Annotated in this window: 46 protein-coding genes and 3 pseudogenes (2 of these 49 running past the window's edge); 27 read left to right on the top strand and 22 right to left on the bottom strand. The window is 70.7% G+C overall.

Annotated elements, in window-relative coordinates:
- Positions 1–1,101 carry the 5' portion of an FAD-dependent monooxygenase gene (locus ACIRRY_RS35785; protein ID WP_403981212.1) on the bottom strand. The gene continues 504 nt to the left of window position 1, outside the view, so the window shows 1,101 of its 1,605 coding nt (coding positions 1–1,101); its start codon is at positions 1,099–1,101; its stop codon lies beyond the left edge, outside the window.
- 57 nt (positions 1,102–1,158) lie between these two features.
- Between ACIRRY_RS35785 and ACIRRY_RS35780 the strand changes: the two genes are divergently transcribed.
- A complete protein-coding gene (locus tag ACIRRY_RS35780; protein ID WP_403981210.1) occupies positions 1,159–1,770 on the top strand; it encodes a TetR/AcrR family transcriptional regulator C-terminal domain-containing protein in 612 nt (203 codons plus the stop codon).
- Between the two features lie 173 nt (positions 1,771–1,943).
- Here the strand turns inward: ACIRRY_RS35780 and ACIRRY_RS35775 are convergent, their stop codons facing one another.
- Positions 1,944–3,251 carry a M14 family zinc carboxypeptidase gene (locus ACIRRY_RS35775; RefSeq protein ID WP_403981208.1) on the bottom strand — a complete coding sequence of 436 codons (1,308 nt, stop codon included), beginning with the start codon at positions 3,249–3,251 and terminating at the stop codon, positions 1,944–1,946.
- Positions 3,252–3,568: 317 nt separating this feature from the next.
- Between ACIRRY_RS35775 and ACIRRY_RS35770 the strand changes: the two genes are divergently transcribed.
- From ACIRRY_RS35770 to ACIRRY_RS35760, 3 genes are all read left to right on the top strand, one after another.
- Positions 3,569–4,210, top strand: coding sequence for a glycoside hydrolase family 11 protein (locus tag ACIRRY_RS35770; protein WP_403981206.1), 642 nt, complete (start codon positions 3,569–3,571; stop codon positions 4,208–4,210).
- 39 nt (positions 4,211–4,249) lie between these two features.
- Positions 4,250–4,945, top strand: a complete 696-nt coding sequence (locus tag ACIRRY_RS35765) for a polysaccharide deacetylase family protein (RefSeq protein WP_403981204.1) — start codon at positions 4,250–4,252, stop codon at positions 4,943–4,945.
- 173 nt (positions 4,946–5,118) lie between these two features.
- Positions 5,119–5,910: a hypothetical protein gene (locus ACIRRY_RS35760; RefSeq protein WP_403981202.1), complete on the top strand. Its 792-nt coding sequence runs from the start codon at positions 5,119–5,121 to the stop codon at positions 5,908–5,910.
- 10 nt (positions 5,911–5,920) lie between these two features.
- Here ACIRRY_RS35760 and ACIRRY_RS35755 read toward each other — a convergent pair whose 3' ends face one another.
- On the bottom strand, positions 5,921–7,264 hold the full coding sequence (locus tag ACIRRY_RS35755) for a sensor histidine kinase (protein ID WP_403981200.1): 1,344 nt from the start codon (positions 7,262–7,264) through the stop codon (positions 5,921–5,923).
- On the bottom strand, positions 7,261–7,923 hold the full coding sequence (locus ACIRRY_RS35750) for a response regulator transcription factor (RefSeq protein WP_403981198.1): 663 nt from the start codon (positions 7,921–7,923) through the stop codon (positions 7,261–7,263). The genes ACIRRY_RS35755 and ACIRRY_RS35750 overlap by 4 nt, the downstream gene beginning before the upstream one ends.
- 137 nt (positions 7,924–8,060) lie before the next feature.
- Here ACIRRY_RS35750 and ACIRRY_RS35745 point away from each other — a divergent pair, with 137 nt between their 5' ends.
- Positions 8,061–8,876 (top strand): hypothetical protein, encoded by an 816-nt coding sequence (locus tag ACIRRY_RS35745; RefSeq protein ID WP_403981195.1) that lies wholly within the window; start codon positions 8,061–8,063, stop codon positions 8,874–8,876.
- Here the strand turns inward: ACIRRY_RS35745 and ACIRRY_RS35740 are convergent.
- From ACIRRY_RS35740 to ACIRRY_RS35730, 3 genes are all read right to left on the bottom strand, one after another.
- Positions 8,854–9,474, bottom strand: a complete 621-nt coding sequence (locus ACIRRY_RS35740) for a hypothetical protein (RefSeq protein WP_403981193.1) — start codon at positions 9,472–9,474, stop codon at positions 8,854–8,856. The genes ACIRRY_RS35745 and ACIRRY_RS35740 overlap by 23 nt on opposite strands.
- 63 nt (positions 9,475–9,537) lie before the next feature.
- Complete coding sequence (locus ACIRRY_RS35735; protein WP_403981190.1) at positions 9,538–10,965, bottom strand: FAD-dependent oxidoreductase; 1,428 nt, start codon at positions 10,963–10,965, stop codon at positions 9,538–9,540.
- Positions 10,966–11,051: 86 nt separating this feature from the next.
- A complete protein-coding gene (locus tag ACIRRY_RS35730) occupies positions 11,052–11,468 on the bottom strand; it encodes an SsgA family sporulation/cell division regulator (RefSeq protein WP_200682001.1) in 417 nt (138 codons plus the stop codon).
- Between the two features lie 208 nt (positions 11,469–11,676).
- On the opposite strand from ACIRRY_RS35730, the gene ACIRRY_RS35725 reads away from it, so the two are divergent.
- Positions 11,677–13,485 (top strand): sigma-70 family RNA polymerase sigma factor, encoded by a 1,809-nt coding sequence (locus ACIRRY_RS35725; RefSeq protein WP_403981186.1) that lies wholly within the window; start codon positions 11,677–11,679, stop codon positions 13,483–13,485.
- On the opposite strand, the gene ACIRRY_RS35720 is transcribed toward ACIRRY_RS35725, so the two are convergent.
- Positions 13,470–15,059, bottom strand: a complete 1,590-nt coding sequence (locus ACIRRY_RS35720) for a hypothetical protein (protein ID WP_403981183.1) — start codon at positions 15,057–15,059, stop codon at positions 13,470–13,472. The genes ACIRRY_RS35725 and ACIRRY_RS35720 overlap by 16 nt on opposite strands.
- Before the next feature lie 54 nt (positions 15,060–15,113).
- A complete protein-coding gene (locus ACIRRY_RS35715; protein ID WP_403981181.1) occupies positions 15,114–16,025 on the bottom strand; it encodes a LysR family transcriptional regulator in 912 nt (303 codons plus the stop codon).
- Positions 16,026–16,115: 90 nt separating this feature from the next.
- Between ACIRRY_RS35715 and ACIRRY_RS35710 the strand changes: the two genes are divergently transcribed.
- Both ACIRRY_RS35710 and ACIRRY_RS35705 read left to right on the top strand, forming a co-directional pair.
- Entirely contained in the window at positions 16,116–16,946 is an 831-nt protein-coding gene (locus tag ACIRRY_RS35710) for an oxidoreductase (protein ID WP_403981178.1), read from the top strand.
- A 111-nt stretch (positions 16,947–17,057) separates the two neighbouring features.
- A complete protein-coding gene (locus ACIRRY_RS35705) occupies positions 17,058–19,292 on the top strand; it encodes a DEAD/DEAH box helicase (RefSeq protein ID WP_403981175.1) in 2,235 nt (744 codons plus the stop codon).
- A 28-nt stretch (positions 19,293–19,320) separates the two neighbouring features.
- Here ACIRRY_RS35705 and ACIRRY_RS35700 read toward each other — a convergent pair whose 3' ends face one another.
- The 3 genes and pseudogenes from ACIRRY_RS35700 to ACIRRY_RS35690 all read right to left on the bottom strand — a co-directional run bounded on the left by ACIRRY_RS35700 (position 19,321) and on the right by ACIRRY_RS35690 (position 24,032).
- Complete coding sequence (locus ACIRRY_RS35700; RefSeq protein ID WP_403981173.1) at positions 19,321–21,933, bottom strand: discoidin domain-containing protein; 2,613 nt, start codon at positions 21,931–21,933, stop codon at positions 19,321–19,323.
- A 104-nt stretch (positions 21,934–22,037) separates the two neighbouring features.
- Positions 22,038–23,234, bottom strand: a complete 1,197-nt coding sequence (locus ACIRRY_RS35695; RefSeq protein ID WP_403981171.1) for a serpin family protein — start codon at positions 23,232–23,234, stop codon at positions 22,038–22,040.
- A 109-nt stretch (positions 23,235–23,343) separates the two neighbouring features.
- Positions 23,344–24,032, bottom strand: a pseudogene (locus ACIRRY_RS35690) (hypothetical protein).
- A gap of 126 nt (positions 24,033–24,158) precedes the next feature.
- Here ACIRRY_RS35690 and ACIRRY_RS35685 point away from each other — a divergent pair.
- The 6 genes from ACIRRY_RS35685 (at position 24,159) to ACIRRY_RS35660 (ending at position 30,975) form a co-directional block, all read left to right on the top strand.
- A complete protein-coding gene (locus tag ACIRRY_RS35685; protein ID WP_403981169.1) occupies positions 24,159–25,565 on the top strand; it encodes a DUF4190 domain-containing protein in 1,407 nt (468 codons plus the stop codon).
- Positions 25,566–25,712: 147 nt separating this feature from the next.
- On the top strand, positions 25,713–26,465 hold the full coding sequence (locus ACIRRY_RS35680) for a GntR family transcriptional regulator (protein WP_390919483.1): 753 nt from the start codon (positions 25,713–25,715) through the stop codon (positions 26,463–26,465).
- 343 nt (positions 26,466–26,808) lie between these two features.
- Complete coding sequence (locus ACIRRY_RS35675; RefSeq protein ID WP_200688142.1) at positions 26,809–27,000, top strand: SPOR domain-containing protein; 192 nt, start codon at positions 26,809–26,811, stop codon at positions 26,998–27,000.
- Positions 27,001–27,031: 31 nt separating this feature from the next.
- Positions 27,032–27,442: a (deoxy)nucleoside triphosphate pyrophosphohydrolase gene (locus ACIRRY_RS35670; RefSeq protein WP_403981167.1), complete on the top strand. Its 411-nt coding sequence runs from the start codon at positions 27,032–27,034 to the stop codon at positions 27,440–27,442.
- 154 nt (positions 27,443–27,596) lie between these two features.
- The gene (locus ACIRRY_RS35665) at positions 27,597–28,004 is read left to right on the top strand and encodes an ATP-binding protein (protein WP_374222972.1); all 408 of its coding nucleotides are present in this window, start codon (positions 27,597–27,599) and stop codon (positions 28,002–28,004) included.
- 271 nt (positions 28,005–28,275) lie between these two features.
- Positions 28,276–30,975 carry a SpoIIE family protein phosphatase gene (locus ACIRRY_RS35660; protein WP_403981164.1) on the top strand — a complete coding sequence of 900 codons (2,700 nt, stop codon included), beginning with the start codon at positions 28,276–28,278 and terminating at the stop codon, positions 30,973–30,975.
- Between the two features lie 58 nt (positions 30,976–31,033).
- On the opposite strand, the gene ACIRRY_RS35655 is transcribed toward ACIRRY_RS35660, so the two are convergent.
- Complete coding sequence (locus tag ACIRRY_RS35655) at positions 31,034–32,518, bottom strand: hypothetical protein (RefSeq protein ID WP_403981161.1); 1,485 nt, start codon at positions 32,516–32,518, stop codon at positions 31,034–31,036.
- 279 nt (positions 32,519–32,797) lie between these two features.
- Here ACIRRY_RS35655 and ACIRRY_RS35650 point away from each other — a divergent pair, with 279 nt between their 5' ends.
- From ACIRRY_RS35650 to ACIRRY_RS35640, 3 genes are all read left to right on the top strand, one after another.
- The gene (locus ACIRRY_RS35650; protein WP_403981479.1) at positions 32,798–34,042 is read left to right on the top strand and encodes a hypothetical protein; all 1,245 of its coding nucleotides are present in this window, start codon (positions 32,798–32,800) and stop codon (positions 34,040–34,042) included.
- A gap of 82 nt (positions 34,043–34,124) precedes the next feature.
- The gene (locus ACIRRY_RS35645; protein WP_403981159.1) at positions 34,125–34,412 is read left to right on the top strand and encodes a hypothetical protein; all 288 of its coding nucleotides are present in this window, start codon (positions 34,125–34,127) and stop codon (positions 34,410–34,412) included.
- Positions 34,409–35,410 carry a phosphotransferase family protein gene (locus ACIRRY_RS35640; RefSeq protein ID WP_403981157.1) on the top strand — a complete coding sequence of 334 codons (1,002 nt, stop codon included), beginning with the start codon at positions 34,409–34,411 and terminating at the stop codon, positions 35,408–35,410. The genes ACIRRY_RS35645 and ACIRRY_RS35640 overlap by 4 nt, the downstream gene beginning before the upstream one ends.
- Here the strand turns inward: ACIRRY_RS35640 and ACIRRY_RS35635 are convergent.
- On the bottom strand, positions 35,385–36,176 hold the full coding sequence (locus tag ACIRRY_RS35635) for a succinate dehydrogenase/fumarate reductase iron-sulfur subunit (RefSeq protein WP_403981154.1): 792 nt from the start codon (positions 36,174–36,176) through the stop codon (positions 35,385–35,387). The genes ACIRRY_RS35640 and ACIRRY_RS35635 overlap by 26 nt on opposite strands.
- A gap of 78 nt (positions 36,177–36,254) precedes the next feature.
- Between ACIRRY_RS35635 and ACIRRY_RS35630 the strand changes: the two are divergent.
- Positions 36,255–37,431, top strand: a pseudogene (locus ACIRRY_RS35630) (RNA-guided endonuclease InsQ/TnpB family protein); the annotation flags it as partial.
- Between the two features lie 51 nt (positions 37,432–37,482).
- Here ACIRRY_RS35630 and ACIRRY_RS35625 read toward each other — a convergent pair.
- From ACIRRY_RS35625 to ACIRRY_RS35615, 3 genes are read right to left on the bottom strand one after another with little or no spacing between them, the layout of a single operon-like run.
- Positions 37,483–39,459: a fumarate reductase/succinate dehydrogenase flavoprotein subunit gene (locus ACIRRY_RS35625; protein ID WP_403981152.1), complete on the bottom strand. Its 1,977-nt coding sequence runs from the start codon at positions 39,457–39,459 to the stop codon at positions 37,483–37,485.
- A complete protein-coding gene (locus ACIRRY_RS35620) occupies positions 39,459–40,280 on the bottom strand; it encodes a hypothetical protein (protein WP_403981149.1) in 822 nt (273 codons plus the stop codon). The genes ACIRRY_RS35625 and ACIRRY_RS35620 overlap by 1 nt, the downstream gene beginning before the upstream one ends.
- An 18-nt stretch (positions 40,281–40,298) precedes the next feature.
- Positions 40,299–40,589, bottom strand: a complete 291-nt coding sequence (locus ACIRRY_RS35615) for a hypothetical protein (protein WP_019058435.1) — start codon at positions 40,587–40,589, stop codon at positions 40,299–40,301.
- 293 nt (positions 40,590–40,882) lie between these two features.
- On the opposite strand from ACIRRY_RS35615, the gene ACIRRY_RS35610 reads away from it, so the two are divergent.
- The 3 genes from ACIRRY_RS35610 to typA all read left to right on the top strand — a co-directional run bounded on the left by ACIRRY_RS35610 (position 40,883) and on the right by typA (position 45,824).
- Positions 40,883–43,075: an ABC transporter family substrate-binding protein gene (locus tag ACIRRY_RS35610; RefSeq protein ID WP_403981147.1), complete on the top strand. Its 2,193-nt coding sequence runs from the start codon at positions 40,883–40,885 to the stop codon at positions 43,073–43,075.
- 97 nt (positions 43,076–43,172) lie between these two features.
- A complete protein-coding gene (locus tag ACIRRY_RS35605; RefSeq protein WP_403981144.1) occupies positions 43,173–43,763 on the top strand; it encodes a hypothetical protein in 591 nt (196 codons plus the stop codon).
- 153 nt (positions 43,764–43,916) lie between these two features.
- On the top strand, positions 43,917–45,824 hold the full coding sequence (typA, locus tag ACIRRY_RS35600; RefSeq protein ID WP_403981141.1) for a translational GTPase TypA: 1,908 nt from the start codon (positions 43,917–43,919) through the stop codon (positions 45,822–45,824).
- A gap of 55 nt (positions 45,825–45,879) precedes the next feature.
- Here typA and ACIRRY_RS35595 read toward each other — a convergent pair whose 3' ends face one another.
- Positions 45,880–46,620 carry a class I SAM-dependent methyltransferase gene (locus ACIRRY_RS35595; RefSeq protein WP_403981138.1) on the bottom strand — a complete coding sequence of 247 codons (741 nt, stop codon included), beginning with the start codon at positions 46,618–46,620 and terminating at the stop codon, positions 45,880–45,882.
- A 123-nt stretch (positions 46,621–46,743) separates the two neighbouring features.
- Between ACIRRY_RS35595 and ACIRRY_RS35590 the strand changes: the two genes are divergently transcribed.
- The 6 genes from ACIRRY_RS35590 to ACIRRY_RS35565 all read left to right on the top strand — a co-directional run bounded on the left by ACIRRY_RS35590 (position 46,744) and on the right by ACIRRY_RS35565 (position 53,523).
- Entirely contained in the window at positions 46,744–47,154 is a 411-nt protein-coding gene (locus ACIRRY_RS35590) for a VOC family protein (RefSeq protein ID WP_403981477.1), read from the top strand.
- A gap of 518 nt (positions 47,155–47,672) precedes the next feature.
- Positions 47,673–49,301 carry an ABC transporter substrate-binding protein gene (locus tag ACIRRY_RS35585; protein ID WP_403981135.1) on the top strand — a complete coding sequence of 543 codons (1,629 nt, stop codon included), beginning with the start codon at positions 47,673–47,675 and terminating at the stop codon, positions 49,299–49,301.
- 144 nt (positions 49,302–49,445) lie between these two features.
- Complete coding sequence (locus tag ACIRRY_RS35580; RefSeq protein WP_403981133.1) at positions 49,446–50,378, top strand: ABC transporter permease; 933 nt, start codon at positions 49,446–49,448, stop codon at positions 50,376–50,378.
- The gene (locus ACIRRY_RS35575) at positions 50,371–51,318 is read left to right on the top strand and encodes an ABC transporter permease (RefSeq protein ID WP_403981130.1); all 948 of its coding nucleotides are present in this window, start codon (positions 50,371–50,373) and stop codon (positions 51,316–51,318) included. The genes ACIRRY_RS35580 and ACIRRY_RS35575 overlap by 8 nt, the downstream gene beginning before the upstream one ends.
- Positions 51,319–51,329: 11 nt before the next feature.
- Positions 51,330–52,382, top strand: a complete 1,053-nt coding sequence (locus ACIRRY_RS35570) for an ABC transporter ATP-binding protein (protein ID WP_403981127.1) — start codon at positions 51,330–51,332, stop codon at positions 52,380–52,382.
- Positions 52,375–53,523, top strand: a complete 1,149-nt coding sequence (locus ACIRRY_RS35565; protein ID WP_403981124.1) for an ABC transporter ATP-binding protein — start codon at positions 52,375–52,377, stop codon at positions 53,521–53,523. The genes ACIRRY_RS35570 and ACIRRY_RS35565 overlap by 8 nt, the downstream gene beginning before the upstream one ends.
- 56 nt (positions 53,524–53,579) lie before the next feature.
- Here ACIRRY_RS35565 and ACIRRY_RS35560 read toward each other — a convergent pair whose 3' ends face one another.
- The 4 genes and pseudogenes from ACIRRY_RS35560 to ACIRRY_RS35545 form a co-directional block, all read right to left on the bottom strand.
- Positions 53,580–54,575 (bottom strand): oligopeptide/dipeptide ABC transporter ATP-binding protein, encoded by a 996-nt coding sequence (locus tag ACIRRY_RS35560; RefSeq protein ID WP_403981122.1) that lies wholly within the window; start codon positions 54,573–54,575, stop codon positions 53,580–53,582.
- A gap of 943 nt (positions 54,576–55,518) precedes the next feature.
- A pseudogene (locus ACIRRY_RS35555) lies at positions 55,519–56,467 on the bottom strand (ABC transporter ATP-binding protein); the annotation flags it as partial.
- Positions 56,464–57,378, bottom strand: coding sequence for an ABC transporter permease (locus tag ACIRRY_RS35550; RefSeq protein WP_403981120.1), 915 nt, complete (start codon positions 57,376–57,378; stop codon positions 56,464–56,466). The pseudogene ACIRRY_RS35555 and the gene ACIRRY_RS35550, both read right to left, overlap by 4 nt.
- Positions 57,375–57,671, bottom strand: partial view of an ABC transporter permease gene (locus ACIRRY_RS35545; RefSeq protein WP_403981119.1) — the 3' portion only. It continues 744 nt past the right edge of the window; 297 of the gene's 1,041 nt are visible here — the last part of the coding sequence; the start codon falls outside the window, past its right edge — the gene reads right to left on this strand; it ends in the stop codon at positions 57,375–57,377. Before ACIRRY_RS35545 ends, ACIRRY_RS35550 begins: the two co-directional genes overlap by 4 nt.

Genomic DNA, 57,671 nt, shown 5'->3' with positions numbered 1-57,671 from the left:
CAGGTAGGTCTGCGCGCGGCTGTGCTCCATCAGCTGCTCGCCGACCGGGTGGCGGTCGGTGTGGTAGCTGTCCAGCAGCCCGTCCGGGGCCCAGCCGTCGATCGTCGCGGCCAGCTTCCAGCCGAGGTTGAAGGCGTCCTGGAAACCGACGTTCATCCCGACGCCCCCGGTGGGGAAGTGCTGGTGGGCGGCGTCGCCCGCGAGGACGACGCGGCCACGCCGGTAGTGGGTGGCGAGCCGGGTGGCGTTGCCGTAGCGGGAGAGCCAGGACGGGTCGCGCATGCCGAAGTCGTCGCCGGCGATGTCGACGACCTTCTCGCGCAGTTCGTCCAAGGTGAAGTCGCCGGGCCACTCGGTGGTCACGCTGTCGGGGCTGGTGCCGGCGATGCGCCACCGGTTGTCGGGCGGCGGCACGACCATCAGCCCGCCGCGCTCGTTGAAGCGGTTGAAACCGGGCGCCGGCGGATTGTCGAAGAGGACGTCGCCGAGCCAGCCGAGACAGGTCGAGGACGTGCCGGGGAACTCGATCCCGGCGACCTCCCGCACGGTGCTCCTGGTGCCGTCGCAGCCCGCGATGTACTCCGCCTCGATCTCGTACGGCCCCTCGGGCCCCTCCACCCGCACGGTCACCGAGTCCGCGTGCTCGGTGAAGCCGGCGACGCGGTGCCTGCGCCGGACGGTGGCGCCGAGCCCGCGGGCGTACTCCTCGAAGAGCGCCTCGGTGCGGGCCTGGGGGATGAAGAGCGTGTACGGGAACGGGGTGTCCAGGACGGCGAAGTCGAGCCGGTTGGAGAGGTTGGCGAAGTGGCCTGTCGAGATCTTCAGGCTTTCGTCCAGGAAGCGCCGGTGGATGCCCCGGGAGGCCAGCACCTCGACGCCGCGCGGGTGCACGGTGAGCGCCTTGGAGCGGTCGTCGATCTCGGTACGGGTTTCCAGGACGGTGACGGAGATGTCGTTCAGGCGCAGTTCGGCGGCGAGCCAGAGGCCGACGGGGCCGCCTCCGGAGATGACCACCTGCTGCGATTCGACCCGCCGTGTCTGTCGGGGCTGCCCGTTCTCGACTCGCTGTGCCTGCTCTGTTTCGACCCGCTGCGCGGCCATGAGATCACCCATTCCTTGGTCACTGACCTAGAATCTTGGGCGCAGTAAACTAGGTCAGTGACCAACAAGCGACAGGGCGACCGACTGGATCCGGCCACGGTGATCCGCGCAGGGCTGGACCTCCTGGACGAGAAGGGTCTGGACGCGGTGTCCACGCGCGCGGTCGCCGACCGGCTCGGCGTGCGGATCAACACCGTGCAGTGGCATGTGAAGACCAAGGCCCGGATGCTGGAGCTGATGGTGGACGCCGTACTCGGCGAGATCCCGCTCACCGACCTCCCGGAGGTCCCCGCCGAACGGGCCCGCGAACTGGCCCGCCGGTTTCGTCGCGCCCTGCTGTCCCATCGCGACGGCGCGGCACTCTTGGTCGGCACGTACGCCGCCGAGCCCATGACGCTGGCCTTCGCGGAGAGCCTGGTCGAGGCGTTGCTGGCGTGCGGCCTGGGTGATCGCGAGGCCGCGTGGACCTCGTGGGCGGTCGTCTACTTCGCGCTCGGGCTCACCCAGGAGGAACAGGCCGTGGATCACCGGCCGTTGGGCGACATCCTGGCGCGCGCGATCTCCCCGGCGACACACCCCGCGCTGCATCGCGTGGCCGGGCATCTCGCGCCCGGGTCGTTCGAGGAACGGTACGAGTTCGGGGTGGAGGCGCTGCTCGCCGGGCGGTGAGAAGCGGGGGCGGGTAGTTCGGCGGGCGGACTTCAGGACGTGCGGGACTTCAGCGGACGTACTTCAGGGTGTCAGCGAGTTCAGCGGACGTACTTCAGGGTGTCAGCGAGTTCAGCGGACGTACTCCAGGGTGTCAGCGAGTTCAGCGGACGCACTTCACGGCGTCAACGAGTTCAACGGACGGACTTCAGCGCGCTCTCCACGCCGGCCAGCACCGTACGTGCCTGGTGTTCCACCTGGTGCCGGACAGGCACCCAGCGCACCCGCAGCGCCTCCTCCGCGTCCGCGCACCACGCGCTGAACAGCCCGTCCACCTCGCGGTACAGCGCCGGGGCGGCTCGGTCGTCCGATGCGCGCAGGAGTCGTAGAAGAAGGCCCGCCGCGCGGATCGGCTGGCGGCGGGCCACGATGTTCAGGGCCGCGACCTGGGCCGTCGTCAACAGCCGTGGGTCGGCGGCGGACTGGCGGGCGAGTGGTTCCCAGGAGGTGGCGACCATGTCGTAGAGGCCGTCGGCCATCCACTCCAGCACGCGTCTGAGCGGGTCGTCCTGGGGTGCCGGCAGGAAGCCGCGTGCCTTGTCGAGTACGGCGGTCACCTGGCGTCCGCCGGTCAGGACCAGGTCGGCGAAGTCGCGGAGCGCGCGTTCGGCCTCCGGGTACGGGGACAGGTCCTCGGCCAAGTCGCTTGCCCACATGGGGACTTCGACGATCGCGGTGACACCGCCGTACCGTGGAGGCGCGCACCAGGTGGACGCCCCGATGTTCTCCGAACCGGCCGCCAGGCGTGCGGTGCTGTCCGGCGGAGGCAGGACGTAGATCGCGGGGCCGGGGTTCTCCCAGAACAGGGCGTCGTACGTGCCGTGTTGGAGGGGGATGCCGAGTTCCGCGGCGGATGTCCGGAAGGGCGCGGCCAGTTCGGGGAGGTCGCGGGTCAACTGGACCCAGCTGCCGCCCACATCGGTGCTGTGCAGGGAGCACTGGAGGAACGGGCGCAGCTCGTCGATGAGCCCGAACAGGGCCTGGCTCTCCGGGAGTCGGCTGGAGACGATCGGCGCCCATTCCGGTTGCTCGGCGGCGATCGGGCGGTAGGTGGAGCGGTAGTAGCTCCCGAGGGTGGGGTCCCCCTCCGGTCCGGGCGTGGCCCCCTGGGTTCCGGCCTCGCTCAGGGCGGCGCCGTCCGGGTCGAGGCACAGGACGATGTCCCAGGTGACGAGGGCGGGGTCGGTCGCCGCGGACAGGTGGTCGCCGCGCGCCATCCGCTCCGCGAGCACGAGAGCTGTCGCGCCGCCGACCGGCTCGTCGGGGTGCGGGCCGGCGACCACGAGGACGTGGTGCGGTCCGTGTCCCACGGACAGCAGCAGGAGCGGGCGGCCCGCACGGGACGTGCCGAACCGGCGCAGTCGGCAGGATCCGGGGTACCGGGAGACCAGCCGCCGTGCCGACTCGGTGACGTCGGTGACTGTGGGGTAACGGTTCGTCATGCGAGCCATCGTGTTAGTCGTGTGACCTTTGTCAATGACGCCCCGAGACGCTCGGATCGGAAGATCGGGTAATTCTTCGAAACATTCGAGCGAAATCATTCGAAGGCTGGATCTTGAATTCCCGCTATTCATCGGGAACCCTCCGTCGTGTATGTCGAATGTGGCGCATGAGCTGCATAAATAGCCACAACGCCCGGCATTGATCGGCTTCGAATATTTCGCACTCGACACCGAAACTATTGACAGTTGACAGGGGCAGGCCAACACTGACGCCGACGTGACCCTGCTGCCTCCAGGACGAGGAGGAAACACCCCCCATGAAAAAGGCACCCGCACTGCTGCTGGCCCTCCTGGCCGTGCTGACCCTGCCCGGCACCGCCCGTGCCGACACGGTCGTCACCACGAACCAGACCGGCACCAACAACGGCTACTACTACTCGTTCTGGACCGACGCCCCGGGGACGGTCTCCATGACCCTCGGCTCGGGCGGCGCCTACGGCACCACGTGGAGCAACACCGGCAACTTCGTCGCCGGCAAGGGCTGGAGCACCGGCGGTCGCCGGAACGTGACGTACTCGGGGACCTTCACCCCGTCCGGCAACGGCTATCTGGCGCTCTACGGCTGGACGTCGAGCCCGCTCGTCGAGTACTACGTCGTCGACAACTGGGGCACCTACCGGCCCACCGGCACGTACAAGGGCACCGTCACCAGTGACGGCGGGACGTACGACATCTACAAGACGACGCGGTACAACGCCCCCTCCGTGGAAGGCACGAAGACCTTCGACCAGTACTGGAGCGTCCGGCAGACGAAGCGCACCGGCGGCACCATCACCACCGGCAACCACTTCGACGCCTGGGCCCGCGCCGGAATGCCGCTCGGCAGCTTCCGCTACTACATGATCCTCGCGACCGAGGGCTACCAGAGCAGCGGGAAATCCAGCATCACCGTGAGCTGACCACATCCCCCAACTCCCGATGCCGGAGGACGACTTCACATGAAACCCGCCTCGTTACGACCCCTGGTCACCCGGCACATCACCGGGCTGGCCGTCATCGCCCTGGCCGCCGCCGGGACCCTCGCGATCGGTGTGAACACCCCTGCACGGGCCGCGACTTGCGGCGGTTACGTCGGGCTCACCTTCGACGACGGCCCGTCCGGCAACACGCCCACCCTCCTCAACGCGCTGAGGCAGAACGGACTTCGGGCCACGATGTTCAACGAGGGCCAGTACGCGGCCAGTTACCCCGCGCAGGTCAAGGCGCAGGTCACCGCCGGGATGTGGGTCGGCAACCACAGCTACACCCACCCGCACCTCACCCAGCAGACCCAGGCGACGATCGACTCGGAGCTCTCCCGCACCCAGCAGGCCATCGCGGCCGCGGGCGGCGGCACCCCCAGGCTCTTCCGCCCGCCGTACGGCGAGACCAACGCGACGGTGAAGGCCGTGGCGGTCAAGTACGGTCTGACGCAGATCATTTGGGACGTCGACTCGCAGGACTGGAACGGCGCGAGCACCGACGCGATCGTCGCGGCGGCCGGCCGCCTCACCAACGGCCAGATCATCCTGATGCACGACTGGCCGGCCAACACGGTCACGGCGATACCGCGGATCGCGCAGGGGCTGGCGGCGCGGGGGCTGTGCGCGGGGATGATCTCGCCGCAGACGGGGCGCGCGATCGCCCCCGGATAGCGGCCGCCGCGCCGCCTGTACCACCCCGATGCCCCTCGGGCCAGGGCATTGACCTGCGCTTTCAGGTTGTGTTCAGGCTCGGAGGGGTCTCGGGCAACTCATGCACAGGAAGCCCCCAAGCTCTGGCAAAGGGGTCTGGGGCAACCGCCGTTCGCCATGTCATCGTGCCTGCCATGACGACGGATCACCTCACTCACGACCGGCCTTCGCGCCGCATCCGGCACGCGGCGAGCAAGGTGCCGGAGGTGACCGTCTACTTCTGGATCATCAAGGTGCTGACGACCGGCATGGGGGAGACCGCCTCCGACTTCCTCGCCCATGCGTTCGGCCCGATCCCCGCCGTCGGCCTCGGCGGCATCGCCCTGGTGGCCGCCCTGGCCGTGCAGTTCGCCGTCCGGCGATACGTGGCCTGGATCTACTGGACGGCGATCGTCATGGTCAGCGTGTTCGGCACGATGGCCGCCGACGTCCTGCACGTCGGCCTCGGCGTGCCGTACGCGCTCTCGACACCGTTCTTCATGGCCGTACTGGCCGCCGTCTTCGCCCTCTGGTACCGCAGCGAGGGCACCCTGTCGATCCACAGCATCCACACCCGGCGCCGCGAGGTCTTCTACTGGGCCACCGTGCTCGCCACGTTCGCGCTGGGCACGGCCTGCGGGGACCTCACCGCCACGATCGGCCTGGGCTATCTGGGCTCCGCCTTCCTGTACGGCGCCGCGATCGCGGTTCCGGCCCTCGCGCACCGGTGGGGCGGGCTGAACGAGGTGGCCGCGTTCTGGGCGGCGTACGTCCTCACCCGCCCGCTCGGTGCGTCCGTCGCCGACTGGATGGCCGTCGGTCGTCAACGGGGCGGTCTCGACTGGGGACTTGGGCCGGTCACGCTCGCCTGGACGGTGGCCATCCTCGGCTTCGTCGGCTACCTCGCCGTCTCCCGGAAGGACGTACGGCACGACGCTCCGGCGTGAGTGCCTGTTCTCATCCGGCGGGCAGGCTGACCACGAACCGTGCCCCTGGGGCGTGTTCGGAGTCGTACGTCACCTCGCCGCCGGCGGAGCGGGCCAGGCGGCGCGCCAGCGGCAGGCCGAGGCCCGCTCCGCCGTGCCCGTCGCCGGGATCCGCGCGCCGGCCGGGCTCGAAGAGCCGCGATGCGAACAGGGGCGGTACGCCGGGGCCGTCGTCCACGATGTCGAGGCGGACGCCGTCGGAAGCCTGGTGGGCGCGGACGGTGACCGTGGTGACGGCGTAGCGGCAGGCGTTGGCGAGGATCGGGCTGACGATGCGTTCGAGGAGGGCGGGCGGGACTTCGGCCACGAGGTGCGGGCCGTCCGCCGTGATCGTCAAGTGGCGTGGTGCGTACGGCACTTCGGCCAGCGCGCGCAGAACCGGCAGGACCTCGGTGGTGCCCGGCGCGGTGAGGGTGCTGTCGCGGGCGTCGTCCAGGAGGGTGTCGCAGATCGTGCGCATGGACTCGGCGGCATCGGCGATGACCCGGTGGGTGGCGCGGGTCTGGGCGGCGGTGCGGGGGCGGGCCTGCCACCAGTCGAGCTCGGCGACGATCCGGCTCAGCGGGGTGCGCAGCTCGTGCGAGAGCTCGCCGGTGAGCCGGCGCTCGGAGCGCAGAAGGGTGCGGATACGGTCCAGCAGGGCGTCCAACGACCCGCCGAGCCGGGCGAGTTCGGCCGGATGCCGGATGCTGCCGAACCGTTCCTCGGAAGCGACCGCGCTCCACTGGGTGGCCTGGTCGGTCATCGTGCGGACGGGGCGCAGCGCGCGGCCGACCGCCAGCCGGGTCAGGGCGTAGGTGCAGGCGAGCATGAGGGCGTCCAGGGCGAGTGAGCCCGTGAGCAGGGTGTCGGCCGAACTCCGGTATGGGGAGAGGTCCAGCGCGGTGACGACGGTGGCCCGGCTCTTCGCTCCGGGTACCGGCTGGGAGCAGAGCCGTAGGGGGCGCTGGACCGTGGCGGTGACGCACCGCTGCCCGCCGCGCCGGGCCAGCGCGTCGGTCAGCCGGGTCAACTCGCCTGCGGCGGGCGGCTGTTCCAGCAGATGCGGACCGGAGTAGATCCAGACATTGGCGTCGAGGAGCGCGTCGTTCGCACTCTCCAGGACCCGCACCGCCGTACCCCTGGTGTCGACGGTCGTCGCGACGGCGGCGGCGCGGGTGCGCAGTTCGTCGTCCGCCTGGTGCTGGAGGCGGTGCCGGGCAACGGAGTTGAACGCCACGGTGAGGACCAGCATCAGCAGCGCGGCGGTGAGCAGCGCGACGAGGGAGAGCCGGCCGCGGAGGGTCCGGGGGGCCGGGCGACGGACCCCGTTCATGACAGCCGGTGTCCGACCCCGCGGGCCGTGCCGATCGTGTGGGTGCTGCCCGCCTCCCGGAGTTTGCGGCGCAGCCGGGTCAGGTACTGGTCGAGGGTGTTGTCGTGGACCCGGGCCCCTTCTGGCCAGGCCGCCCGGATCAGATCGCGGCGGCTCACGATTCCGCCGGAAGCCGCCATGAGCGCGGCCAGGAGGCGGAACTCGGTCGGGGTCAGGTCGACCCGGGTGTCCCGGACGTCGACCGTGTGCCGGACGGCGTCCAGGACCAGGTCTCCCGCCGTGGCGGCGGGCGGGGGCGCCGCCCGTCTGAGGGCCGCCCGCAGGCGGGCCGCCAGTTCGGCGAGGTGGAACGGCTTGGGCAGGTAGTCGTCGCCCCCGGCCGAGAACCCGGACAGCCGGTCGGGCAGCCGGTGATGCGCGCTGAGGAAGATGACCGGGGAGCGGAACCCGTTCGCCCGCATCGCCTGGCACACGTCCCGTCCGTCGGCGTCGGGCAGTCCGATGTCGAGTACGGCGGCGGAGACCTCGGCGGTGGCCAGGCGCAGGGCGGTCGCGCCGTCCGGGGCCGGGACGGGGTCGTAGTCCTCGTCCCGCAGCCCGCGCATCAGCACGTCCCGCAGGGCGTGATCGTCCTCGACGACCAGGATGGTCCGGCGCATGGTCCTCCCTGACTCCGAACGACTACGGCGACTACAATCCTGTAGACGGTCTACGGAACTGTAGACGATGGTGGTGCGGGAGCGCGCCGTACGACGGTCAGGAAGCGTTCAGGTGTCCGCTGGCACGGTCGGGCCGCATGACATACGAAACCTCCGAGACCGCTGAGACCTCCGGGGCCGCCCTGCCCGGTGCCGCTCGGCCGCGCCGGAACAAAGTGCCGGAGGTCACCGCCTACTTCTGGATCATCAAGGTGCTGTGCACGACGGTCGGCGAGACCGCGGCCGACCTGCTGAACGAGAAGGCCGGCCTGGGCCTGACCGGGGTGTCGCTGCTGATGAGCGGGCTGCTGGCCGTCGTGCTGGTGGTGCAGTTCCGTACGCGGGCCTACAGCGCGGGCGTCTACTGGCTCGCCGTGGCGCTGATCAGCGTCGTGGGAACGCTCATCAGCGACAACCTGACCGACAACATGGGCGTGCCGCTGGAGACGAGCACCGCGGTGTTCGCCGTCGCCCTCGTGGTCGTGTTCATGGTCTGGTACCGGCGTGAGGGGACGCTGTCCATCCACAGCATCGACACCACCGGCCGCGAGGCCTACTACTGGCTCGCCGTGCTGTTCACCTTCGCGCTGGGCACCGCCGCCGGTGACCTGGTCTCCGAGCGCATGAACCTCGGCTACTGGCTGTCCGCCGTCCTGTTCGCCCTGGCCATCGGGGCGGTCGCGGTCGCCCACTTCGCCCTCGGCCTGGACGCGGTGCGCAGTTTCTGGATCGCCTACGTCCTCACCCGCCCGCTGGGCGCGTCGATCGGCGACTACCTCTCCCAGCCGACCGGTGACGGCGGCCTCGGCTTCGGCACCGTCGTCACGAGCGTGCTGTTCCTGGCGGTCATCCTCGGACTGGTGGTGTATCTCGGGGTGACCCGCAGGGACGTCATCGACCGAAGGCCGTCGTGATCGCCGGGGTCACGGGGTGTCCGGCGAGGACATGGCGGACGGCGTCGAGGGGGACAGGGCGTTCGTAGTAGTCCTCGAAGTGGGCCTGGACCTTCTCGGGGGAACGGTCGGTGAGGAGGTGGAAGAGGTGGTCGGCGCCGTCCGCGTACCCGTAGTCGGCCGGGAAGTCGATGGCCGAACCGGTGCGCCAGGCGGTGTCGCCGGTCTCACGCCACAGGCAGGCGGTGACGCGGGGGACGCCCAGGTGCTGGTCGGTGAACGCGGGATCGTCCAGCGACGGACGCAGCGCGGCGGGCACGTCGTCGACGACACCGGGCCAGACCTGTCCGTCGTCCGTCCCGTACGGGCTCATCTTCGACTCGTGGTCGAAGCCGCGTATGAGCACGCCGGCCGGGGTGAAGAGGACGGAGAAGTCGTCCCCCGAGCCGTTGTCCATCAGGGCCGCCTCTTCGTCGGGGCCCCAGTTGGCGTCGAAGGTGTATTCGACGAACTGCGGATCGTCGCCGATCGTCGCATCCAGGACCGCCAACGCGCGCAGATGGACGCGGAGTTCCGCGGGGTCGGGGAGGAGGGCGGCTGCCTCGTGCACGGTGCTCATGACGTCATGAAAGCAGGCGCCACTGACAATCCGGGCCGCCCCGCACGGTGAGCCCGGCCCGCCCTACCCGGTGACCCCGGGCAGCCGGATTCCCGCCTCGGCCAGCAGCCTCCGCTCCCCACCCGTGAACGAAGGCCCGTCGAGCCGCGGCCGCGGCGGTCCCATCAGTGCCGCCGCGAGGACGCCCGGCCGGAGGAGGGCCGTGCCCGGGGACTGGAGGGTCAGTACCTCTGTCATCGCGGTGGCCACGTGGTGGGAGCCCGTGGCGGTGCGGGAGAGGCGGCTGACGTAGCGCTGGAGGAGGCGGTCGGCGGTGTTCGCTGTCCTGCCCTCTGCCGTCGCGTAGTGGATGTCCTGGCCCACGGCGAGACTCCAGGCGAGTTCGACGGGGCCCGCGATGGCCCGTTGTGCCTTGCGGGAGAGGCCGTTGGTGAGGCCGAGGGCGGACAGTTGGGTGCGGAGGGCCACGGCGCCCAGGGCCGCCACCGACATGCCGTGGCCGTACACCGGGTTGAACGCGGCGACCGAGTCGCCCAGCGCCACCAGGCCCTCCGGCCAGGACTTGAGCCGTTCGTAGTAGTGGCGCCGGTTGACCGTGCTGTGGGTCACGGCCACGTCGGTGAGCGGCTCGGCGTGGGTCAGGAGGTCGGCGATGACCCGGTGGCGGAGGGTGCGGGCGTACGGCTCGAACTCGGCCGCCTCGCGGGTGGGTTGGGCGCCCGGGGTGCCGATCAGGCCGACGTGCCAGCGGCCGTTCTCGATCGGGACGATGCCGCCGGTCCGGCCGGGTTCGCCCGTCCGCGGGTCGGCCTGGACGCTGATCACGGGCCAGTTGTCGGTGGGGACGGGGGCGCGGTAGACCCGGCTGGCGTACGCGATGCCGGAGTCGATGCGGTCCTGGGCCAGGCCCGAGATGCCCAGCTCGGCCAGCCACTGCGGAGTCCGCGCCGCCTTTCCGGACGCGTCGACGACCAGATCCGCGGTCAGTTCGCTCTCGGTGCCGTCCGCCGCGCGCAGCCGTACGCCGGTCACGCGGCGCGAACTCCCCAGCAGGGCGGTGACCTTGGTGTGCGGGCGGACGCCGACGCGCGGGTCCTTCAGCACCTGCCTGCGGACGACGGAGTCCGTGAGGTCGCGGCTCGCGGTGATCAGATAGTGGCTGTCCCGCCTCCAGCGCCGGTACCAGCCCTCCGGCGAGAAGATCAGCATGTTCGTCGTCATGGGCACCCGGTGGGCGCCCGCGGACAGCAACTCCTTGACGGTGCCCGGCAGCAGCTCCTCGATCGCGTTCGCCCCACCGGACAACAGGACGTGGAAATGCGCCGCTTGGGGAACGCCGGGGCGTGCCTCGGGCCCCTCCGGCAGGCCGTGCGCCTCGATGATCTCGACGGAGTCGACGTGGTCCCGGACGGCGGCAGCGGCGAGCAGGCCGGCGAGGCTGCCTCCGACGACGACGGCGCGGGTGGACATCCGGTGCGGTGATTCCGTCATGGGGCGAAGATAACAATCCCAACTTCCCGAGCGCATGGGTCAGTTGACCGCCCTACGGTCCGTCCCACGGCTCGTCCCACCGCCCGTCACGCGCCGTCGAGCAGTGACGCGAGCCCCCGGTCGAGGGTCGGTCCCAGAGCCTCCCGGCCCGGCTCCGTCACCCGGTACGTGCGGCGCAGGAAGTGGTGCAGGGCGACCGTGTCGAAGCGGATCATCGCGATGCCCTCCGCCGAGTGGAACTCGACGGCCGTGTGGGCGGGGCCGTACGGCCTGATGTGTACGTTGCCCATCCCGGCCGGGGTGTCGAGGCCCTCCTCCAGCAGCGCCCGGGCGAAGGTCCACGTCACCTTCTTGCCGTCCAGGGATATCCAGGCGGGGAACAGGAGTTGTACGGCGAAGGGGTCGCCGGAGGAGTAGCGGAGCGTGACCGTCACGGCCAACTCCTGGTCGTCGTCGGCGATCAGACGGGCGCCGGTGGGCTGTTCCAGGGTGACGGGGCTCATGGGCGGTCTCCGATTTCGGGCGGGGCGGCGGCCGTTGTGCCGACACACCCTCCTTGATCACCCGGAGGGGCCTTTGATTACGCCGTGGCGTACGGCAATTCATGTGACCTGTGTCACGTTATGGAACCCCTGCAACTTTAATTGAAAGTTTCGCCATCTAGGGTACAAACCCTTCCCCGCCCCGCCTGGCAACTGGAGCGTTGCTGCCATGAACGACGGTCCCACCGCCGAGTACGCCCGGATCTACGAGGAGCAGCAGCCGCGCCTCGTCGCCTACGCCCGCTCACTCACCCGGAACGCCTGGGTCGCCGAAGACCTCGTCGCCGAGGCGCACTTCAGGGTGTGGCGCAGGCTGTCCGCCGGGCACGAGATCGACAACGTACCGGCGTACCTGATGACCACGGTGAAGCACCTCGCGACCGCCGCGGGGAGCGCCGCGCGTGAGACGCCGCTCGATCCGGAGGTCGGCGAGCGGGTCGGCGCGCAACGGGCGTACGACCCGGCCCACGGGGGCGATCCGGCCGAGCAGGTGTCCTCGACCGACCTGCTGGTACGGGTACTTGAGCAGTTGCCCGAGCGGTGGGTGAAGGCGTTGTGGCTGGCCGAGGCGGAGGGGCTGCCGCTGGCCGCGATAGGCCCGCAGCTCGGCACCAAGCAGGGCGCGACGGCCGTCCTGCTGCACCGGGCGCGCGAAGGCATGCGGCAGGCGTTCCTGCGCGCCCAGACCAGCGCCCCTGACGATCCCGCGTGCCAGGTCCACTGGGCCCGTATGCCCGCGTACGTGCGCGGCGGCGCCACCGAGCGGCAGTCCGAACGGCTCCTCGGCCACGTCGACGCGTGCGACGACTGCCGGGCCCGCCTCGCGGCCCTGATGCGCGCCAACGACCGGCTGCCCGCACTCGTGGCACCGGCCCTGCTGGTGTTCGCGCTCGGCGGCACGGGCAAGTTCCTGCTCGCGTTCGGCGCCGGGTCCGCGGGTGCGGCCGGTGTCGCGGCGGGCGGCCATGGCGGCGGACTGCTGCACGGCGTACGGCAGGCGGCGGTCGGCGCCGCGAAGACCCCGGTGGTCGCCGCGGTCGGCGCGGCCGTGGCGGGCGCCGTCGCGATGATCGTCGTCCTCGGCGGCGGCGACACCACGGAGGTCCCCGTCGCGAAGGGCCCGGTCACCGAAGTCCCGGTCTCCCAGGCCCCGGTGGCGTCCCGGCCGCGCATGAGCAAGCCCTCGAAGACACCGGTCGACCAGCGCAGTTCTACGGCACCCGCGCCGGACGCCGGGACAAGTGCCGTGTCTCCGGCCTCACTTGGCATCACCCGCCCGAGGCCGACCGCCACGCCGGTGGGGGAGAGCGGCGGAACACCCGCTCCTACGGCGCCTGTTGAGACACCGCCGGTGACGACGGAGCCGATACCCGTGCCGCCGGTGAGTACGGAACCTGTTCCTGTTCCGTCTGCGACCACCGAACCGGTTCCTGTTCCGCCGGTGAAGGTGACGCCGGACCCGACTCCGACACCACCGGTGGTCACGGAGCCGGAGCCGACTCCCACAGAGCCGACCTATTCGGAGCCGACTCCGACCGAATCGACTCCCGCCGAGCCGACTCCCAGCGAGCCGACTCCGACGGAGTCAACTCCCGCCGAGCCGACTCCCGGCGAGCCGATCCCGACGGAATCGACCCCCGCGAACCCGTCTCCCAGCGAGCCGATCCCGACCGAGTCGACCCCCGCGGACCCGGCTCCGAGCGACCCCGTGAAGGAGACTCCGGAGCCGACGACCCCGGAACCCACCACTATCGAGCCGACCACCTCCGAGCCGACCACTCCGGAACCCACGACCACCCCGGAGCCCACCACCCCGTCCGAACCGTCGTCACCGTCACCCACGCCCACGCCCGCACCCACACCTGAGCCGTCCACGGAAGCTCCAACTCCATCCGATCCCAAGCCCGTTGACCCCCCGATCCGCGACAAGCCCTGTGGCCGGGCCGTCGAGGCCGACGGCGATCAGCCGATCGCGTAGGCCCGGTAGACCGTCTCCACCGACGTGCCGCCGGCCGAGTCGGTCACCTGGGAGCGCAGGGCCACCGCGCCGGAGGCCGGGTTGTGCACGGCGGCCTTCCAGGCGGACCCGGAGCGGGTGACGGAGACGGCCTTCCAGGTCGTGCCGCCGTCCGAAGACGCCCACACCTTCAGGGACTTGACCGTCGACTTGGTGAACTTGATGTCGGGGCCCTGGGATCCGCGCCCCGCGCTGACGGTGACCGACGTAGTGCTGTTCGCCTGCGCCCGGTTGCGGCTGTCGAGACCGGCCGGCAGGAAGCGGGTCATGAAGACGGGCGCGACCACCGACTTGGCCGGGTCGGCCTTGAACCGCCAGTCGAGGGTGACGCGCGACGACAGCATGCCGGACGGGAAGGTGATGCCCGGACGGTAGCGGTGGGCGTCCACGGTCAGCCGGTAGGTGCCGGCCGAGCGGATGCGCGCGGCGAACGAGGCGTCGGAGGAACCCCAGTTGGTCAGGGTCTGCTTCTTGATCGTGGTGCTCCCCTTGGTCAGGACCACCGTCTCCTTCGTCGGATCGGCGCCCCAGACACCCACGTCGGGGTCGCCGATCAGCGCGTCCGGGATGAAGTTCACGGACTTCTGCCAGACCGTCGGCAGATAGTGCATCGGGCTCCACACCGCCCGCCCGAACGACTGGGTGAAGCTCTGCCCCGCCTTCAGCGTCCTGGTCGCCGGGAAACCGCCGCTGACGACATCGCCGTTGTTCGCGATCACGTCGCTGCGCTGCTGCCAGGTCCCGGGTGTCACATGGACCGCGGTGGTGAACGGCGCGCTGCCGTCAGTGACGTTGGCGTACAGGTCGGTCGTGCAGTCGTCGACTTTGGGCTCGGACTGGACGGCGGTGTCGTTCTGGGTGCCCATCTGCGTCCCGGCACGCACCGAGAAGCGCAGCGTCGCCAGCTTCGACCGCTTGAACGCACCGCCGGGTGCGGCCGGGATACCGGTCGTGTTCTTCACGGCGACATAGCTGTCGTTGCCCGACCACTGCGCCATGTACCCGAACTGGAGCAGCTTGGAGGAGTTGGGGATCGCGTAGAGGGACCCCGCGTCGTTCCAGCCGCCCGCGCTGTACGCGGAGGGCATGTCCATGCTGCCGGCGCACACCTGCGCGCTGATCCGAGCCGGCCCCGTCACATCGGCCGGGGTGTCCAGCGACACCTTCACGGCCTTGCCCTTACGGGCGTCCAGCGTTACGGACTCGGCCCCCGACACCGTCACGACCTGCGCGCCGACGGTGTCGGTGCCCAGCCCGTCGGTGGCGCTCTCATAGATGTCGGTCATCGCGATGTACCGGCCCGCGGGCAGGCTCAGCCGCTTGCCCGACTTCACGGTGCGCGTCTCACCGGACGGTACGGCGACAACGGTCACCGTCGTCGCCACCTTCGCGCCGTGCCGCCCCAGCGTGGTCACGGTCAGCGAACTCGACGCCGCCTGCGCGGTGGCGGCGGGAACGACCAGCGGCGCGAGCAGGGCCACGCCGACGAAAGCGAACGGTATGCGTCTCGTACGTCCGACACGACCTGCGCTCATGACGATCCCCCAAGATCCAGACTCCCCAAAGGCGACTCATAGTAGCCACGCGCCTCACCCCCCGCTCATGACCCCCCGGCAGGCCTCCGCGTACGCCCTCACCAGCGGCCGTCCGCCGTCCTCCCGCCGCCACGCGAGGGCGTATCGGCTCGGTGAAACGCCGTGCACCGGGCGGGTGATGACACCGCCGAGGGTGATCAGATGCGCGTTGCCCGTGGCCACCAGGCAGATGCCCAGACCGGCGACCAGCGCCTCGTACGTCTCCTCCGTGCCCGCGATCTCCGCCCCGACGCGCGGTGGACGGCCGCCGCGTTCGTCGAGGGCGAGCCAGTGGTCGCGCAACGGGCCCGCGTCGGACGGCAGGGCGAGGAACGGCTCGTCGAGCAGGTCCGCGAAGTCGACCTCGGCGCGGGCGGCCAGCGGATGGGAGTCCGGGAGCGCGACCAGGCGGGGTTCCTCGGCGACCACCGTCCAGCCGTAGCGCTCCGCGTCGGGCAGCGGCAGCCAGACGAAGGCGACGTCCGTTTCCCCGTCCGCGAGACCGGCCGTCGGATCGTCCCAGCTCACCTGCCGCAGCCGTACGACCGCCTCCGGGTGCGCGGCCGTGAAGCGGGAGCGGATCGAGGGCAGCAGGCCGCCCCGGCCGGGGCTGGTGCTCATGCCGACCAGCAGGGTGCTGCGTTCGGCCGCGCCGGCCTCCGCCAGCGCGGACGCGCCCTCCGCCCAGACCGCCAACACCCGCTCGGCGTACGGCAGTAGGGCCGCACCGGCGGCGGTGAGCGCGACGCCCTGCCGGTCGCGGTGGAACAGTTCGGCGCCCAACTGCCGCTCCAGCGCCCGGATCTGCTTGCTCAGCGCGGGCTGCGACACGTACAACCGCTCGGCCGCGCGCGTGAAGTGCAACTCCTCGGCGACCGCGACGAAGTAGCGCAGGTCCCGCACATGGACATCCATCGTCATAGCCATCGGTTATGAGCTTAGGTCTTGGACGGGTCGTCGGGGGCGGGAGCAGGCTGGTCCGCAGATGAGCACCACGGGATCTCAAGGGGAGACGTCATGAACAAGGTGTGGCTGGTGACCGGGGCGAGCAGCGGGTTCGGGCGGGCGATCGTCGAGGCCGCGCTCGCCGCCGGTGACGTGGTCGTGGGCGCGGCGCGGCGGACCGAGGGGCTGGACGACCTGGTGGCCGCCCACCCCGACCAACTGGAGGCGCTGCGCCTGGACGTCACCGACGCGGCGGCGGGGGAGGCGGCCGTACGGGACGTGGTGGCGCGGCACGGGCGGATCGACGTCCTGGTCAACAACGCGGGCCGTACGCACGTCGGGGCCTTCGAGGAGACCACCGAGCAGGAACTGCGGGACCTCTTCGACCTGCACGTCTTCGGGCCGGCGGCCCTCACGCGCGCGGTGCTGCCGTCCATGCGGGAGCGGCGGTCCGGGACGATCGTCCAGATGAGCAGCATGGGCGGGCAGATGTCCTTCGCGGGCTTCTCGGCGTACAGCGGCACGAAGTTCGCCCTGGAGGGACTGTCCGAGGGGCTCGCGGACGAGGTCTCCGAGTACGGCGTCAAGGTGCTGATCGTCGAGCCGGGCGCCTTCCGGACCGCCCTCTTCGACACGAGCCGCGCCGGGGTCAGCGCCGACAGCGGTGCGTACGCCAAGGTCAGTGAGACCCGCGGCTTCGTCTCCGGCGGCGACGGCGCCCAGGCCGGCGACCCCGTGAAGGCGGCGGCTCTCATCCTCGCCGCCCTCGACGCCGAGGAGACCCCGCTGCGTCTGCCGCTGGGCGACGACGCTGTGGACGCCGTGCTCGGCCACCTCGACGCGGTGCGCGGCGACATCGCGGCCTGGGAGAAGCGGACCCGGGCGACCGGCTTCGACGCCTGACGGAGGGCCCGGAACCCTTGGCCCGCCCGGGTCCGTCCCCGTTGTCAGAGGCGCGTGCCACGATGGACGCGCTGGGAGACGAACGGACGGCAACGGGCAGCGGGGGGTGACATGGAGGGCGAGTTTCCGCGGGCGGGCGGACGGGCCAGGGAGCTGTGCGCGCAAGGCACGCGGTTGTACGACGTGGCGCGCGCCCTGCGTGCCGACCACACCCGCGCCCTCGACACCGTCCGCTCCGCGCTGGAGCCGCTGCGGGCCGAACTCGTCGCCCAGGAGCTGGAGTCCATCCCGGTCGCCCGCCTGAAGGACGTCACCGAGGGGCGGCTGCGGCTCGGGGCCGTGGAGGCGGCGGGACTGACCTCCGTGCGCGCGGTGCACGAGGCGAGCTGGTACGAACTGCGGCAACTGCCCGGCGTAGGACAGCAGACGGCCGACCGGGCGCTCGCGGCGGCCCGGCAGATCGCGCGGGCCGTCGAGGAGACCGTCTCCGTGCGGATCGACGTCGACCACCCCGAACTCCGCACCACCGCCCTGGTCATCGCGTTGCAACGGCTGGTCGAGGCGGGCCCCGAGCTGCGCCGCGCCCTGGACGCCGCGACCCGGCTCGACGAGCGGCTCGGCGAACTGCTGCCCGTGGCCAGGCCCGCCAGCAGCAGGCTGTTGATGGCGGTCGCCGGTCGCCGCAGGCGGGAGGCCGCACTCGCCGCGGTCGCCGAAGTGCACGAGCTGGTCGCCGACGCGGGCGCCAAGGACGTACGGCTGCTGATCGCGCAGGCCTCCACCGACCTGTTGCGGCCGCCGGTCTCCGACATCGCGGCGTGGGTCGACTTCGAGCTGCGGTCCGCGGAGTACTACAGCCAGCTCGTCGAGGTCGACGGGAAGCAGCCGGACCTCGCGGCGAGCGAGGGTTTCCTGCCGGCCGAACTGGCCGAGCGCGTGCACGCCCAGCCGCTGGACGACACGCACCGCAGGGTCTCGCTGCGCGGGTACCAGTCGTTCGGGGCGCGTTTCGCCCTGGCCCAACGGCGCGTCGTCCTCGGGGACGAGATGGGGCTCGGCAAGACCGTCCAGGCCATCGCCGCACTCGCCCATCTCGCGGCCGAGGGGCACAGCCACTTCGTGGTGGTCTGCCCGGCCAGCGTGCTGATCAACTGGACCCGCGAGATCGGCGCCCGCAGCACCCTGCGCGCCCTGCCCGTGCACGGCCCGGACCGACAGGACGCCTACGGGGAGTGGAGCGAGCGCGGCGGGGTCGCGATCACCACCTTCGACACGCTGCACACCCTGCCCGCACCGGTCGACAGGTCGTCGAAGCGCGGGAGGCCCAAGGGGGACGCGCCGACCGGCCCCACCCCGGGCATGCTCGTCGTGGACGAGGCCCACTACGTGAAGAACCCGGACACCCGCCGCACCAAGTCGGTCGCCCTGTGGACCGATCGCTGCGACCGCGTCCTGTTCCTCACCGGCACGCCGATGGAGAACCACGTCGAGGAGTTCCGCACCCTCGTCCGGCACCTCCGCCCCGACCTCCTGCCGACCGTCCGCAACGGCACGGCGGCGGCCGGACCGCAGGCCTTCCGTACATCCGTCGCCCCCGCCTATCTGCGCCGCAACCAGGAGGACGTGCTCACCGAACTGCCCGCCCTGGTCCAGGTCGACGAGTGGGTGGAGCTCGGCGTCGCCGACCGCGAGGCCTACGACCGCGCGGTCGGCGACGGCAACTTCATGGCGATGCGCCGGGCCGCCTACGCCGAGAAGTCCGCGAAGCTCCAGCGCCTGCGCGAACTGGTCGCCGAGGCCGCGGACAACGGCGTGAAGGTGGTGGTCTTCTCCTACTTCCGGGACGTCCTCGCGGCGGTGGAGCAGGCCCTCGAACGGCCCCTGGAGAAGCCGGAGAAGCGCGCGAAGCGAGTCTTCGGGCCCATCTCCGGGAGCGTCCCGGTGGCCCGCCGGCAGCAACTGGTCGACGACTTCACCCAGGCCCCCGGCCATGCCGTACTGCTCTCGCAGATCGAGGCGGGCGGGGTCGGTCTCAACCTCCAGGCCGCCTCCCTGGTGATCCTCTGCGAACCCCAGGTCAAGCCGACGGTGGAGCACCAGGCCGTGGCCCGAGTCCACCGCATGGGCCAGATACGCACGGTCCAGGTGCACCGCATGCTCGCCGCCGACAGCGTGGACGATCGGCTCCTGACCATCCTCAAGAACAAGGACCGCCTCTTCGACCGGTTCGCCCGGCGCAGCGCCCTGGCGGACGCCACCCCGGACGCGATCGACATATCCGACGCCACGCTGGCCCGCCGCATCGTGGAGGAGGAGCAGCGCCGACTGGCGGCTGAGGTCAACTGACCCTGTCCTCAGGGGTGTTCGGCCGCCGTCAGGAGCGCACGTCGAGTTCGGCGAGAGCGGCACCCGCGCCCCGGACGGCGACCCGGACGTACCGGGCGGGTGTCCCGTCCGGCGCGTGCCACCTGCGCCCGTCCGCCGAGACCTCGACCGTGGCGGACGCCGGCTGCTTGGTCCAGGCGGGTCGCACCGTCCTGACGCGTACCGTCCGCCCCAGGTCGACGGTGAGCGAGGCGCGGTCGCCGGCCGGGGACCAGGCGGTCGCGGGGCTGCCGTCGACCGCCGCCTCCGGGTAGCGGCCGGACTCCGAGGAGGTCGCCGTCGCGGTCCGGCAGCGGGCCAGGTCGGTGGTGGGGGTGAGGTCCGGGCGCCGGGTCTTGAGAGTGACCGTGCCGGAGAGGGTACGGCGGCCTTCGGGGGTGTCCAGCGTGAACGGAGCCCCGGACCGCAGTCGTACGGTCGTCGTCCTCGCGCCGATCGCGATGTCGTACGTACGACCGCGCCAGCGGAGCCCCGACAGGCGTACGCCGTCCGTGAGTTGGGGCGGCAGGCTCGGGTCCAGGTGGAGGGCGTCGGGGCGCAGCCGCAGGCCGGTGAGGCCGTGGGTGAAGACCTGGAGGAAGCCGCCCTTGCCGGTGAGGAAGTCCTGGGCGGGGGAGCCGGCGAGGGGGTCGGACGCGCCCGCCTTGTCGCCGCGCGCCTCGGAGAACAGGGCGAACGGGCCGCGCGCGAAGGGCTGGTAGGCCCGCCGCAGATAGGTGTACGCGGCGCAGCCCGGCTCGCCGATCGCCGCCGCGTCGATCGCGTGGACGGCGTCGGTCATGGCGGGGCCGTCCGGGTCGGTGCGCCGGGCGTAGTAGTCGAGGGTGGCGGCCCCGGCACCGGCGGGCATGGGCCACTCCAGCGGGTAGATCAGCAGCACGGTGTCGGCCTGCTTGATCTGGGAGCCGGTGTAGCCGTCGTACTGGAGGAAGATCTTGCGCTTCGGGTCGTAGGGGATCCGCAGGTGGTCGGCGACGGTGAGCCAGTCGGCGGGGGCGGTTCTGCCCAGGGTGCGGGCTGCCGCCGCGGCGGCGCGGAGGGCGGTGGTGGCGACGGCGTTGGTGTAGACGGCGTCGTTGACGCCGTTGCTGTACTCGTCGGGTCCGGCGACCTCCTTGACGGAGTACGAGCCGTCGGTGTTCTTGGTCGCTCGCGAACTCCAGTACTGGGCAAGGCCGTCGAGGAGCGGCCAGCCCTCGGTGCGGAGCCAGGCGCGGTCGCCGGTGGCGAGGTAGTACTGCCAGGCGGCCAGCGCGATGTCGCCCTGGAGGTGGTTCTGGGTGAGACAGTGCGGCGGCTGCCAGCTCTGGCACTCGGCCCACAACCGGCCGTGACTCGCGCTCGTCCACGGGAAGAACAGGCCCTTCACCGAGGTCTTCGCGGCGTTCTCGGCGGCGGCCGTGCGGGTGCGGAAGCGGTAGTCGAGGACCGGACGGGCGAGCTCGGGACGGGTGGCGAGCAGCGCGGGGAACATCCAGGTCTCGGCGTCCCAGAAGACCATGCCGGCGTAGTTGTCGCTGGTCAGACCGGCGGGCGCGATGCTGTTCTGCGCGCCGGGCCGCAGTGCGGTCAGCAGCCCGTACTGGGCGGAACGGGCCCAGAGTTGCAGATCCGGGTGGCCCGGCACCTCGATGTCGGACGACCACAGCGCCCGCCACGCGGCGGTGTGCGAGGCGAGCAGCGCGTCCCAGCCGCGCCGCGCGGCCCGGTCGGCGGCGTCCTGGGCGGCGGAACGGGGGTCGCGGGAGGTGAGGGCGGTGTCGACGCCGACGTACTTGGTGGCGGTGTAGGAGCGACCGGAACGGACGTGCAGGACGGACGCCTGGCTGGCGCTCAACTCGCCCTGTTTGTAAGTGTGTTGGGAGCCCCCGGGCACATCCAGTGCGGACGCCACGGCTCCGTCGACACCGGTCCCGTCCGTGCGGAACGCCACGCGGATGGCGCGGTCGCCGATCCGGCCGCCGCTGGTCTGCCGGACCCGGCGGGCGCCACGGCCGTCGAGGCGGTCGGTGAGGGTGAGTTCGCCGTCCCAGTGCGGGGTCACACGCAGGCGTACGGCGCCGGTGTGCGGGGTGTCGCGGGCGGCGAGGACGTCGTAGACGAGGTCGGTGCGGCGGCCGTCGGCCGTGGTCCAGGTGAGGGACGTGCGGACGTAGCCGCAGCGGAGGTCGAGGGTCTGGCGGTACTGGGTGACCCGGCCGGTGCTGGTGCCGCCGTAGGTCTCGGTGCCCGCCGTGACGTCGAGGCCGGTCCAGTTCGGGAGCGCGGCGAGGGCCTCGCGGCCGGCCGTGTTCACGGGACCCCGGGCGTAGAGGCCGGAGACGAACGCGCCGTCGTAGCGCGGGGTGTAGAGCGGCCAGCCGGTCTTCTCGCCGGAGGCCGCGTAGCCCGCGCCGGCGGGCGGGACACGGGTGCCGAGATAGCCGTTGCCGACGTACGGGTGGTACGTGTCGGTCGGGTCGATCCGGGTGGTCGAGGGCGCCCAGCCGGGCGTGCCGCAGTCGGCGCGGGGGCGGGGCGCGGCGGACGCCTGGTGCGCTGGGAGGGGGAGGAGCAGGGCGGCGGCGAGGACGGGGAGCAGCAGACGGGTCGGCTTGGTCACCGTTCGACGATGCGATGCCCTGCGGGGCGGGGGTGGGAAGCGCGCGGAGGATTACCACGTACGGAGCGCACCCGACCCTGAGTCCCCCCGGCTCCTGCTAGCCCCTACCTCCGGTACGGCATCGGGTCCGTGACCCAGCCCGCCGTCAGGACGAGCCGCGACTCCCGGTGCACGGCCAGGAAGCCGAACGGGCGGTCGAGGAGGGCCGTGACGACGGTGGTCGTGTGGCGGAGGTCGGGCCGCGAACCGCCGTGGCCGGGCGCGACCGCGGTCACCGCGCCCGCACGGAAGCCGAGTGCGCCGAACTGCGCCACCGCGGACTGCCCGGCCTGCGCGAGGGCCAGCGGGTACGGGCTGATGCCGGGGAAGTGGCCGTCACCGGTGTCCCGCGCCGTCGTGAGGCCGAACAGCCCGTGCAGGTCGAGGAGATCGTGCCGCGCCCGCATGTCGTACGCCATCGTCGTGACGGTCAGTTCCGGCGGTTGCGGTGTGGCGCACCGCTGTTGCTCGACGCGCAGGCCGGGTCCCGTGTCTCCGTACGGGAGTTGACCGCTCGGTACGACCGGGAATCGGCGGGCCAGGACGTCGACTCCCGTGCCCAGCACCTGTCCTGGGGTCATGTGCTGTTCGCCGAGCAGCAGATGGACGTCGATTCCGTTGTCGCCGGGGACCTTCACCTCGGTGACGTGACCGTGCGGGCCGCTCGCCACGCCGGCCCGGTCGAGGCGGACGCCGGTGCGGCGCAGACCGGTCAACTGCCGTCCCTGCCAAGGACCGGCGTCCGGTCGGAACATGAACTCACTGAAGGGGCGCGGCCATTCGGTGTTCAGCGCGAGCGCGCTCGCCAGGACCATCAGCACGTCCTGGTCCAACGCGACCGGTATCCGCTCGACCAGCCCGTCCGTCCGCTCGGCAGCCCACGCGTCCAACGCCCCTTGGGAGCCCGGGAGATCCTCGGTGAGCACCCCGTGCGCGTCCGCCGGCAGCCCCGCCAGCCACTCCTCCCGTACGGCCAGTTCGCGCCGGGTCCACAGTCCGAGCGCGGAGTTCGGCCCGCGCATCTCCCGCATCGCGGCCCACAACTCCCGTGCGGCGGCGCCCGCTTGGCCGGCGTCCATCCCCACCGCGTCCGCTAGTTCCGCCCGCGCGGCACCCGAAGCCCCGTCGGCGAGGAACGCGAGCAGCGGCCACACCCCGGCCGCCGAGAACACGGTGCCACCGGTGGCCGTGTCGGCCCAACGCGCCGTCAGCCGGTTGACCGCGTCGACGGTTCCGCTGCCGACGGCTGTGTCCTCGACCACCGCCCCCTGAACCGCTCCCAATTCCGCCCCCGCCCGTGCCGTAGCTCAAGATCGCGCAGCCGCGTGATCTTGTGCGGGAAGGCTACCGTCGCTGCTCCGCCCCCGGTGATCAGCCCTGCTCGTCGTCCTCGGGGAACAGCTCCGGGTCCGTGACCCAGCCCGCCGCCAGTACCAGCCGGGTGTGGCGGTGCAGCGCGAGGAAGGCGAAGGGGCGGTCGAAGCGGGCGGTGATGGTGGTGGTCACGTAGCGGACGTCGGGTATGTCGGCGGCTGCCCCGGTGACGGCCGTCACCGCCGCCGCGCGGAAGCCGCGGGCGTGGAACCTCGCCGTCGTGGACTGCTCGGCCGACCCGATCGCCAGCGGGGACGCGCTGATGCCGGGGAAGTGACCCCGCGTGACGTCCCGCGCCGTCGTGAGCCCGAAGCCCAGGCGTCCAGGGCCGAGCGGTCGGCCCCGAGGTCGCCCGTGAGCACTCCGTGCGCCTCGGCCGGCAGGCCCGCCGCCCACGCCTCCCGCAGCTCCAGCGTCCGCTTCGTCCACAGTCCCAGCGCCGAGTCCACGCCCCGCATCGCCGCGAGCCCGCCCAGCAACTCCCTTGCCGCGGTGGCCGATCGGTCCGCCGGCAGCCCCACCGCGTCCGCCGGCTCCGCCCGCGCGGCACCCCCGGCACCGTCCGCGAGCAGTGCGAGCAGCGGCCACACCCCGGCCGCCGAGAAGACCGTGCCCCCGTCGGCCGCCGCCGCCCACCGCGAGGTCAGCGCGTTCACCGCCCGCACGGTTGCCTGAGGAACCCGCATTCCACCCCCACTCATCTCGCGCTTACCATGCGCCAAGTCGTACATCAGTTCCGCCATCAGTTCCGCATCTGAAGATCTCCAGCTCTCCCTCCGGAGATCCCCGCCCGAACCAGGAGCACGGTACCCGTGTCCATACCCCCGCCCCCGGAGCCCCAAGGGCCGCCCACCCAGGGCCCCGAGAGCCCCCAGGACCAGCCTCCGACTCCGGCTCCGGGCCCGGCTCCCACCCCGCAGGCCGACACCCCGTACAACCCGTACGCCCCGCCGCAGCAAGACCCCTACGCCCCACCCCGACAGGACCCGTACGCCCCGCCCCCGCAGACCCCGACCCCCTACGGCGCGCAGCCCCAACTCCCTTACGGCACACCGCCGCAGAGCCCCTACGCCCCGTACCCCCAGGGCCCGCACACCCCTCCGGGTCCCCCGAGCCCCTACGGGCCGCAGCCCTACCAGACCTGGTCCCAGGGCTACACCCCGTACAACAACCCGGCGCCCCTGAACGGCATGGCCATCGCCGCCCTGGTGTCCGGCATCCTGTGCTGCCTCCCCGGCGTCGGGCTGGTCCTCGGGCTGATCGCGCTGAGCCAGATCAAGAAGCGGGGCGAGCGCGGCCGGAGCATGGCGGCGGCCGGACTGGTGCTGTCGGCGCTCGGTCTTGTGGTGTGGGTGCTCGGGGCGACCGGCGCGGCCACCGGCTTCTGGGACGACGTGAAGGACAGCGCGCGGACCGACTCGAGCGCCTCCCCGGTGAAGGGCGAGTGCTTCGACGCGCCCAGCGGTTCGCTGGAGGGCCGGACGTACGACTTCGACGTGGTGCCCTGCTCCGGCGAGCACGACGGCGAGGTGTTCGCCGTCGTGCGGATGAGCGGCGGCTCGTACCCCGGGGACAAGAAGGTCAGCGCTACCGCCGACGACAAGTGCTACGCGCTCCAGGACGCCTACGCCATGGACGGCTGGGCCGTACCCGCCGACGTGGACATCTACTACGTCACCCCGACCTCGGACAGCTGGGACCAGGGCGACCGCGAGATCACCTGCGTGTTCGGCAACACGGACGAGGAGGCGAGCCTGCCGGGCGGTTCGCTGCGCAACGACGCCACGACCCTCGACTCCGACCAGGTCGCGTATCTGAAGGCGGCCCACGTCCTCAACACGGCGCTGGACTCGGCGCCCGACGCGGAGTACGTCGAGGACGACCTGCCGGGGCACCGGGTCTGGGCGGGCCGGGTCTCGGCCGCGCTGGCTCAGCAGGCCGAGCTGCTGGACGGCCACCAGTGGCCCGCCGCCTCCGCGAAGCCGGTCGCGGCCCTGGTCAAGGACCTGCGGGCCGCGCAGACGGAGTGGGCGGAGGCCGCCCAGGCCTCGGACGCCGACGAGTTCTACGCCCACTACGACAAGGGCGCCGACCTGATCGCCCCCCAGAAGTCGGTCACCGCCCGCAAGGCTCTGGGGCTCGCCACGACCCCTCCGTCGTACGACGGGAACGACGGCGGCGGGGGCAGCGGGGGAGACGGCGGCGGCATGGAGGTGTGAGGACTCCTATAGCGGGGAGAAAGTGCCTGGGTAAAGCCCACGCCGGGCATAAGTCATCACATCGAGTGATTCTCTGGCCTTTGCTTGCATGGCACAACCCACGGTTGCCAGGCTGTTGCTGTCTGTACAACCTGATGGGAGCGGCCAGTGACATTCGGTGAGCAGCCGGCGTATCTGCGCGTGGCGGGTGATCTCCGCAAGAAGATCGTCGACGGCCAGCTGCCCCCGCACACCCGGCTGCCCTCGCAGGCCAGGATCCGCGAGGAGTACGGGGTGTCCGACACGGTCGCCCTCGAGGCGCGCAAGGTGCTGATGGCCGAGGGGCTGGTCGAGGGCCGTTCCGGGTCGGGGACGTATGTGCGTGAGCGTCCGGTGCCGCGGCGCGTCTCCCGCTCCGGGTTCCGGCCGCCGGCCGGCGCGACGCCGTTCCGGCAGGAGCAGGCCGAGGGGGAGGCGCGCGGCACCTGGGAGTCCAGCAGCGAGCAGGCCGAGGCCGGCGGCGCCATCGCCGAGCGGCTCGCGCTCCAGCCCGGTGAGCGCGTGATGTGCACGAAGTACGTGTTCCGGGACGCGGGCGAGACGATGATGCTCTCCACGTCCTGGGAGCCCCTCGCGGTGACCGGCCGGACACCCGTGATGCTGCCCGAGGAGGGCCCGCTCGGCGGCATGGGCGTCGTCGAGCGGATGCGCGCCATCGACGTCGTCGTGGACAACGTCACCGAGGAGGTCGGCGCCCGGCCGGGCCTCGCCGAGGAACTGCTCGCGCTCGGGGGGGTCCCCGGGCACGTGGTCCTCGTCATCCAGCGCACGTACTACGCCTCGGGCCGCCCGGTGGAGACGGCCGACGTGGTCGTCCCGGCCGACCGCTACCGGATCGCCTACCACTTGCCGGTGAAGTAGGCGCGCACCGTCTGCCGGTCCACCTGCCGGTGAACTAGCGCACCCCTTACGGCATTTGTCGCCGGAACCCGTCAATCCGCCCTGGCCCGCCCGCAGTTGGATTCCGGTCTTTCTCGCAGGCCGTTCGCGGCACCTGTAGCGTGCCTCTCACCGGATGCATCGAGGTGCGCCAACGGCGCGTTCGTCATCGTGCGCCCCCTCCGTCTTGGCTGGTTGCGTACCTCTTTGTGAAAACCCGTATTCGCTGCGTGAAGGTTAGGCGTAGGCTCCGGCATATGCGGATTGCGGTTTCCTTATGGGGTGGGGCACGGCACGAACCGCGAGCGGGAAGCGGAGGGGCGCGATGAACGACAACACGATCACCCTGCCCTGGCTCGTGATACGGCAGGACGACAACGGCAATCGCTACCGCGTGGGCCGGTACGCGACCCGCGCCGAGGCCCAGAAGATCGCGGACAGCCTCGACGACCGCGGACACAAGCAGCTCTACTGGGTCGAGCGGATCGGGCAGAGCGAGGACGCCACCCGCAACTGACCGCACCCGCACACCCCGTAGGCTCCGGCGCATGACGACACGGATCGTGGTGGTCGGGGCCGCCCTGTTCGACGGCGGCCGGCTGCTCGCCGCGCGCCGCAGCGCACCTCCCGAACTGGCCGGATGCTGGGAACTCCCCGGCGGCAAGGTCGAGCCCGGCGAGCTCCCCGACTCCGCGCTGGTGCGCGAGTTGCGCGAGGAACTCGGTGTCGACGCCGAGACCGTCGAGCGCGTCCCGGGACAGTGGCCGCTGAAGCCCCCGTACGTCCTCCAGGTCTGGACGGCCCGGCTGCTCCCCGGCTCGGCGGCGCCCGAGCCCCTCCAGGACCACGACGAACTGCGCTGGCTCGCCCCCGCCGACATCTGGACCGTCGACTGGCTCGACCAGGACGTGCCCGCCGTACGGGAGGCGCTCGCGCTGATCGAGGCGGGGGCGCGCTGAACCCGTCGTAGGGCGAGAAGCGGGCGCGCGCCGGACCCGGCGTACGCCGTTCGTGCCACAGTGCGCCCTTCGGGGCGGTACCGGGCCCGGAATATCGGGTATGTGCCCATTAACCCCATGAAATCGGACATGGGTGAGCTGGCTGGCCCGGGATGTGATCGGCTTGATCGACACCGAAGGCGACTGCGCCGAGTGGACCTTTCCCGCGGACCCCGGAGCCGTCCGTACCGCGCGCTCCGCCGTCCGCGGGCAGTTGCGCGACTGGGACCTCGACGCCCTCGCCGATATCGCGGCGCTGCTGGTCAGTGAGCTGGTGACCAACGCGCTGCGGCACGCCACCGGGCCCATCGGCGTCCGGCTGGTCCGCCCCGTCGGGCCGCGCGGTGTGCTGCTGGTCGAGGTCTCCGACCCGCTGCCCGACCTGCCCCGTGAGCGCGTCGCCCGCCCCGAGGACGAGAGCGGCCGGGGTCTCCAGCTGGTCGCCGGCGCCTGCGTCCGCTGGGGCACCCGGCCCGGGGAGACCGGCAAGACAGTGTGGTTCGAGCTGGCCGTACCGGGGTGACCGGGGTGAATCCGGGAGGTCCGAAGCTGTACGGACCGGACAATCGTGTCCACGGAGTGGTCCAGGCCTGTGACGGTTGTCGATCGGTGTGGTTCGACTGCGTGTCCGCTGGTTAGAAGACTGGGAGTGTTGTCGCAGGCAGGTCCGAAATGCATCGGGATTGTCCTGTGATCGTGAACACCGTGTTGTGCGGCGCCGTAGTGCTGGATACTGCGGGCAGCCGCCCCCGGTGACCGGTGCCGGACGCGGTGAGCTGGAGGGGACGGTTCGCGTGAGCGAGATACCAGCGAAGGCCACGGAGTCCGAGGACCCGTCGGACCGCGCGAGGGCTGAGGCCGCGGGCTCTTTCGGCGTGCCCGCCGACGCCGCGCGGGTCGCTGACGGCATGTCCGAGGGCGACGCGTTGTCCGTCGGCGACGCCATGTGGCAGAGCAGCCCACCCGGCTCGATCTACGACTACATCAAGGTCGCCTCCTTCTCCATAGGCCCCGACGGGCTCGTCGACCAGTGGAGCCTGCGGGCCGAGCAGCTCTTCGGCATCCCCACCGACCGCGCGGTGGGCATGGACCCCATCGAGGCGTTCGTCGACCCCGAACTGCACGAGCGCGGCCAGCGCAAGATGGCCGAGATCCTGGACGGCCGGGAGTGGACCGGCGTGGTCCCCTTCCGGGTGCCGGAGACCGCGGAGGGCGAGCCCGCCAAGGAGGGTCTCGCCGAGGTCTATGTGATGCCGACCCGGACCGAGGAGGGCGAGCGGGCCGCCGTCTGCATCGTCGTCGACGTCCGCATCCTGCGCCGCATCGAGACCGATCTCGCCGCCTCGCAGTCGATATTCGGTCAATCTCCGTTCGGGTTCCTGCTGATCGACCCCGACCTGCGGGTCCGCCGGGCCAACCAGCAGATCGCCAACACCTTCGGCGGCACCCCCGACGACCACCGCGGCCGGGGCGTCCAGGACTATCTGCAGAGCCCCGAGGCCGAGCGGGTCACCGCGACCCTGCGCCGGGTCCTGGAGACCGGCAACTCCATCACGGACATGCAGGTCACCGGTCTCGTGCCGGGTTCCGCGGAGCGCCGCCACTGGTCCATCAACCTCTATCGCGTGCACAGCGGCAGCGGCCGTCCCATCGGCATCGCCTGGCTCGGCACCGATGTCACCGCCCGCCGCGCAGCCGCCCGCGAGGCCGCCTCCGCGCGGCGCAATCTCGCCCTTCTGAACGAGGCCGGTGCCCGGATAGGGAACTCCCTCGACCTGGAGACCACGGCCCGCGAACTCCTCGACGTGGTCGTCCCCGGCTTCTGCGACCTGGCGACCGTCGACCTCTACCAGGGCCTCCTGGCCGGCGACGAGACCCCGCCCGGCCGCGCCGACGGCAGCGCGGAACTGCGCCGGGTGGCCTTCGCCAGCGCGGTCTCCGACGCCCCCTTCGTCGGCGGCGGCGCCCCGGTGTCCGTCAACGCGGTCCACCACTACCCCTTCAACTCGCCCTGCGCGGACGCCCTGCGCACCGCCCGCCTGCAGTACGTCCCCGCCGAGGAGGGCGGCCCGGTGCAGTCCACGCTCGCTGTGCCGATGGTCGCCCACGACACCGTCGTAGGACTCGTGCAGTTCGCCCGTACGAAGGGCAGCGAGCCGTTCGGCGACCGGGACCGGGATCTCGCGGTGGAGCTGGCGGCGCGGGCCGCCGTGTGTATCGACAACGCGCGGCTGTACCGGCGCGAGCACGAACGGGCGTTGATACTGCAGCGGTCCCTCCTCCCGCCCGGCGACCCGGAGGCCTCCGGCCTCGACATCGCGTGCCGTTACCTGCCGGGGAACGCGGCGACGGAGGTCGGCGGCGACTGGTTCGACGTCATCGAACTCCCCGGCCACCGCACGGCGTTGGTGGTCGGAGACGTGATGGGACGTGGTCTACGCGCGGCGGTGGCCATGGGTGAACTCCGCACAGCGGTGCGGACCTTGGCCCTCCTGGACCTCGAACCGGCCGAAGTCCTCTCCGCGTTGGACGAGATCGCCCGCGGCCTCGGCACCCCCGGCGGAGTCCAGCAGGCCACCCGCGCGGCCCGCCGCCCCCGCGAGGCCGACCTCGCCGAGGTTTATCTGGCGACCTGTATCTACGCGGTCTACGACTCCGTGACCAGGCGCTGCACCTTCGCCAACGCGGGCCATCTCCCGCCGGTCCTGGTGGAACCGGGCGAGGCGGCGCTGATGCTCGACGTCCCGCCGGGCATGCCGCTCGGCGTCGGCGGCGAGCCCTTCGAGGAGGTGGAGGTCGAACTGCCCGAAGGCGCGCTGCTGGCGCTCTACACGGACGGCCTGGTCGAATCCCGCGACCACCCTCTCGACGAGGGTCTCCAGGCCTTCGTCGGCGCGCTGACCGACCCCAACCGCCCGGCGCACGACGGCCATCCGGCTTCGGCCGCCGCACTCAACGCCGAGACCCACCGCGACCTGGAGGACGTCTGCGACCACGTCCTCAGCACCCTCGACACCCACCACGGCGAGGACGACATCGCGCTGCTCATGGCGCGCGTCCAGGGCCTGCCCGAGGACTCGGTCGGCGACTGGACGCTGCCGCGCGAACCCCGCAGCGTGGGCCGCGCCCGCGAGCACGCCCGCACCCGGCTCCAGTCCTGGGACCTCGAACCCCTCATCGACACCACGGAGTTGCTGGTCAGCGAACTCGTCACGAACGCGCTGCGGTACGGCGAGGGCGAGATCAGGCTACGGCTGCTGCTGGACCGCACGCTGGTATGCGAGGTGTGGGACGCGGGCCTGGTCCAGCCGCGCCGCCGTCGCGCCCGCGACACGGACGAGGGCGGCCGGGGCCTCCAACTGGTCGGCCTCCTGTCGGCGGCCTGGGGCTCCCGTCGGACACCTCGCGGCAAGACGGTGTGGTTCGAACTCCCGTTGCCTGACGGCGAGAACGGCATGGTGGACCCGGCGGAGGCACTGCTCAGCCTGTTCTGACGGCTCCTGACCGACGGCGCCTGACGGACAGTTCCTGACCGACGGCGACCGCGGTGTTCTACGTCGGCGGAAGGCCCCTGCGTTTCCGGGTGGCCGGTCCGCCGAAGGAGAGGGGCGGGCCGCCGTCCGGGTCCTCGCCCAGCAGGATGCCGCCGAGGACCGCCCCGCCGACCCCGCCCGTGCGGTCGTCGGCGGCACCGGCGTACGGGTTCCCGTGCACCCGGACGTCCTGCTCGGCCGTCTCCCGGGCCTCCGACGCGGGTTCGTCGGCTGCGGCGGGGTCGGTGGCGAGCAGCAGTTCCGCTTCCGCCAGCCGGGTCCGGGCCGCCACGCCCACGGCACCCCGATGCGTCGCCACGAACCCGTCCGCCGAGCCGACGTCACTCCGCCCGACGAGCCACGCGGCGACACCGAGCACCCCGTCCCGCCCGGCGCCCAGCGGCAACATCGCCTGAACGATGCGGCGCAGGGCGTCGAGGGGGTCGTAGGGGCTGTCGCCGGTGAGTTCTTGTCGTACGGCGGCGAGGGTGCTGTGGGCGTGGGTGAGTTGGGTGTGGAGCCGGCCGGACGGGGGCTGGGGCGTCGCCCGTGCCATCTCGGCCTTGGCGAGTTCGGCTTCCGCGCCGGTGAGTGCGGCGGGGACCAACGCGGCTGCCGCTGTGCGGGAGTTGGCGAGTCGGTCGACGTCGTTCAGGAAGACGTCGGCCTGGGTGATGGCTCCCTCGGCGGAGCGGAGGTGGCGTATCGCCGTTCCGGTGTCGCCCAAGTCGGCTGTCTGGCGGGCCTGGTTGAGATGGGTGGTGGCGAACACGAGCCGGTCTTTGGCCTGTTCGACGTACCCGGTGACGGTGACGGTGACGGTGACTGTGCTGGTAGTGGTGGCGGCGTCCACGCGCCCCGCACGGCCGGCCAGTTCCCGGAACCGTGCCTCCGCGATACCGAGGGAGGTATCCAACTCCTCCTCCAGCGCGCGGAGTTGGTCGAACGCCGGGGCTTCCGCGTCCAGTCGCCGTCCGGCTTCGGCGCACCGTCCGACGATGCCGGCGAGGGCGTGCCGCCGGGCGGCGTCTTCTTCCGGCACCCCACGGTCGTAGCGCAGCCGTATCGCGAAGGCGGCGGAGAGCTCGCGCTCGGCCTCGCGCAGGGCGCGGACGAACGGTTCGGTGACGGTGGCCCCGCCCTCGCCCCCGCCCCCGGCGCCCGTCCCGAACCGGGCCTCGACGAAGGCGAGTTCCTCACGGCTCGTGCGCAGGCAGTCGTCGGCCTGGACGAGGGCGGCACCGGCCTGGCGTTCCAGTACGGGAAGTGGGGTGACGGGGGGTTGGGGTGACACGACCCCGGGAGTAGTACGGGTACGGGCCCTACGGGTCCGGCGCACATACCCGTACCCCGCGAGTACGCCGACACCGCCCACCGCGACGAGAGGCAGTACGAGGTCGGCGGCCGACGTACCCTCCTCGGCGTTCCGCCGTCCGTGCTCACCCGCGCCGGCGACGGGCCCACCCCGGGCGGCCGCAACCGGAACCTCCGCACTGATCGTCATCACCGGCAACACCAACCACACGACCCCGGCCGCCCCACCCACCACGGCATGCGCCACCCGCACGGATATGTGGGAGGTCCCGCGCCGAGGCCGGCCCCGTATCAAGGATGACGTCACATTTCGGAGCGTATGAGCAGGATTGCGGGCGCGCGACCGGGATGGGCTCGGGGTGGGACGCGGGACGGGTGAGGTACGAGGTGTGCGGCTACGGGGAGGGGCGCGGGGATGGGACATGTAGGGGACAGGGGCGCGGAACGCACAGACGATGTGGAGGGGGCTCTGCCCGGGGAACCGGAGACCGGGGTACAAGCCGGGAGCGAAGCGACCGGCGGGGCTGCGGGGAGTGGCGGGGCTGCGGGGAGTGGCGGGGCTGCGGGGAGTGGCGGGGCTGCGGGGAGTGGCGGGGCTGCGGGGAGTGGCGGGGCTGCGGCGGGCGATTCACCCGAGGTCGCCGATGGCGGCGTACCCCCACAGGGGCCACCCGCACCCGGCGACGAAAGCAGCACAGGTGGGCGGGGTGGGAGAACCAAGTGGGTTCGGCGGAGCGTGCTCGCTGTCGTGCTTGCCCTGGTGGTGCCGCTTCTCGGTGCGGAGATCGCCCTGCGGGTGAATTACGCCGGTGAACCGTCCGACGGCACGTACACCAGGAACCGGGACGCGATCTGGCTCGGCCACGCGTGGGTGGACGGTCGTAAGACCGACGCCGACCTCGCAGCGCTCGCCGGTCGACTGAAAGGCACCGGTATCCGCGACCTGTACGTCCATTCAGGCCCCCTGGAGCACGACGGCACCCTCCCGGAGTCGGACTACCCCAAGGCGGCCTGGCTGATCGAGTCGGTGCACAGGGAACTGCCCGGCGTCCGCGTCCAGGCCTGGCTGGGCGACAAGCTGGCCACCGAGAGCCCCGACGGCCTGCGCCTGCAACGCGCAGCGACCCGCACCGCGATCGTCGCCTCCACCCGCCAGATCCTCGCCGCCGGCTTCGAGGGCGCCCACTTCGACCTGGAGCCCCTCCACTCCGGCGACGCGAACTACCTCGATCTCCTCGACCGGCTGCACGACGTCACCGAGGCCCACCACGCCCTCCTCTCCGTCGCCGCCCACCAGATCGACCCGCTCCCCGCCTTCCACTCCTTCTGGGGCACCGTCACCAACCACCCCAAGTGGTGGTCGCAGGCGTACTTCGGCCAGGTCGCCCGCCGCGTCGACCAGATCGCCGTCATGTCGTACGACACGATGCAGCCGCTGCAGAGCCTCTACGGCGGCTACGTCGCCCAGCAGACCGCGCTCGCCCTGGAGGTCACCCCGGACTCCACCGACCTCCTCATGGGCCTGCCCTTCTACCACGAGAACCGCTTCGGCCACCGGGGCGCCGCCGAGACCGTCCCGGCCGCCGTACGCGGCGTACGCCTCGGCCTGTCCCGCACGGACGCGGACCGCGCGAACTTCGGCGTCGCCCTGTACGTCGACTTCGCGGCGACGGAGGCGGACTGGACGGCGTACCGGGAGGGCTGGGTGCATTGAGCGCCCGCCCGAGTTCGGTCAAAATACGGTGTCGTTCACAGCTACGGATGCGATGATCTGTCACGTCTGATGGGGGTGGGCGATGGTGCTGACATGGCTGGCCGCGGTGGCCTTGCTGCTGCTGGCGGCTCTCGGAGTCTTCACGGCGACGACCGGCTGGATGCCGCCGATGGCGCGAGGCAGGGTCGTACGGCCCGAGTTGTGGGGACTCGGTGCGCTGGCCGGGGCCCTGGGCATGGGGACGGCGATGTCCCTCCAGTGGTGGGCGGACTCCCTGGTGATGGACAACGTGGGCGGCGCGACGGCGTTCGCGCTGATCATCCTCGGCGGAGTACTGCAGTGGCGTGCGCAGCGCCCCGCTGCTCTGTGACCGGCACCCGCAAGACCCTCACCCGCGCCGATCTGACCCCCCTCACCCGCGCCGCCCTCGACCGCACCCCGACGACCGTCACCCGGATCCGAGGCGGTTCGAAGAAGGGCGTCTACCGCCTCACCTTCGACGACGGTCCTGTGCCGACCGCCGTCGCCTACGTCTGGTCGCCCGACGAGGACCTCTGGGACGCCGGCCCCGGCGACCCCCGGGACCCCTTCTCCCACGCCTCCGGCCTCACCCTCTTCACGGCGGCGGCCGACCGTCTCGCCGCGGCCGGCGTCCGCGCGCCCCGGCTCCTCCACGCCGACCCCACGCACACCCACCTCCCGGCGGACGCGGCACTCGTCGAGGACCTCCCCGGCGGCACCCTGGAGGACCTGCTGGCCGGCGACCCGGCCGCCGTACCGGACGCGCTGGAGCGGATGGCGGCCCTGCTCACCACCCTGCACGCCTGCACGGGCCCGCGCTTCGGGAAGGTCGCGGTGGTCGACAACGGCGGTTCCTCGTACGGGAGTTCATGCGAGCAGCTCGTCGTAGAACGCGCCCTGAGCGACCTCGACGAACTCCCCGCCCGCGACCTACGAGCCGCCGCCGCGCACCCTCAACTGACCGAAGCCATAAGGGCGTTGGCCGCCCGGGTCCAGCCCCGCACCGGACCCGCCACCCTCATCCACGGCGAACTCGGCCCCGACCACGTCCGGGTGACCCCCGACGGCGACCTCGCCCTCATCGACATCGAAGGCCTGATGTACTTCGACGCCGAATGGGAGCACGTCTTCCTCGACCTGCGCTTCGGCCGCCACTACGACCCCCTGCGCACCGAGGGTCTGGACGAGGACCGGCTACGCCTCTACCGCCTGGCGATGCACCTCTCCCTGGTGGCCGGTCCCCTGCGCCTCCTCGACGTGGGCGACTTCCCCGACCCCGCGTTCATGCGGGGCATCGCCGAACACAACCTCGGTGAGGCGCTCACCCTCCTGAAGACCGCCTCCTGATCTTCGACCCCAGCCACACCAGCGGGTCGTACTTGCGGTCGACCGCCCTTTCCTTCAAGGGAATCAGCGCGTTGTCCGTGATGTGGATGCCCTCGGGGCAGACCTCGGAGCAGCACTTGGTGATGTTGCAGTAGCCGAGGCCGTGTTCGTCCTGGGCGGTCTTCTTGCGGTCGAGGCCGCTCTCGGAGGCCGCGTCCAGCGGGTGCATGTCCAACTCCGCGACCCGCATGAGGAATCGGGGGCCCGCGAACGCCGTCTTGTTCTCCTCGTGGTCACGGACCACATGGCAGGTGTCCTGGCACAGGAAGCACTCGATGCACTTGCGGAACTCCTGCGAGCGGTCCACGTCCTCCTGCATCATCCGGTACTCGCCGGCCGCGACCCCCTCCGGCGGCACGAACGACGGAATCTCCCTGGCCTTCTGGTAGTTGAAGCCGACGTCCGTGACGAGGTCACGGACCACCGGGAAGGCGCGGAGCGGGGTGACCGTGATGGTCTCCTCGCGGGTGAACACCGACATGCGCGTCATGCACATCAGCCGGGGCCGCCCGTTGACCTCCGCCGAGCACGAACCGCACTTGCCCGCCTTGCAGTTCCAGCGCACGGCGAGGTCGGAGGCCTGGGTGGCCTGGAGCCGGTGGATGATGTCGAGCACCACCTCGCCGTCGTTGACCTCGACCTTGAAGTCCTTCAGGCCGCCGCCCTTGATATCCCCGCGCCAGACTCGGAAGTGTGCCTCATAGGCGGTGGATGCGACTGTGCTCATCGGGTTCCACCCTGCGGCAGCTCAGCGGAATTCATGAAAAGCATCTCCCTTACCTCCGGTTGCGGTTAGCGTGTAAACATGACGCAGCAGGTCAAGCGGGCTTTCATGTACCGCTTTCATCCCACGGACGAGCAGGCGGCGGAGCTGTCGCGCACGTTCGGTTGCGTTCGCTACGTGTACAACTGGGCACTGCAGCTGCGCTCGGAGGCGTACACCCTTCGCGGGGAGAAGATCGGTTATCCGGCAACGGACAAGGCGCTCACCGCTCTCAAGTCCAGCGAGGAGGCCGCGTTCCTGCGGGAGGTGTCCTCGGTGCCGCTTCAGCAGGCGTTGCGGCACCTCCAAGGTGCGTTCCAGGCGTTCTTCGACAAGCGCGCTCGATATCCGCGGTTCAAGTCCAAGAAGAGAGCGAGAACCTCGGCGACCTACACTCGCTCCGCGTTCCGATGGCGCGGTGGAGAGCTCTTCCTGGCGAAGATGTCTGATCGGCTGGACATTGTCTGGTCCCGTGCGTTGCCCAAAGGTGTGGAGCCAACCACGGTGACCGTGTCCCGAGACGGGGCAGGGCGCTGGTTTGTGTCCCTCCTCGTGGAGGACATGGTCAAGCCGCTGCGCAGAACGCGTACTGCGGTGGGTGTCGATGCGGGCGTTTCCAGCCTGGTGACGTTGTCCACCGGAGAGAAGATCGCCAATCCGAGACAGGAGAAACGTGAGCGGGCCCGCCTTGCGAGGGCACAACGGAAGGTGGCCCGCAAACAGAAGGGGTCGCGCAACCGGGCCAAAGCATGCGTCAAGGTGGCGAGGGTCCATGCCAGGATCGCCGACCGTCGTCGGGACTTCCTGCACAAGCTGACCACTCGACTCGTCCAGGAGAACCAACTGGTCGTGATCGAGGACCTGACCGTCCGAAACATGCTCAAGAACGGCAGTCTCGCGCGGGCCATCAGTGACGCGTCGTGGACACGGCTGCGTTCCATGCTGGAGTACAAGTGCGCTTGGTACGGGCGGGAACTCGTCGTCATCGACCGCTGGCACCCCTCCTCCAAGGCATGCTCCGCGTGCGGTCGGATCTGCGAGAGCCTTCCCTTGCACGTCCGTGAGTGGACGTGCAAGGGCTGCGGTACCCGACATGATCGGGACCACAATGCCGCGAAGAACATCTTGGCCGCCGGGCTGGCGGTTGCAGCCTGTGGAGCCGATGTAAGACCTCAGCGGAGGTTCATTCCGGATGAGGCAGTCGGCGGTGAAGCAGGAAACGCTGTGGCGCGAGCCGCGGCACTTCCCGCCTTTCGAGGCGGAAAGAAGGTCAATCGTACAGCTCCTCTTCGGCGAGGTACTTGACCAGCTCTTCCTTCTCGAAGAGGGCGAGCAGGTCGGCGCGGATGGGGTCGGTGCTCTCGCGGGTCAGGGCGATCTGGGCGGACACCGGGTCCGCGCCGCCCAACCCGCCCGTGGGATCGGTGAGTTGGCAGATCAGGTTGATGCGGCGCCAGTCGCGGTTCATGCCGGGGTGGTCCTCGCGGGTGTGTCCGCCGCGCGACTCGGTGCGCTCCAGCGCGGCCCGCGCCACGCACTCGCTCACCAGCAGCATGTTCCGCAGGTCCAGGGCGAGATGCCAGCCGGGGTTGAACTGCCGGTGCCCCTCCACTCCGGCCCGGCGGGCCCGTACCCGCAGGTCCGCCAGCTTCTCCAGTGCCTGTTCCATCTCGGCCTCGCGGCGGATGATGCCGACGAGGTCGTTCATGGTCTGCTGGAGTTCCTGGTGGAGGGTGTACGGGTTCTCGGGGGTGCGGGCAGCGGGGGCCTGGGGGTTGTCCCCCGGAAGAGCACTGTCCTGGCCGGGTTCGGGGCCCTCCGCCGAGAAGGGGCGCAGGGCCTCCGCCGCCGCCAGGTCCACCTCGGTGTCGTCGATCAGGGGGCGGCTGTCCGCGTGGTCGGCCGCGTGGTCCGCCGCGTGCCAGCCCGCTCTGCGGCCGAACACCAGCAGGTCGGACAGGGAGTTGCCGCCCAGCCGGTTGGAGCCGTGCATGCCGCCGGCCACCTCACCGGCCGCGAACAGCCCCGGTACCCCGCGTGCCGCCGCCGTGTCCGACTCGACCGCGATGCCGCCCATCACGTAGTGACAGGTCGGTCCGACCTCCATCGCCTCGGCCGTGATGTCGACGTCGGCCAGCTCCTTGAACTGGTGGTACATGGACGGGAGTCGGCGCCGGATGACCTCGGCGGGCATGCGCGTCGACACGTCCAGGAAGACCCCGCCGTGCGGTGAGCCGCGGCCCGCCTTCACCTCGGAGTTGATGGCGCGGGCGACCTCGTCGCGGGGGAGCAGTTCGGGGGGACGGCGGTTGTGGTCCGGGTCCTCGTACCAGCGGTCGCCCTCCGCCTCCGACTCGGCGTACTTCTCCTTGAAGACGTCGGGGATGTAGTCGAACATGAACCGCTTGTTCTCGGAGTTGCGCAGCACTCCGCCGTCCCCGCGCACCGACTCGGTGACGAGGATGCCCTTCACGGACGGCGGCCAGACCATGCCGGTCGGGTGGAACTGCACGAACTCCATGTTCAGCAGGGGCGCCCCGGCGAGCAGTGCCAGCGCGTGCCCGTCGCCCGTGTACTCCCACGAGTTGGACGTCACCTTGAAGGACTTGCCGATGCCACCGGTCGCGATCACCACGGAGGGCGCTTCGAGGACCAGGAAGCGGCCCGTCTCGCGCTCGTAGGCGAAGACGCCCGAGACACGGCTGCCATCCTTCAACACCCGTGTGACCGTGCACTCCTGATAGACCTTCAGGCGGGACTCGTAGTCGCCGGTCTCCTTCTTGTCCTCCTGCTGGAGCGACACGATCTTCTGCTGGAGCGTGCGGATCAGCTCAAGTCCCGTACGGTCGCCGACGTGCGCGAGGCGCGGGTACTCGTGGCCGCCGAAGTTGCGCTGCGAGATCCGGCCGTCCTGGGTGCGGTCGAAGAGGGCGCCCCAGGTCTCCAACTCCCATACCCGGTCCGGGGCTTCCTTCGCGTGCAGCTCGGACATGCGCCACTGGTTGAGGAACTTGCCGCCGCGCAGGGTGTCGCGGAAGTGGACCTGCCAGTTGTCGCCGGAGTTGACGTTGCCCATCGCGGCCGCGATGCCGCCCTCGGCCATGACCGTATGGGCCTTGCCGAACAGCGACTTGCAGATCACCGCCGTACGGGCACCGCGCTCGCGCGCCTCGATGGCGGCCCGCAGGCCGGCGCCACCGGCACCGACCACGACGACGTCCCACTCCTGTCGCTCGACCACGCTCATCAGAAGAACCTCGGATCGTTGAAAGCGCCTGAGGCGACCAGGTACACGTAGAAGTCGGCGAGCGCGACGCTGATCAACGACGCCCAGGCCAGCTGCATATGACGGTTGTTCAGTTTCCCGACGAACTGCCAGGCCTTGTAGCGCACGGGATGCTTGGAGAAGTGCTTGAGCTTGCCGCCGACGATGTGCCGGCAGGAGTGGCAGGAGAGGGTGTACGCCCAGATCAGCACGATGTTGGCCACGAAGACGAGGGTGCCGAGGCCCATGTGGCCCCAGTGGTAGTGCTCGTCGCGGAAGGTCAGCACGGTGTCGTACGTCAGCGTGCCCGCCACCAGGATCGCCGCGTAGAAGAAGTACCGGTGGACGTTCTGCAGGATGAGCGGGAAGCGGGTCTCGCCGCTGTACTTCTTGTGCGGCTCGGCCACCGCGCAGGCCGGGGGCGAGGCCCAGAAGCCCCGGTAGTAGGCCTTGCGGTAGTAGTAGCAGGTCAGGCGGAAGCCGAGCGGGAAGATCAGGATGATGATGGCGGGCGAGATGCCCCACCAGTTCCCGAAGAGATCGGCGTTCGGGCCCGCGTGCATGGTGCTGCACCGCTCGGCCAGACAGGGCGAGTAGAACGGCGAGACATAGGGCGCCGAGTAGTAGTTCGAGTCCGCGAAGGCCCGCCAGGTCGAGTAGACGACGAAGGCGAGCAGTCCGGCGGCGGTGACGGCCGGGGCCAGCCACCAGCGGTCGGTCCGCAGATGCGGGGCGTCGATCGCGGCGCGCGTACCGGTGTGTACGCCGCCGCTGTTCAGATGAGGTTCCGTACCAGTGGCCAAGTCAGGACTCCGGTCGGTTCAGGGTGCGTGGCGGTCGTGGGCGCCGAGTCCCTCGTCGTCCGAGTCCGTCCACAGCGTGTTGTCGTAGGGGGTGTCGGGGATGGAGACGAGATCGGGGCGCCGGGGGCGCTCGATCCCTGGTGCGGCGTCGCGCAGCAGCGCGACGCTCTCGCGCAACCGGTCGGCGTCGGCCTTGACCCTGCGCATTTCCAGGCCGCCGCTGCCGAATTGGTTCTCCAGCCGTCCCACCGACCTGAACAGGTCGTCGAGACAGCGCTGGACTGACGTCAGCTCGTCGTGCACGGACATGACGTGACCTCGCTTCCGTGGGCGTCGGCCCTGGACGGCAACGTTCATGCGCCTGCGAGTGTTGCGCGCCACACCTACCGGTGGGAAGCGGTGTGCACGGATTGGCCGGGGTGCGTTGGTGTGTACGGGGGCAGATTCGAACATTGCGCCGCACGGGTGGGCTTCCCGGCGCCCCTCGCCGTGTCGCCCCCTGGGGCCGAACCGTTTCCTCTTCAGTGGCCGCATAGATCTGATCAGCTCCATATAGCACCAAAAACGATCAGAAGCCCCGCGGTCCACCGGAGGTAGCAGTGATGTCCCACGACGACGTCAGACTGCGCGCGGTCATGCGCTCGGTCGTCTTCCTCACCGCGGGCGCGCTCGCGGTGCCCACCCTCGCGGCATGCGGCTCCGACGACGAGTCGGGCAAGCCGCTGGCCGGACAGGACATCGCGCCCGTCGGCCGTGACCTGGTCGCCGACGGCGGCACCCTGCGCTGGGCCGTGGACGACGTACCCGAGACCCTCAACACCTTCCAGTCGGACGCCGACGACGCCACCACCCGCGTCGCCCAGGCCGTGCTGCCCGCGATGTTCCGGCTCGACGCGCAGGGACGGCCGCAGCGCGACGCCGACTTCCTGGAGTCCGCGAAGGTCGTCGACACCGAGCCCAAGCAGGTCGTCCTGTACAAGCTCGACCAGCAGGCCGTGTGGAGCGACGGCCGCGAGATCGGTGCCGCCGACTTCGCCGCCCAGTGGCGCGCCCTGTCCGGCAAGGACTCCTCGTACTGGACCGCGCGCAACGCCGGTTACGACCGCATCGAGAAGATCGAGCGCGGCGCCAACAACCTTGAGGTCAAGGTCACTTTCAGCAGGCCGTACGCCGACTGGAAGGCGCTGTTCTCGCCGCTGTACCCCAAGGACGTCATGGGCACCCCGGACGCCTTCAACGACGGCGCGCGCCGCAAGCTGAAGGTCACCGCCGGCGCGTTCGCCGTGCAGAAGGTCGACCGCAAGGACAAGGAGATCGTCCTCGCCCGCAACCCGCACTGGTGGGGCCGGCCCGCGAAGCTCTCCCAGATCGTGCTGGCCGCCGTACCGCTGGACAAGCGGGCCGCCGCGCTCGCCGACGGCACGGTCGACCTCGCCACGATCGACCCCGTCGACGCGAGCCGCATCGCGCTCGCGGGCCGCGCCAAGGGCACCGGCACCCCGCTCCAGGGCGCGAGCGCGAGTTCCACGAGCGGCACGGAGAGCACGGAGAGCAAGGACGAGAACAAGGGCGAGAGCCCCAAGGAGAAGAAGAAGCTCAGCAAGAAGAAGCGCAAGGCACTCGCCAAGTACCTTGCCCAGCAGGACGAGTTGCGTGCCTTCACCGTCCGCCGCTCCTTCGAGCCCGCGTACACGCAGCTCGCCCTCAACGGCTCCGAAGGCCCCCTCGCCGACGAGCGCGTCCGGCGTGCCGTGGCCCGCGCGCTCGACCGGAAGGCGCTCGCCAAGGTCGTCCTCACCCCGCTGGGCCTGCCCGCCGTGCCGGTCGGCAGCCATCTCGCGCTCTCCGGGCAGGCCGCGTACGCCGACAACAGCGGTGCGCTCGGCGACCACGACACCGCGGAGGCGCAGGCACTGCTCACCGACGCCGGCTGGGTGGCCGGCGGACCGGTGAAGGAGAAGGGGGAGAAGGCCGCCGGGGCCGAGGGCAAGAAGAGCAAGAAGTCCGACGACGAGTCGGAGGGCGGCTCCGACGGGCAGTACATCGTCGGCGAGGACAACAAGGACCCGCAGGACCACACCAAGAAGCACGGGCACGGCGGCGAGGAGGGCTCCAAGCACCTCGCCGACGGCAAGCAGTACGACGGCCGCAAGGTGAAGCAGGGCGGTGCGCCCGGCGCGTACGCCCCGAAGGGCACCGCCGCCCCGGCCGGCGCGAGGACCGGCACGCTCGCCAAGGACGGCAAGCCGCTGACCCTGCGCTTCGTGCTCCCCTCCGGGACCGGCTCGGAGTCGCTGAGCGCGGTCGCCGAGAGCATCTCCCGCATGCTGGAGAAGGTCGGCATCCGCACCGAGATCACCAAGGTCTCCGACGACAGCTACTTCAAGGACCACATCGCGTCCGGCCAGTACGACCTCGCCCTCTACTCCTGGCCCGCGTCCGCCTACCCCGCCACCGACGCCCGCCCGATCTTCGCCAAGCCGGTCCCGGCCGCGGACGGTTCCCTGAACGTCGAGCAGAACTACACCCGCGTCGGCACCGACCAGGTCGACCAGCTCTTCGACCAGGCCGCCTCGACCCTCGACGAGGACGAGTCCGCCGCCCTGGTCCGCAAGGCCGACGCCCGCATCTGGGCGGCGGCCGGCTCCATCCCCCTCTACCAGCGCCCCCAGCTCACGGCCGCCCGCCGGACGATCGTCAACGCCGGCTCCTTCGGTTTCCAGACCCCGGTCTACGAGGACATGGGCTTCCTGAAGAAGGGGGCCCACCCCTCGGCGAGCCCGTCCAAGGGCTAGCATCACCGCAGATGACGAGCACGGCCGCCGTCCCGCAGGCAGTTGCGGGACGGCGGCCGTCGTACGGGGGTGGGTCGTGCGGGGTCGGGGTGCTGCGGTGGCCGCGGCGGTGCTGGCGGCGGGAGCGGCGGGTTGTGGTGTCACGGTGGGCGGGAGCAGGCTCGCCGCCGACGCGGCCACGATCTGCACGCACGGGACGTACGAGTGGTCCGGAGTCCAGCGTCGGCAGAAGGTGACCGCGCTCGCGGACCCGGTCACCTTCCCCAAGGGGACCGAGCACTACGAGTCGGACCTCGAGCCCGTCGACGACACCGTCTACCGGGTCAGCGTGTCGCAGGTGCCCAAGGGGGTCGGCGCGGCCCGTGTGATCAAGGCGCTGGGCGACCGGCTGAGGACGGACGAGCCCCTGGCCGATCCGTCGGAGGTGGTGCGGCCCGAGCAGTCCCAGTACTTCGAGGACACGGGGGATCTGGAGGGCCCGTACTACTCCTGGGGATGGATCGGCCTGGTTGAGGCCGATTTCACTTATACCTGTGGGTACAACGCGCCGGTGCGAGGCCATGTGCTGACCTGGGAGACGGTCGGTGAGGGGTTCCTGCCCTGCTCCGAGACCTCCGACGGCGCTGCCGGGCTCAGCGCGGGGCTGCGGCTGTGCCCGGCCGGAACGCCTGCGGGCGAGCCCGCCTGACTCCTCCCGACCCCACCCGCAATGCCCTGCGGAGGCCCTGTCCCCGTACGCCACGTACGATGGGGTAAGGCCGTGGCGTGTCCAGCCCGGCAGGGTCCGCGTAACACAGACATACGCGCAGGCCTTCCTCACTCTCCGGGAGTTCGCCGCAATATGGCCACGCGCCACGACATCCGCAACGTCGCCATCGTCGCCCACGTCGACCACGGGAAGACGACCCTCGTCGACGCCATGCTGAAGCAGGCCGGTGCCTTCGCCGCGCACGCCGCCGAATCGCTCGACGACCGAATGATGGACTCGAACGATCTGGAGCGTGAGAAGGGCATCACGATCCTGGCCAAGAACACGGCCGTGAAGTACCACCCGAAGGATGGCGGCGACGTCATCACCATCAACATCATCGACACCCCGGGCCACGCCGACTTCGGTGGCGAGGTCGAGCGCGGTCTGTCGATGGTGGACGCGGTGGTGCTGCTCGTCGACGCCTCCGAGGGCCCGCTGCCGCAGACCCGCTTCGTGCTCCGCAAGGCGCTCCAGCAGCGCCTGCCCGTCATCCTCTGCATCAACAAGACGGACCGCCCGGACTCCCGGATCGACGAGGTCGTCAACGAGACCTACGACCTGTTCCTGGACCTGGACGCGGACGAGGAGCAGATCGAGTTCCCGATCGTCTACGCGTGTGCGCGTGACGGTGTCGCCTCGCTGACCAAGCCGGAGAACGGCACGGTCCCGCAGGACAGCGACAGCCTGGAGCCCTTCTTCTCGACGATCCTGTCCCACGTCCCGGCCCCCGAGTTCGACGAGGCCGCCCCGCTCCAGGCGCACGTCACCAACCTGGACGCGGACAACTTCCTCGGCCGTATCGCGCTGCTCCGCGTCGAGCAGGGCGAGCTGCGCAAGGGCCAGACCGTCACGTGGATCAAGCGCGACGGCACCATGTCGAACGTGCGCATCACCGAGCTGCTGATGACCGAGGCGCTCACCCGCAAGCCGGCCGAGATGGCGGGCCCCGGTGACATCTGCGCCGTGGCCGGTATCCCGGACATCATGATCGGCGAGACCCTCGCCGACCCCGAGAACCCGATCGCGCTGCCGCTCATCACGGTCGACGAGCCCGCGATCTCCATGACCATCGGTACGAACACCTCGCCGATGGTCGGCCGGGGCGCCACCGGCAAGGGCGCCCAGGCCAAGGCGGCCGTCAAGGACCGCAAGGTGACGGCCCGTCAGGTCAAGGACCGCCTGGACCGCGAGCTGATCGGTAACGTCTCGCTGCGCGTGCTCGACACCGAGCGCCCCGACGCCTGGGAGGTGCAGGGCCGCGGTGAGCTGGCGCTGGCCATCCTGGTCGAGCAGATGCGCCGCGAGGGCTTCGAGCTGACCATCGGCAAGCCGCAGGTCGTCACGCAGATCATCGACGGCAAGGTGCACGAGCCGGTCGAGCGCATGACGATCGACGTGCCCGAGGAGCACATGGGCGCGGTCACGCAGCTCATGGGCGTCCGCAAGGGCCGGATGGACAACATGTCCAACCACGGCTCGGGCTGGGTCCGTCTGGAGTTCGTCGTCCCCTCCCGCGGTCTCATCGGCTTCCGTACCGAGTTCCTCACCGGGACGCGCGGTACGGGCATCGCCCACTCCATCCACGAGGGCCACGAGCCGTGGTTCGGTGTACTGACGACCCGTAACAACGGCTCGCTGGTCGCCGACCGCGCCGGTGCCGTCACCGCCTTCGCGATGACGAACCTCCAGGAGCGCGGTGTGCTGTTCACCGACCCCGGCACCGAGGTGTACGAGGGCATGATCGTCGGCGAGAACTCGCGCGCCGACGACATGGACGTGAACATCACCAAGGAGAAGAAGCTCACCAACATGCGCTCGGCCGCCGCCGACTCGTTCGAGGCGATCGTCCCGCCGCGCAAGCTCTCCCTGGAGCAGTCCCTGGAGTTCTGCCGCGACGACGAGTGCGTCGAGGTGACCCCGGAGTCCGTCCGTATCCGCAAGGTCGTCCTCGACCAGAAGGAGCGCGGTCGCTCCGCGAGCCGCGCCAAGCACGGCTGACATACCGGTACAGCTCAACTGAGCCCGGGCACCCCCGACTTGGGGGTGCCCGGGCTCAGCGCGTCGGCCGGGCAACCGTGATGATCTCGGGGCTCGCGGGGGCCAGCGGACTCCGGTCCCAGTCGCCGTACCGCTCGACGACCGTCAGTCCCGCCCCGGTGAGGAACCCGGTCAGGGCGTCCTCGTCCAGGAACCGCAGGGTCGACCGGCTGACCTGGGGGTGCGGCCAGCACTCGCCCTCGAAGGTTTCGGTGAACGTCACCCGGTCCGTCACCGGCGCGGTCTCTACCTCGTGCCACACCCGTACGACACCGCCGTCGGGGTCGGTGAGCCGGCGCTCCCGGTCGGGTGTCCAGGTCTCCCAGGCGAGGGCCGCCGGGTTCCGCGTCTCGAAGACGAACCGCCCCCCGGCCGCGAGCGCGGCCCGCACCGCAGCCAGCGCCAGGCCCAACTCCTCGTCGTGGACCAGGACTTGGAAGGCGTGCCCGGTCATCACCACGAGGTCGAACTCGCCGCGCCACTCCAGGGTCCGCAGATCTCCGAGCGCCCACTCGACACTGGGCTCCCGCCGCCGGGCCTGGACGAGCATCGCGGCGGCGGGGTCGATCCCCATGAGCCGCCCGGTGTGCCCCGCGCGCCGGGCCCCGCTCAGCAACCGCCCGGTGCCGCAGCCGACATCGAGCACGGCCCGGGCCGACATCACCAGGTCAAGACAGAAGTCGTCCCCCGGGCCCCATGGATGGAGACGGTCGTACCACGCGGCGAGGGGCAGGTCCGCGAACGAGCGATCCACCACCACGGCAGCCTGGCACACCCGATGGCACGGCACGACGGTGCCGGGCGCATTCTTGACGGGTTCTCAAGCGCGGAGACGGCTCTCGACGGCGGAGACCGTTCTCAACCGAGGAGGTGTCGGGTGCTGTTGCACCATGTCGAGCTGTGGGTCGCGGACCTGGAGCGGGCGGAGTCGTCGTGGGGATGGCTTCTGGAGCGCCTCGGCTGCGAGCCGTACCAGAACTGGCCCGTGGGGCGGAGCTGGCGGAGGGGGGAGACGTACGTCGTGATCGAGCAGTCACCGGCGCTGCGCCCGGACACCGGCCACGACCGGATGCGGCCGGGGCTGAACCACCTGGCTTTCCACGTGCCTGGCGGTCGCGCCGAATTGGACGCGTTGGTCGAGGCGGCACCCGGGCACGGCTGGACCCCGATGTTCCCGGACCGGTATCCGCACGCGGGCGGCCCGGAGCACTGCGCCGCCTATCTGGAGAACGAGGAGGGCTTCGAGGTCGAGTTGGTGGTGGAGGGATTCCCGCAGGGCGAGGTTGGCTGAATACAGGGATAACCCTTGTCCTCGCCCGGAATCCGCACAGGCCGGTCCATCCGCACTACTCTGCGGGTGGCGTGATCCTGTCCATGCCCGCTGTGTGTTCCCTGGATTCCCGCTGTGGCTCCGGGCGAATGCCTTTAGCGCGCGGACCTGTTGATTGCACAACGTTCGCGGAACCGCAACTAGATTTTCACCCGGTCCGCGTTCGGCATGCGGACATTCAGGACCGATAGGTGTGTAACAAGTCCGTTTCGCAGGGGTCTTTCACCAAACCCTTTGTCCGGATTTTGGAAGATGTACGCGTCAGGTGTGATCGAACCGAGACCTTGACGGTGTGGTTCGGCCTTCGCTCATGGCAGATAGTTAGGCGCGTAGAGCTCGGGTACGACGGGTCGGGCGCCGACATGAGGCGCAGGCTTGCGAGCCATGGGGGCACCGCCACATTTTCAGGCACCGGTGACGGTGTTGTGACGTGTGCTGTCCCGTGCAGTGAACCTTATGGATTCTTGAAGGAGGAGCCCATGCGCGGTGCGAAGAGTGCCAAGTGGGTCGCGATAGCCGCGGTTGTGGCACTGGGGGCAACCGCCTGCGGTGGTTCCAGTGATGACGACGGCAAGAGCGACAGCAAGGCCGCGATCAACCCGAACGGCACGTTCACGGTCGAGTCGGGCGAGCCGCAGAACCCGCTGCAGCCGGCGAACACCATGGAGTCCTACGGCAGCATCGTGATCAAGTCGCTGTTCACCGGCCTGGTGGACTACGACAGCAGCGGCAAGATCGTCATGATGAACGCCTCGTCCGTCGACACCACCGACAGCAAGACCTACACGGTCAAGCTGAAGGCCGGCTGGAAGTTCACGGACGGCACGCCCGTCACCGCCGACTCCTACGTCAAGGCCTGGAACTGGGCCGCGAACCCGGTCAACAAGCAGACCAACAGCTTCTGGTTCTCGGACATCGCGGGCTACGACGACGTCGCCCCGGCCAAGGGCAAGGCCAAGGCCACCGAGCTCTCCGGTCTGAAGGTCGTCGACGACAACACCTTCACCATCACGTTGTCGAAGGCGATCCCCTACTTCATCTACAAGCTCGGCTACGAGGTCTTCTCGCCGCTGCCCGAGTCCTTCTACAAGGACCCGGCCGCCGCCGGTCAGAAGCCGGTCGGCAACGGCCCGTACAAGTTCGTCAGCTGGGAGCACAAGAAGGCGATCACGGTCGCCAAGAACGCCGACTACAAGGGCTCGAACGCGGCGAAGAACGGTGGCGTGGTCTTCAAGAACTACTCCACCCCCGAGACGGCGTACGCGGACCTGAAGTCCGGCAACCTCGACGTCATCACCCAGGTCGCCCCGAAGGACCTGCCGGTCTACAAGCAGGACCTCGGTGACCGCGCGGTCGACCAGGCGTACTCCGCGATCCAGACCATCGCGCCGGCCTTCTACTCCAAGCAGTGGAAGGACATCAACCCGAAGGTCATCCAGGGTCTGTCCATGGCGATCGACCGCGACACGATCACCAAGACCGTCCTCCAGGGCACCCGTGAGCCGGCCACCGGCTGGGTCGCCAAGGGCGTTCTCGGCTACCAGCCGGACGCCGCGGGCGACGTCACCAAGTACGACCCGGCGAAGGCCAAGGCGCTCATCAAGGAGGGTGGCGGCGTTCCCGGCAACTCCATCACCATCCAGTACAACACCGACGGCGGTCACAAGGAGTGGGTGGAGGCCGTCTGCAACTCCATCACCAACGCCACCGGTGTGAAGTGCGGCACCGACCCGAAGGCCGACTTCCAGGCCGACCTCGACGCCCGTCAGGCGCACGAGGTCAAGTCCCTGTACCGCTCGGGCTGGGTGCTGGACTTCCCGATGAACGCCAACTTCATCCGTGACCTCTACGGCACCAAGTCGGACGGCAACCAGAGCGGCTTCTCCAACTCGACGATCGACAGCGAGATCGCCGCTGCCGACGGCGCCGCCACGCTGGACGACTCGGTGAAGAAGTACCAGGAGATCGAGAAGCAGCTCGCGAACTACATGCCGAGCATTCCGCTCTGGTACTACAAGGTCAACGCGGGCTACTCGGAGAAGGTCTCGGGCGTCAAGTTCGCCCAGGACGGAGACCCGATCCTGACCGGCGTTCAGGTCAAAAAGTAACCGCAGGCAATCCGTCGACCGGGGCGCGCAGAACGCGCCCCGGTTCGGCGGGAGCGGCCGGGGGGCCCTTTCCACACGTACCGCCGAGCGGTGCGCGCGGAAGGGGCCCGCCTGTTGCCGCCGCGACTTTTTTATGGAGGCACGATGGGGCGCTATGTCGCACGACGACTGCTCCAGATGATCCCGGTGTTCTTCGGGACCACCCTGCTCATCTTCCTGATGGTCTACGCCCTGCCCGGTGACCCCGTCCGAGGGCTGTTCGGCGACAAGGGCGGCAGTCCCCAGGTCATCGCCGCGCTGCGGCACCAGTACGGCCTGGACCAGAACATCTTTGTGCAGTACTTCAATTACATGAAGGGCATCATTCTGCACGCCGACTTCGGCACGCAGATTGCCAGCGGACGGCCCGTCACCGACGTGCTCGGCGACGCCTTCCCCGTGACCCTGCGCCTGGGCGGCTTCGCCTTCGTCATCGAGATCGTCCTCGGTGTCGGCCTCGGCGTCTACGCCGGTCTGCGCGCCGGACGCGCCGCCGACACCGGGGTGCTGCTCATCACCCTGCTGCTGATCTCGGTCCCGGTCTTCGTCCTCGGCTTCATCCTCCAGTGGATCTTCGCCGACGAACTCAAGTGGCTGGAACCGAACGTCAACGACCCATCGAATTACGGTCAGTTGCTGATGCCTGCGATTGTGCTGGCCACGGCGTCCCTCGCCTATGTGTCCCGGCTGACCCGTACGTCGATAGCGGAGAACATGCGCGCCGACTACGTCCGTACGGCCATCGCCAAGGGTCTGCCCCGGCGCCGGGTGGTCACCGTCCACCTCATGCGCAACTCGATGATCCCCGTGGTCACCTACCTCGGCACGGACATCGGCGGCCTGCTGGGCGGTGCCGTCGTGACCGAGGGCATCTTCAACATCCAGGGCATCGGCGGCACGATCTACCAGTCGATCGTCCGCCGCGAAGGCACCACCCTGGTGGGCCTGGTGACCGTCCTGGTCCTCGTCTATCTCGTCGCCAGCCTCCTTGTCGACCTGCTCTACGCGGTCCTTGACCCGAGGATTCGCTATGCCTGACATGACCAAATCCGACACCGTCACCGCCGCGCCGGACACCTCGGACGTCACCACGCCGGCCCCCAAGCCGCCGAAGTCCGAGAAGACCCGCAGCCTGTGGGGCGACGCCTGGCAGGACCTGCGGCGCAACAAGATCTTCCTCATCTCCTCGGTGCTGATCCTGCTGCTCCTGCTGATCACGTTCTTCCCCGGCTGGTTCACCAGCGGCAACCCGACCTACGGCGACCTGTCCAAGCACTACCTGCAGAAGCCGCAGCTCGGAAAGGTCTTCTCGACCGAGTGGCTGGGCTACGACCAGCAGGGCCGCAGCGTCTACGCCCGGCTCATCTACGGCGCCCGGGCCTCCATAGCCGTCGGCTTCGGCACCACGCTCGCCGTGACGATCGTGGGCGGTCTGGTCGGCATGATCGCCGGCTACTTCGGCGGGATCACCGACTCCATCCTGTCCCGGCTCGTGGACGTCTTCTTCGGCATCCCGTTCCTGCTGGGCACCATGGTCGTCCTCAACTCCTTCCCGGACCGCACGACCTGGGTCGTCATCGGCGCCCTGAGCTTCTTCGGCTGGACCCAGCTGGCCCGTGTGATGCGCGGCGCGGTGATCACCACCAAGCAGTCCGACTACGTCCAGGCCGCCAAGGCACTGGGCGCGAGCACCCCGCGCATCCTGTTCCGGCACATCCTGCCGAACACGCTGGCCCCGGTGATCGTCGTCGCGACCATCTCGCTCGGTGTCTACATCGGCTCCGAGGCCACGCTGTCCTTCCTGGGGCTCGGCCTCAACGGCGTCTCCTGGGGCAACGACATCTCCGACGGCGGCAGTTCGATCCGTATCGCCCAGTGGATCATGCTCTACCCGTCGATCCTGCTCACCATCACGGTGCTGGCATTCATCATGCTCGGCGAGGCGGTCCGCAACGCCCTTGACCCGAAGACGCGCTGAGGGAGGCGTACGTGACCATCATCGAAGAAGCAGCGCCGGTACCGGCGCCCCGCGACGGCGAGGACGCCCCTCTCCTCGAAGTGCGTGACCTGCACGTCGAGTTCGTCACCCGCGAGGGTGTCGTACGGGCCGTCAACGGCGTCAACTACAACGTCCACGCCGGCGAGACCCTGGCCGTGCTCGGCGAGTCCGGCTCGGGCAAGTCGGTGACCGCGCAGGCGATCATGGGCATCCTCGACATGCCGCCGGCCCGGATCCCGCAGGGCGAGATCCGGTTCCGCGGCCAGGACATGCTCACGATGTCCAACGAGGAGCGCCGCAAGCTCCGCGGCCGGCGGATCGCCATGATCTTCCAGGACGCGCTCAGCTCGCTGAACCCGGTGCTCTCCGTGGGCTACCAGATCGGCGAGTTGTTCCGCGTCCACCAGGGCCTCTCCAAGAAGGAGGCCAAGGCCAAGTCCATCGAGCTGATGGACCGGGTGAAGATCCCGGCCGCCGCGGCACGGGTGGACGACTACCCGCACCAGTTCTCCGGCGGTATGCGCCAGCGCATCATGATCGCCATGGCGCTGGCCCTGGAGCCGGACCTGATCATCGCCGACGAGCCCACCACGGCTCTCGACGTGACCGTGCAGGCCCAGGTCATGGACCTGCTCGCGGAGTTGCAGCGCGAGTACCAGATGGGGCTCATCCTCATCACCCACGACCTCGGCGTGGTCGCGGACGTCGCCGACAAGATCGCGGTGATGTACGCGGGCCGCATCGTGGAGACGGCACCGGTGCGCGAGCTGTACAAGCGCCCGGCGCACCCCTACACCCGGGGTCTGCTCGACTCCATCCCGCGCCTGGACCAGAAGGGCCAGGAGCTCTACGCGATCAAGGGCCTGCCGCCCAACCTGCTGCACGTGCCCACCGGTTGCGCCTTCAACCCGCGCTGCCCCAAGGCGCAGGACATCTGCCGTACGGAGGTCCCCGCGCTGGTTCCGGTGACCGAGCAGGACGGCACCGATCTGGTCGGCCGGGGTTCGGCCTGCCACTTCTGGAAGGAGACGATCCATGGCTGAGCTCAGCAAGAACGACGAGCAGCAGGAGGCCACGCCGAACGTCTCCGAGGTGGAGGTCGCCGAGGTCCGCTCCGAGACGGAGGCGGTCGGCGCCATCGAGGCCCCGGTCGACCGGGGCGAGCCGATCCTCCAGGTGCGGAACCTGGTGAAGCACTTCCCGCTCACCCAGGGCATCCTGTTCCGGAAACAGATCGGCGCGGTCAAGGCCGTCGACGGTGTCTCCTTCGACCTCTACCAGGGCGAGACCCTCGGCATCGTGGGCGAGTCCGGCTGCGGAAAGTCCACGGTCGCCAAGCTCCTGATGAACCTGGAGCAGGTCACCGCGGGCGAGATCTTCTACAAGGGCCAGGACATCACCAAGCTGTCCGGCCGCGCGCAGAAGGCCGTCCGCCGCAACATCCAGATGGTGTTCCAGGACCCGTACACCTCCCTGAACCCCCGGATGACGGTCGGCGACATCATCGGCGAGCCCTTCGACATCCACCCCGAGGTGGCCCCCAAGGGCGACCGGCGCCGCAAGGTGCAGGAACTCCTCGACGTCGTCGGTCTCAACCCCGAGTACATCAACCGCTACCCGCACCAGTTCTCGGGCGGCCAGCGCCAGCGCATCGGCATCGCCCGCGGCCTCGCGCTCAACCCCGAGATCATCATCTGCGACGAGCCGGTCTCCGCGCTCGACGTGTCGGTGCAGGCCCAGGTCATCAACCTGATGGAGCGTCTGCAGGACGAGTTCAACCTCTCCTACATCTTCATCGCGCACGACCTGTCGATCGTCCGCCACATCTCCGACCGGGTCGGGGTCATGTACCTCGGCAAGATCGCCGAGATCGGCAGCGACGAGCAGATCTACGACCACCCGACGCACCCCTACACCCAGGCGCTGCTGTCGGCGGTCCCGGTGCCCGACCCGGACGCCCGTGAGGGGCGCGAGCGGATCATCCTCACCGGTGACGTGCCGTCCCCGGCGAACCCGCCGTCCGGCTGCCGCTTCCGCACCCGCTGCTGGAAGGCGCAGGACAAGTGCTCGACCGAGGTCCCGCTGCTGGCGGTGCCCGAGCGCTTCCGCGGGGTGGACACCCCGGCGGCCCACGAGTCGGCGTGCCACTTCGCCGAGGTCAAGGACGTCGTGCACGCGGCTTGATCCCTACGGCCACCACTGGTTCCCGGCACCGTACGAGGTGCCGGGAACCGGCGTTTTCAGACCGGGTTCCGCACCCGCGCCCAGTGACAGGCCACCTGCGCGTCCCCGCCGCCGCCCAGCACCTCCAGGTCCTCGGTCCGGCACCGGTGGGCGACGCCCGCGCGATCCGCCTCTCCGCTCGCCAGGATCTGGCAGCGCGCCCGGAACCGGCAGCCGGTCGGGATGCGGGACGGGTCCGGGGGTTCGCCGGACAGCACCACGGGATCGCCGGGTGCCTCGGGCAGCACCGACAACAAGGCCTGGGTGTACGGATGTCGAGGGTCCGTCAGAACCTGCTCCGCGTCCCCCGTCTCCACGATCCGCCCCAGGTACATCACCGCGACCCGGTCGGCGATGTTCCACGCCAGGCCCAGGTCGTGGGTCACCACCAGGGCGGCCAGGCCGAGTTCGGTGCGCAGGCGCAGTAGAAGGGCGAGGATCTCGCCGCGCACGGAGGCGTCCAGCGAGGCCACCGGCTCGTCTGCGACGAGGAGTTCGGGTTCCAGGACGAGCGCGCCGGCGATCACCACGCGCTGCCGTTGCCCGCCGGACAGTTCGTGCGGATACCGCAGGAAGAACCGCTCGGGCGGCCGGAGCCCGGCCCGGCCCAACGCCCGCGCCACGACAGCCCGTTCGTCACCGACGCCGCCGTGGATCCGCAGCCCCTCGGCCACGGCGTCGTACACCGTGTGCCGGGGGTTGAGCGACCCGCTCGGATCCTGGAGCACGAGCTGCACACGTCTGCGGTACGCCTTCAACGCCCGGGACGAGTACCGCAGCGGCTCCCCGTCGAACGTGACCCGGCCCCCGGTCGGCGCCACCAGCCCGAGCAGCGACCGCGCCAACGTCGTCTTTCCGCACCCGGACTCCCCGACGAGCGCCACGACTTCCCCCGCCCGGATATCCAGATCGACCCCGTCCACGGCCCGAGCGACCGCACCACCACGCCGCGCGGGAAAGTCCACGCGCAGCCTTTGCGCACTGAGCAGGGGCGCCGGTGCCGGTGCCGTCATGAGGCACTCCTCGTGTCGCGGGGTGGAGCGGCTGGGGCTTGCGCGCTGCCGGAGTCCGGATCAAGGCCGATGAGTCCACCCGGCGCCCTGTCCTGACGGAAGCCGGAACCTGCCGCCCCTTCCGCCCGCTCCACAGCCTGACCGGGCAGCATGCGGTCGGCGGGGTCGGCGGGGTCGGCGGGGTCGGCGGGGTCGGCGGGGTCGGCGGGGTCCGTGGGCTCGCCAGGTCCGCCAGGCCCGGTCGGTTTGGTGGGCTCGGCAGGTCCGGTGGGGTCGGTGGGGTCGGCGGGGTCCGTGGGCTCGCCAGGTCCGCCAGGCCCGGTCGGTTTGGTGGGCTCGGCAGGTTCGGCGGGTCCGGTGGGTTGGGCGGGTCCGGTGGGGTCGGCGGGGTCCGTGGGCTCGGCAGGTTCGGCAGGTCCGGTGGGCTCGGCAGGTTCGGCAGGTTCGGCAGGCCCGGTGGGTTCGGCAGGTCCGGTGGGTTCGGCAGGTTCGGCAGGTCCGGCAGGTCCGGCAGGTCCGGTGGGTCCGGCAGGTCCGGTGGGTCCGGTGGGTCCGGTGGGTCCGGTGGGTCCGGTGGGTTGGGTGGGTTGGGCAGGTTGGTCGGCCTCGCCCGGCCCGCTAGGCCCGCTAGGCCCGCCAGGCCCGGTCGGTTCGGTGGGCTCGGTGGGCTCGGGGGGCTCGGGGGGCTCGGCAGGTTCGGCGGACCCGGTGGCTTCGGCGGAACCGCTGGGCTCGCTCGACTCAGCCGAGTCGGACGCCTTCCCGGTACCGACACCCCGCTTCGACACCTCGGCATCCGGCTCCGGCACACCATGGGCCGTCCCCGTCTTCGTCCCCACGGCTACCCCGGACGCACCGGTGCCGCCCCCCGGCGCAGCCACACCCGCAGCTGACGCAACCCCAACTGACGCGACCTCAACCTGCACAGCGTCACCCGCACCCCCCACCCGCACATGCACACAAGCCGCCCGCCGCCCCCGCCCGGCCTCCCGGAGGGGCTGGTCCTCGGTCGGGCAGGTCTTCAACGCCTCTGCGCAGCGTGGGTGGAAGGCGCAGCCGGAGGGGAGTTCCGAGGGGTCGGGCGGGTCGCCGGGGAGGCCGCGTGGGGCGAAGCGGGACGTCGGGTCGCCGATGTGGGGGAAGGAGGCCGACAGGGCCTTGGCGTAGGGGTGGAGGGCGGTTTCGTAGACCGCTCGGGCGGGGCCCTCCTCGATCACCCGGCCCGCGTACATGACCACAAGACGGTCGCAGAGGTCGGCGAGGACCGCCAGGTCGTGGCTGATCATCAGTAGGCCGACCTGCTGGTCCGTGACCAGGTGTTCGATCAGGCCCAGGATCTGCGCCTGGATCATCACGTCCAGCGCGGTGGTCGGTTCGTCGGCGATGATCAGCTCGGGGGCGCAGGCCAGGGCCATGGCGATCATGACGCGTTGGCGCTGGCCGCCGGAGAGTTCGTGCGGGTACGCGCTCGCGCGGGCCGCCGGCAGCCCGGCCTGTTCCAGCAGTTCCCCGGCACGGCGCCTGGCCTGTGCCGCCGTCGCCCCCTGGTGCAGCAGCACCGGTTCCGCGATCTGGTCGCCGATGCGGTGCACGGGGTTGAGGGAGTGCATCGCGCCCTGGAAGACGATCGAGGCACCGGCCCAGCGGACCGCCCGCACCCGCCCCCACCGCATCGTCAGCACGTCCTCCCCGTTCAGCAGGATCTCCCCGGCCACCCGCGTCCCCGGCGGCAGCAGCCGTAGCAGCGCGAGGGCCAGGGTGGACTTGCCGCAGCCCGACTCGCCCGCCACGCCCACTTTCTGACCGGCCGTCAGGGTCAGGTCGACGCCCCGCACCGCCGCGATGCCGCCCGGGTACGTCACTTCGAGGTTCCGGACCTCCAGGAGCGTCAACTCGCCACCCCCAGCCGGGGGTTGAGGACCGACTCCACCGTACGCCCGCACAGCGTGAACGCCAGCGCGACCACGGCGATCGCGATACCGGGCGGCACCAGATACCACCAGTCGCCGGAACTCACCGCACCCGCCTCCCGGGCGTCCTGGAGCAGCCCGCCCCACGACACCACCGTCGGATCCCCGAGCCCCAGGAAGGCGAGGGTCGCCTCCGCGAGGATCGAGGAGGAGACCATCAGGGTCGTCTGGGCCAACACCAACGGCATGACATTGGGCAGCACGTGCCGGGACATCACGTGCCAGTGGCCGCCGCCGAGCGCCCGCGCCCGTTCGATGTACGGCCGTGACTCCACCGCCAGCGTCTGCGCCCGCACCAGCCGGGCCGTCGTCGGCCAGGTCGTCACGCCGATCGCCAGGATCACCGTCCCGAGCGAGCGGGACATGACGGTGGCCAGGGCGATCGCCAGCACCAGCGTCGGCATGACCAGGAACCAGTCGGTGATCCGCATCAGCACGGTCCCGTACGCGCCCCGGAAGTGCCCGGCGGTGATCCCGACCGTCGCGCCGATCGCCACCGACAGCACCGCCGCGAGCAGGCCGACGAGCAGCGAGACCCGCGATCCCCACACCACCAGGCCCAGCAGGTTGCGGCCGAACTGGTCGGTGCCCAGCGGGAATCGGGCGCTCGGGCTCTCCAGCGGACCGCCCGGCGCGGCGGTCACGCTCGACACGTCGGAGCCGACCGTCAGCGGCGCGGTGAGCGCGACCAGGGCGAAGAGGCCGAGCGCGGCCAGGCCGACCAGTCCGGCGCGGTGGGTGCGGTACCGCGTCCAGAACCGTACGGCGGACCGGCGGCGGCGCTGCCACGCGAGCGATCGCGGACCTGACCGTGTGACGGAGGGAGTGGTCATCGGCCCACCCGGGGGTCGAGCAGCGGATAGACCAGGTCCGCCAGTGTGTTCATGACGATCACCGCCGCGGCGAAGAAGAGGAACAGCCCCTGGACCAGGGGCAGATCGGGCACGCTCAGGGCCTGGTAGAACAGCCCGCCCAGGCCGGGCCAGGAGAAGACCGTCTCCACCAGGATCACCCCCGCGACCGTCCGGCCGAGGTTGACGAAGACGAGGGTGACGGTGGGCAGCAGCGCGTTCGGCACCGCGTGCCGGCGCCGGACCAGGTCGTCCCGAAGTCCCTTGGCCCGCGC

This window comes from Streptomyces sp. NPDC101776 (genome assembly GCF_044766845.1).
In the GTDB taxonomy this organism is placed as follows: domain Bacteria; phylum Actinomycetota; class Actinomycetes; order Streptomycetales; family Streptomycetaceae; genus Streptomyces.
Note: the sequence above shows the minus strand (reverse complement) of the source record. Positions and strands in the feature narration are given on the sequence as shown.

Excerpts from the sequence above, each read along its gene's own strand:
- ACIRRY_RS35745 (WP_403981195.1), top strand. The coding sequence starts at position 8,061 with ATGACATACGAAACCTCCGAGACCGCTGAGACCTCCGGGGCCGCCCTG.
- ACIRRY_RS35675 (WP_200688142.1), top strand. The coding sequence starts at position 26,809 with ATGAACGACAACACGATCACCCTGCCCTGGCTCGTGATACGGCAGGAC.
- ACIRRY_RS35625 (WP_403981152.1), bottom strand. The coding sequence starts at position 39,459 with ATGAGCGTGGTCGAGCGACAGGAGTGGGACGTCGTCGTGGTCGGTGCC.
- ACIRRY_RS35725 (WP_403981186.1), top strand. The coding sequence starts at position 11,677 with ATGAACGACGGTCCCACCGCCGAGTACGCCCGGATCTACGAGGAGCAG.
- ACIRRY_RS35575 (WP_403981130.1), top strand. The coding sequence starts at position 50,371 with ATGCCTGACATGACCAAATCCGACACCGTCACCGCCGCGCCGGACACC.
- ACIRRY_RS35580 (WP_403981133.1), top strand. The coding sequence starts at position 49,446 with ATGGGGCGCTATGTCGCACGACGACTGCTCCAGATGATCCCGGTGTTC.
- ACIRRY_RS35610 (WP_403981147.1), top strand. The coding sequence starts at position 40,883 with ATGTCCCACGACGACGTCAGACTGCGCGCGGTCATGCGCTCGGTCGTC.
- ACIRRY_RS35735 (WP_403981190.1), bottom strand. The coding sequence starts at position 10,965 with ATGACGGAATCACCGCACCGGATGTCCACCCGCGCCGTCGTCGTCGGA.
- typA (WP_403981141.1), top strand. The coding sequence starts at position 43,917 with ATGGCCACGCGCCACGACATCCGCAACGTCGCCATCGTCGCCCACGTC.
- ACIRRY_RS35670 (WP_403981167.1), top strand. The coding sequence starts at position 27,032 with ATGACGACACGGATCGTGGTGGTCGGGGCCGCCCTGTTCGACGGCGGC.
- ACIRRY_RS35615 (WP_019058435.1), bottom strand. The coding sequence starts at position 40,589 with ATGTCCGTGCACGACGAGCTGACGTCAGTCCAGCGCTGTCTCGACGAC.
- ACIRRY_RS35565 (WP_403981124.1), top strand. The coding sequence starts at position 52,375 with ATGGCTGAGCTCAGCAAGAACGACGAGCAGCAGGAGGCCACGCCGAAC.
- ACIRRY_RS35645 (WP_403981159.1), top strand. The coding sequence starts at position 34,125 with ATGGTGCTGACATGGCTGGCCGCGGTGGCCTTGCTGCTGCTGGCGGCT.
- ACIRRY_RS35770 (WP_403981206.1), top strand. The coding sequence starts at position 3,569 with ATGAAAAAGGCACCCGCACTGCTGCTGGCCCTCCTGGCCGTGCTGACC.
- ACIRRY_RS35760 (WP_403981202.1), top strand. The coding sequence starts at position 5,119 with ATGACGACGGATCACCTCACTCACGACCGGCCTTCGCGCCGCATCCGG.
- ACIRRY_RS35710 (WP_403981178.1), top strand. The coding sequence starts at position 16,116 with ATGAACAAGGTGTGGCTGGTGACCGGGGCGAGCAGCGGGTTCGGGCGG.
- ACIRRY_RS35655 (WP_403981161.1), bottom strand. The coding sequence starts at position 32,518 with ATGACGATCAGTGCGGAGGTTCCGGTTGCGGCCGCCCGGGGTGGGCCC.
- ACIRRY_RS35730 (WP_200682001.1), bottom strand. The coding sequence starts at position 11,468 with ATGAGCCCCGTCACCCTGGAACAGCCCACCGGCGCCCGTCTGATCGCC.
- ACIRRY_RS35755 (WP_403981200.1), bottom strand. The coding sequence starts at position 7,264 with ATGAACGGGGTCCGTCGCCCGGCCCCCCGGACCCTCCGCGGCCGGCTC.
- ACIRRY_RS35720 (WP_403981183.1), bottom strand. The coding sequence starts at position 15,059 with ATGAGCGCAGGTCGTGTCGGACGTACGAGACGCATACCGTTCGCTTTC.
- ACIRRY_RS35740 (WP_403981193.1), bottom strand. The coding sequence starts at position 9,474 with ATGAGCACCGTGCACGAGGCAGCCGCCCTCCTCCCCGACCCCGCGGAA.
- ACIRRY_RS35585 (WP_403981135.1), top strand. The coding sequence starts at position 47,673 with ATGCGCGGTGCGAAGAGTGCCAAGTGGGTCGCGATAGCCGCGGTTGTG.
- ACIRRY_RS35750 (WP_403981198.1), bottom strand. The coding sequence starts at position 7,923 with ATGCGCCGGACCATCCTGGTCGTCGAGGACGATCACGCCCTGCGGGAC.
- ACIRRY_RS35550 (WP_403981120.1), bottom strand. The coding sequence starts at position 57,378 with ATGACCACTCCCTCCGTCACACGGTCAGGTCCGCGATCGCTCGCGTGG.
- ACIRRY_RS35765 (WP_403981204.1), top strand. The coding sequence starts at position 4,250 with ATGAAACCCGCCTCGTTACGACCCCTGGTCACCCGGCACATCACCGGG.
- ACIRRY_RS35775 (WP_403981208.1), bottom strand. The coding sequence starts at position 3,251 with ATGACGAACCGTTACCCCACAGTCACCGACGTCACCGAGTCGGCACGG.
- ACIRRY_RS35715 (WP_403981181.1), bottom strand. The coding sequence starts at position 16,025 with ATGGCTATGACGATGGATGTCCATGTGCGGGACCTGCGCTACTTCGTC.
- ACIRRY_RS35635 (WP_403981154.1), bottom strand. The coding sequence starts at position 36,176 with ATGAGCACAGTCGCATCCACCGCCTATGAGGCACACTTCCGAGTCTGG.
- ACIRRY_RS35560 (WP_403981122.1), bottom strand. The coding sequence starts at position 54,575 with ATGACGGCACCGGCACCGGCGCCCCTGCTCAGTGCGCAAAGGCTGCGC.
- ACIRRY_RS35705 (WP_403981175.1), top strand. The coding sequence starts at position 17,058 with ATGGAGGGCGAGTTTCCGCGGGCGGGCGGACGGGCCAGGGAGCTGTGC.